The sequence below is a fragment of the Marinobacter flavimaris genome (genome assembly GCF_002933295.1).
Lineage (GTDB): Bacteria > Pseudomonadota > Gammaproteobacteria > Pseudomonadales > Oleiphilaceae > Marinobacter > Marinobacter flavimaris.
Window position 1 is genome coordinate 1 of the sequence record NZ_PSSW01000013.1, and the last position, 56,280, is coordinate 56,280.

The following is a 56,280-nucleotide window of genomic DNA, read 5'->3' on the forward strand; positions in this document are numbered from 1 at the left end:
CCTCTCGGCTTTGCATGAGTCTTTTCCTTTCAGGTTTCGTCACCTTCAAGAAAAGGCCATGCGGGTCGGGAGGACAATCTATCCTGACAATTTACGGACTTTTAGCACTGTTGCTGACACAGGAAACTCTAATCAGCGGTGCAACTGAAACAGGGATGTTTACAAAGCCTCAAACGGGAACTTTGTGACTCGGATCTGATGTTCGCTTTGCGACCGATTGCCCTATCTGGAGGAAGAAACCCACTTCTTGAGTCATACTTAAAGGCCCCCGCCCTGAATAGGGGTTGTACGGCCTCCCGTCACCCTCTATCAACCAACCTCACGAGAGGCAATGGTATGACTCACTTCAACCTATTACTCCCAATCACCCTGACGATGCTCGTTCTTGTGCCCACCGTCGCTGCACAAGATCAAGACGCACAGCCGCTTCTCTACCAGACAGGCGACCCCACCGAATGGCCTCCCGAGCTGGACGCAGTCATCGCCGCGCCGGAAAATCACACAGTGCTCCTGGAAAACGAGCGAGTGCGCGTGTTCGAAGTTACCCTCGCCCCCGGTGAACTGGAGAACCTGCACCATCACCGTTGGCCCAGCGTTCTTCACATCACGGAGGCAGGTCACTTCATTGACCGCAACGCGGACGGCGAAGTCATCTTCGACTCCCGGGAGATGAGCGGGCCGCTAACGTTGCCGCTGACGATGTGGAAGGATCCGGAGGCTCCTCATTCCGTCGAGAACCTGAGTACTACGCAGAGGCTCAGGCTCCTCCGGGTCGAATTGAAGCAGTAGGGGGCGCTAATTCGGCAGGCCGGGGTTCTGGCGGCGCTCTCTCAGAGCTTCGCCACCAAGCCGTCTGACCAGTCGCTTAGGCGCCGTTTCGGCCGTAAGCCGCCACTGAGCGCCCTAATCAGGGAGCTCTTAAGCTTATGCGTTTGAATTAAAACCTGAATGTTTGCTTTGCGACCGCCGGTTACGAATAAATAGCGGTCAATTATTTGCGCACCGCAACGAAAAGCAATTCGTTTTATCCTTCCAGAAAATATGGAAAATAGAAATATCGATCCTGGACCAACAGAGCGAACAGCGTGGAATACCTCGTTTCGATGTGGGAGCTGGCTAGAGCCGGTGATAAGCAAGGTGTCGTATTTTTCATCGCCCTTTACTGCTTTTTGATAATGAGTCTTTCACTCATAGGCCAGTTGAGAATGCGACAGTGGCCTTCAGTCAGAGGCAAATTGCTGGATGGCGGCACCCGTACCTTCGGCGGGAGCGATCGATATGACGCTGACACTCGATATGTTGTTAGCGCGCTCTATGAATATGAGGTCGATGGCAAAAGGTATCGGGGCAAACGTGTCTCACCTTGGATCTTCGTCACCAATCGAAACGCTAGGGGTATTCTCGATCATCAGTTCAAAAGTGTGGATCGGCACGGGGGCTTGGTTAAGATTTTCTATAACCCGAACAACCCGAAGAAAAGCACACTGTTAAAGCCCGGTAAATTCGGACTTTGCGTATCTTTCGCAATTTGGATAGGCCCGCTGCTAGCCTACGGGGCGTCTTATCATTAAACCTCGCCGATGATGCCGGCAGCTGAAACTGAGATCTGAACGTCCGCTTTGCGACCAAATTTTAGACGGCAACAAGGCGTTGCGGTTTAATGCAAATTCAAACAAATACTTAGTTGGCTGTTCCTATCTATGAAAGTCGTTACCTGGAACTGTAATGGAGCACTGAGGCAGAAGCTTGCAGAGGCAGATGGCTTGCAAGCAGATATCTTGGTCGTCCAAGAGTGCGAAGATCCTGCGCGATCGACCCCTGCTTATAGGGATTGGGCAGGTCAGTACCTGTGGGTAGGTGAGTCGAAGAATCGCGGTATCGGCATTTTTCCTCGAAAGGATCATCGAGTTGAAAAGTTAGAGTGGAACGGCAGCTTTTCTTTACCTGGGTTGTTCAGCAGTAGTGAAACACTGAACTGGAACACAGAAGACCTCAGGCTTTTTCTCCCTTTCACCATCAACGGATATTTCACTGTGCTGGCCGTATGGACGAAAGGGCGCAACGAAGAAGCATTTGGTTACATGGGGCAATTCTGGAAGTATCTACAGATCCATCGAGAAGATCTAAGCGGACCAAAGACAGTCATTCTCGGAGATTTTAATAGCAATGTGCGCTGGGATAAGCCTGACCGTTGGTGGAATCACTCGGACGTAGTTGCTGAGCTTAGTGAGATGGGGTTCAAAAGCCAATATCACCGAGTCTTCGAGGAAGAGCAGGGAAAGGAAACTAGCCCAACATTTTTCTTGCAGCGGAACCTACAAAAGGCCTACCACATTGATTACGTTTTTACTTCGTTAGATCTCACGGAAGACTGTGCTTTGCAGATCGGCCAGCACGACGACTGGATTTCAATAAGTGACCACGTGCCATTGACGTTGAGCATCAACAGTTAACGGTCTGCTGCCTGCACAGCCACCGATGTTCCGCCGCTTCGCGTCTACGAACCGGCGCGGGAGCCCTGCGTTAACTACAAATTTGAATGGTCACTTTGCGACCAAGGCTACTCAAGGACCTCAGCTAAACAAAAGCGAACATTAGTAAGCCTTTTTAAAGATTCACGAAATTAGAAAGCGGACCTTTTTGCCGCGCGCCTTTGGCCCCTTTCACACATGCTCTGCTCAATGATTTTCTGACTGGAGGCGTTAGTACCAGTTGAAGAAAAAACAAAGTAGGGGAGGTTATACATAAAGAAAGCCAATTTCCGGCTGACCCGATACTTACGATAAAAACGTCAGAATATTTTACATTTCATTCATTCTCCCAAATTTTCGGTTGGTCTAAGTCTCTATAGTAATGCCGTTATTTTTACATGGCATACAGATGGCTTGTTTTTTTGGTTGGTTAAAAAAGCCACGCAACTCAGGTCCGAGGGAATTATGCAGTCGTCGCGACAACCATAAACAAAAGAGCAAGGGACTGGCATGATGAAACAATTCAGCGCGTTCAAGCTAACGTTCGTACTCATTTCAAGCCTTATGGCGTTCTCGGCTATAGCGGCACCACCACCGGTGGTTACCGACGATCCCGACGACGAATCTCAACACAAACTAAATCTTTTGGACGAGTTCGTCCTACCCGACCCGAGCGCTCCGCTCATCGAACACGATGCCGCGGTAGCCGGTATTGTCAGCGATGCGCCATTCGCCAAGGTCACCAAAAACCTGGCGCCTGCCGGCCGCGGTGAACGAATTTCTGCCAACTCTACAACCGACGTCTGGGCGCTGGGTAACTATGCCTACACCGGTACATTCAACGACCCTTGCGGAGGCGACCCGGAAGCAGGTATCTGGATATGGGACGTCCACAACAAAAACAAGCCGGAATTTGTCGGCATCATCCAGTCACCGGTCGGTAGTCGCACCAACGACGTCCGGGTGGCGACATTAAGTTCGGGCGATATCCTGGTGCATTCGAACGAATCTTGTGCCGGCGGTCCTGGCGGGTATGAGATCTATAACGTTGACGACCCATCAAACCCTGTCTATCTGGCGTCAGTTCGAATTGATGACCCGAACCCCCTAACGCCACTTATCTTTGGGCCCATCACCGACGTTGGTGTACACAATCTTTGGCTCTTCAGCCAGGGCGCACAAGATTACGTGGGTGTAACGACCGAAACTGCATATGGCAACTTCCACATATACGACATTACTGATCCAGCCAACCCCGTGCTGGTGTCTTTCTGGGGTGCAGAAGAGATCTTCGACCCGGGCGTCGTCGCCAGCGCAGATTTTGGTCGAAACCTGGACGCAGCGCTCTGGCTTTTGGACGGATTCGGTGCATCTGCGAATCGATTCCTGCACGACGTCACCATTACAACCGACGGCACCAGAGCTTACCTTGCCAATTGGGATGCGGGCCTGGTTCTGCTGGATATCAGCGATCCCACTAATCCGCAGCTTGTTTCGGTAGCTCTGGATCCAGCCAATGGCTCACTCGATGGCGAAGTCAACAGCCATTCAGTCTGGCCTAGTGCGGACGGCACGATCGTAGTCGAAGGTGAAGAGGACTTCAGCGCCTGGGAGGCCACGGTCGCCCCCGGCAATGTAACGTTCGGCGACGGCAACCCCATTCCGGGGGTGATGGCGGCAACCTCTACGGGCGATGCATTCGAAGCAAACCAGACTGGAAACGCCGGTTTCATAACGGCATCCAGTGTGGAAGTCACCAGCGGGCCATTGACCGGCTTGGTTTTCGGGGCCAATGAATTCAGCAGCAACAACTTCCCGCTTGGTGCAGGCTCCTACACAGGCAACTTCGTATGGATCGGGCGAGCCTGTAACGGCGATCCGGTTCTCAACCCGCTCGGATCAGATGATATCGCTGTCGTTCGCCGAGGTGCCTGCTCCTTTGCGGAGAAATCCGTGAACGCGTCTAACGGAGGTGCTGGTGCTATCGTCGTGACCAATAATAATTCGAACTCTACACCGTGGAGCGGAATTCGTATCTGGAACTATTCGGATCCAGCCAATCCCATACTGGCCTCGATTTTCGACACAGAATGTTCGGCTTCGACCGCGCCTGGCGGGAATTGCGATGCCCGAGGTACCTACTCAAGCCATAATGTCTTAGTTGAGACCAGTGGAAATCGGGTCAAAGCTTATATTTCCTGGTATTCCGATGGTGTCGTGGTTGTGGATGTTACCAATCCGTATGCTCCCGTTGAAATTGCCCGCTATCATCGCGCCGGCGCCGAGTTCGAAGCTGAAAACGGCGGCATCCAGGATATTTGGGGAATTTACAAGGTTCCGAATGAGCCATGGATTTATGCGTCTGACCGTAACGGTGGTCTCTATATACTTAAAGAGTACGGTTCAGGTTCTGCCATAAACGGTAAAAATTAACGGAAAGAATGCATTTTTATGACGGAGGCGGTGCTTGGCACCGCCTTTTATGCATCATTTAACGTACGTGCTTTGATACCGAGGCGCTAACCCTGCACCGTGCAAGATACCCCTTACATTGGAAAGCGGTCCTTTTTGCCCCGACCACATGAGCCAGTGAATGGAGTCTGAACCAGGGTAGGAAGATAAAGGTATTTAGGTCGATGTTCTGGAAGATTAGCAAGGCATAAAACTCTATGCCTACTTTCACGCAGAAAAGCCCGAGCTGGAACTTGAGGATTGGCGGGGCGTGAATGCCGTGCGAAAAGATGCATGATGAATTGGTTGTTTCATGGGTAGTCGAAAAGCCCCGGGAATTGGTCTTCACGGGGCTTTAACGCTCTTCTCAGTGACGCGCCTCCAGAACGATATTGAAGGGTGTTTCCGTCGCCCGGCGCACCGTCTGAAAACCGCCCGCTTTGATTACTTCTGTCAGCTTGCGCTCGCCAGCCTGGGCACCCAAAGCAAGGCCCGTCTTTTGCGCCAGTGATGTTGGAACGCAGATCGTGGTTGATGCGGCATAGAACAAACGTCCGACCGGGTTGAAATTTTCAGTCAGCTCGTCTCCTGCCATAGGCTCAACCACCATCCAGGTGCCATCAGGCTTGAGTTTTTGGGCAATGTGAGCAGCCGTGCCCACTGGATCTCCCATGTCATGAAGGGCATCGAAGCAGGTAATTAAATCAAAATCACCCTCCCCGAAATCGTCGGCCGTCGCCTGTTCAAACCTTACCCGGTCGGGGTCCAGGCCGTGCTCATCACGATGCTCATTCGCCGCATCTATGGAGCTGCCGTGGAAGTCGTACCCGATGAATGTTGAGTTCGGAAACGCCGCTGCCATCAGTAGGGTGGAATGGCCATGGCCGCAGCCTATGTCCGCCACTTTTGCGCCTTTTTCAAGTTTCTCGACTACGCCGCTCAAAGCTGGCAGCCAGTTCTGTATAAGGTTGTGGTTATACCCGGGCCGAAAGAACTTGGCGACCGCACAGAACATGCATTGGGCCTGATCGCCCCACGCAACGCCTTCGCCGGTACGAAACCCTTCGCTGACCTTGGCCTCGTTTTCTAAGGTGGTGAAGGCGTTTTCGAAGCCGCCAATCATATACACCGGACTGTCTTCGTCGGCGAATACCATGGCTTGCTCCGGTGGCAAGCGAAAGCGTTTGGTTGTCCGGTCGTAGTCCAGATAGTTAGAGGCCGCATGGTGGGAAAGCCATTCGCGCAGATAGCGCTCGGAATAGCCGGTTCGTTCGGCCAGCTCGGTCGAGGTGGCAGGCCCGCCACTCTGCAACTCCCGATAGAGCCCCAGCCGATCACCAATTTTGACCAGCGCTGCACTGTAGGCACCGCCAAGGTCGCCAAGTACCTGCCCGACAAAGGCGTTGAGTTTGTTTTCGTCAAAAACCTGGATCGCTTCCATGATCGTTCTCCCAGAATTTCAGAGGTTTAAGGTTGCTTTACTGGTGCGCAACCGACGTACCCAGTTTGCTAGGATCGCCCATGGGGCAGAATGATCGTTTGTCCGACCTTTATGACTGAATTACCGGATTTGTTGAGCGGATCGCTGATGGCGCCAGGCTGCGGGAGATTGACCCAGGGTGCGTTTGAAGGAGCGGCTGAAGGCTTCCTCTGATTCATAACCCACTTCGTGGGCAATGGTGGCCATTTTCGCGTTGCTCTCCATCAAAAGGTTGGATGCCACCTGCATTCGCCAGCATCTGAGATATTGCATCGGGGGCTGACCGACCAGTTCAACAAACCGGTCCTGCAGCGCCGAACGTGAGAGGCCAGCGTGGTCTGATAGTTTTGCAAGGGTCCAGGCTTCCGCCGGCTGACTGTGCATCGCGCTCAGAGTTCGGCCCACATGTCGATCACGAAGTGCTGCGAGCCAACCGGTCTGACCTTGGGGCAGATTGCTGAGGTACAGGCTGATCAGGTCCACAAACATCATCTCGCTCATCCGCTCCAGGACAGCCTCGCTACCCGGCCGGCTACCGCGGGATTCGGGGTCGGCGAGCCTGGCGAGCTGTCCGGCCCAGTTGATATCTGACAACTCGTTGGCACGGGCAACGATGACTCGCGGTAAGGCGCGAAGTAGTGGGTTGAAGGGGCCGCGATCACAACCCAGAAAGCCGCAAAGTAGTCTGGCAACAGGCGGAGATGAGGTGGCTTCAGTTTGAGAAATAGCGGGCTGGAAACGTCTGTTGTCATTCAGACGAACCATGAACGGTAAATCGACCATCTGTTTCAGAGCGGCAATCAGTAAGGGTAGGTCGGGCTCGGAACGCAAGCCGGGCGCACTGGACATAACGTGAGGGTCGCCGTGGGGAAAGAGAATGACGTCCCCGGCGTTCAGCTCAAAAGGTGGTTCCCCTGTGATGCCCGCCCAACAGGTACCAGTCAGAATGACGTGGTATTCCATCAGGTGCTCGGAGGCAGGCAAGACAACGCTGGCAATCAGTGCTGAGGCCGGCGCTTCAGTCACCCAGGCGCCACGACATTCAACATTGAAAAACACCGTCCCGCGAAGGCGAATGCTCCGAAGTAACCCGGAAAGCATATCCTCACTCATAGTGGTTGCCTCCTTTACCACTCCATTCAACCACAACCGGCGTAGGAAAGCGCTTTAATAAAAAACCGTGATAGATTTATTGTCTGCCTATCGCAGAAAATCAGGAGGAAAGAATGCCTAGCGTAGATCCAACCCGAGACTTTCTTCGGACTCCCCTGGTATGCATGACACGCCCCCGCCTCATACGGGAACTTTGTGACTCGGATCTGAATGTTCGCTTTGCGACCATCCGGCATCCCAGGCGGCACCTAAACAAAAGCGGACATTCAGAAACAATCGAATTGACCAAAAAGCGGTATACGTCCGGTGATCCCATCTTGAGCCGCGCGCTGAAAAGGTCTTTCTGGTTTTCAATTACTGCACCGGGGTAAGTCCACGGACGTTTTAAAGCCGTCCTTGGAAACCGGGTAGAACCCAAGAGGTTGATTGGTTCAGAAGCTAACCCTTTTGGCCTCTTGTCCCAATACCTCCCTCATGTAACGAAGCAATGAGCGGGCACGCGATGCTGTCCGGCTGTGCGTGGCATTGACTGACCATATCGCTCAGAGCCATCTCAATTTTGACCAGCCTTTCGATCTTTTCACGCACATCCTTCAGCTTGTGCTCGGCGAGCGCACTGGCTTCCTCACAGTGGGTGCCATCTTCCAGCCGTAGGAGGTCGCTTATCTCATCGAGACTGAAACCCAGGTGCTGCGCCGTTTTCACAAAGGTCAACCGATCAATATCGGCGAAACCGTAGCGTCGAATGCCACCCGGAGGCCGCTTGGGTTCCGATAACAGACCACGCCGCTGGTAATAGCGGATCGTCTCTACATTTACGTTGGCCGCCCTGGCCAAGCCGCCAATAGTCATTGAATTGGCTTTAACCGACATGCTGCTTGACTCCGTAGTTGACTACGGAAGTAACCTTATCTCATCAAGTCCATGGGCAACAGGTGTAAACGTCATGTCGAAATTCAAATCTAAATCCGGAGGTGCTTCTCTCGCTGTCGGGGGGGTTGCTGGAATTCTCGCCTCGGCTTGCTGTCTCGGGCCATTGGTACTTATCACTCTGGGCGTTTCCGGTGCCTGGATCGGCAATCTGACAGCTTTGGAGCCCTATCGACCGCTGTTCATTGGCGCGGCCATCGTCGCCATGTACCTCGCCTGGCGACGAATCTATCGCCCTGTAGAGCAATGCTCACCCGGTGAAACGTGTGCGATCCCTCAAGTCCGAAAGACCTATAAGGTGATCTTTTGGGTAGTTACGGCTCTGGTACTGGTCGCTTTAGTGTTCCCTTACATTTTGCCCCTATTCTACTAAACGGAGATTTTCCTCATGCGTAAACAGCTTGTACTTGCCATGTTCCTCACTTTGCTCAGCATGTCCACCTGGGCTGCGTCTCAAAAAGTGACTCTCTCGGTGCCTGACATGACCTGTTCTGCGTGTCCGATCACCGTCAAGCTGGCCTTAAGTAAGGTGGAAGGGGTGTCGCAAGTTTCCGTGAGCTACCCTGATCGAGAAGCCGTCGTCACCTTTGACGATGCGCTCACTTCCATAGAGGCGCTCACCGAGGCCACGAGCGACGCTGGTTACCCCTCCACTCCCACGGCCTCAGAGGCGACCCCGGAGGGGCAATGAAGAATCCGAAGAACCTGCTCAGAGTTGGCATAGTAGGGACTATTCTGGTTGCACTATGCTGCTTCACACCGATTCTGGTCATTCTTATGTCCACCGTGGGACTGGCCGCCCTGACGGGCTATCTCGACTATGTGCTTCTTCCGGCACTGGCGGTATTCATCGGCCTTACGGTCTATGCGTTCTGGCGGAAAAAACACTATGACGCCAGCTACGAGAGCAATTCCAAAGCCCCAAGGAGTTTCCCGAGTGAAAAATGACCAAAAACTGCATATTGCTGTAATCGGCAGTGGCGGAGCCGCCATGGCGGCTGCCTTGAAGGCAACAGAGCGCGGTGCCCGCGTCACCCTGATTGAACGTGGGACCGTCGGCGGCACCTGCGTAAATGTTGGCTGCGTGCCCTCGAAGATTATGATTCGTGCAGCACATATCGCGCATCTTCGAAAAGAAAGCCCTTTTGACGCGGGCATCAGTGCTGCGGCTCCTGAGGTAGACCGAGCGAAACTGCTTCAGCAACAGCTGGCACGAGTGGAGGAGCTGCGTGACACCAAGTACGAAAAGATACTTCGAGAACACAAGGACATCACAGTCCTGAACGGTGAGGCCCGGTTTCTCGACACCAATAGCCTGTTAGTCACGTTGGCTGAGGGTGGTGAAAAACCGGTTCATTTTGATCGCGCCTTTATTGGAACCGGAGCCAGACCGGCAGAACCGCCAATAACGGGGCTGGCAGACACTCCTTACCTGACATCAACCAGTGCCTTGGCGCTGGATACCGTTCCCAAACGGCTGATCGTGATTGGTGCCGGTTTCGTTGCCCTGGAATTGGCTCAGGCATTCGCCAGACTGGGCAGCAAGGTTACCGTTTTGGCCCGGAGCCGTTTGTTGTCCAGTGAGGACCCCGCAATCGGGGAAGCTATAGATGCAGCGTTCAAGCGCGAAGGTATTGAGGTGCTTAGCCAGACCTTGCCCAGCAACGTGGACTATAGCGACAACGAGTTCATCGTCGAGACGCCTGCCGGCACCTTGCGAGCCGATCAACTGCTGGTGGCGACCGGTCGAACTCCCAATACCGAGGACCTGAACCTGGCGAGCATTGGCGTGGAAACCTCACGCGACGCAATTCAGGTGGATGAGCATCTGCAAACCACGGTCCCCGGAATATACGCTGCCGGAGACTGCACCAATCAACCGCAGTTTGTCTATGTCGCCGCTGCCGGGGGCAGCCGGGCCGCCATCAACATGACGGAAGGCGAGGCCAAACTCGACCTCAGTGCCATGCCCGGGGTCATGTTTACCGATCCTCAAGTCGCCACCGTTGGCCTCTCTGAAGCCGAAGCAGTTGCTCGGGGTTATAGCGTGGACACCAGGCTGCTCGACTTGGAAAACGTGCCGCGTGCGCTAGTAAACTTTGACACCCAAGGATTTATTAAAATGGTGGCAGAGCGGAACTCAGGCCGTTTGCTTGGGGTGCAGATTGTCGCAGCGGAAGGCGGTGAAATTATCCAAACGGCAGTGATGGCGTTACGAGCAGGTTTGACCGTTCAGGAAATCGGCGATGACTTGTTCCCTTATTTGACCATGGTTGAAGCACTCAAGCTCTGTGCGCAAACGTTCACCAAGGATGTAAAACAGTTGTCCTGCTGTGCCGGATAAATGATGTGAGCACGGCTTTAAGCTCTGGTGATGGGTTCCTAATGACCAATCGTTCCGATGCCATATCTTGCACGACCATCATTGAAAGAGCCGCATGGCCGAGCACGTGGATCATTACCTGACTGCCCAGGTTGTCCTTTGCTGTGGCAGCCAGTTGGCTACTTCCACTTGGTGTAAGTTTCAGCCAAATAGCCCCCTCAGAGATAACCGCAGCTTCAATGGCCTCGCTGGTTAAATTAATCGTCAGGCCTTCGCTCTCTTGAGCGTTCACGGGTTGCGATTGGACACTGCAAGCAGCCCCGATAATCATCAGGGTGAAAACACACAGTCTTAGTAACATGGATTGGGTGGCATCCCTTCAGTCCAAGTTGATTCGACACCATATGAAACGATGAATGCATCAGATTTTGTTGATACTTCACCTGCTTGAACTCATTTTCAACTTGTTTAGAACCAGACCGGTCTAATGGTTCAACGATTCTGGGCAGGCCAGCAGTTTGATTAAATGCTTGGGACCGGTTAGAGAATGAGCAATAGTTGGCGAATCTCTAACAATTGATTATGGTTTTGCGCTCCGACTGAACGTTCGCTTTGCGACCGAACCCAACTTTGCTTGCCGGGTACCAAGGTATCTCCAATTGCCAAGACATATAGGTTTGGAAAGTCCGAATTGTCGTTCAGGCGATCACGAGCCGGGGAGGGCAGCTGTGTGTCAGGCGGGATCTGCAAGACTTAAGGCCCGAGGGCTGAACGTTTTTTTGGTTTGTTGGATTAATTAATATATCGGTACCCCGCATCTTGCAACGCTTCCTTAAGCGACTCCTCCGGAGGCTCTTCATAAATAAGGGTCGTTGACGGTGACACATGGCCAGCAATCTTTTGCGCGACTTTAACCGACTTCTTTTGTTCATGAATGATGTTCGTCATGAGTGTTCGCCTGCCGCTGTGTGAGCTGGCTCGCTCAATACCTGCCCAATGCCTCTGCATCAAGGCTAAGTGTTCCTGAAGTGTGTTGGGAGAGTAGGGGCCTCCTTTCTGAGTCAGGAATAGAGGATCAGTCTTTTTTTTACCGAAGGGTTTGCAGCCAAGCGGATCGAGAGGTAATTCTCAATGGCGGTTCTCAGCGCAGCATCATTCATGGGGAGGTCGCGCGATTTACCACGATGTTTTCTGACTTCAGGATAAAAATCTTCCGGTTTGATCTCGGCACCGGCTTTGGCCATGGTTTCAATTCGCTGAACGAGCTGGTGGAAATCGTGAACGCTGAAACTGATTCGACGCCGCTGATACGTCGATTTGGATCGTCTTAGCGCATCGGCACCTTTTGTATAGGCCGCAGGCAGCGCCAAGATTTCTTTGAGCTTGAACAAGCGCTGGCCGGAAGTTACTGGGCCAAGTTCAGCGACGTCTTTAATCTGAAGCAACGTAATTTCCTGGACCCTTAGTCCGAGCTTAAAGCTGATCTGAATCAGCGCAGTGTTCTTTTCCGGGTAGCGATGCTCTTTGATCTCACGCAATAGGTGGGCGAATTGTTCGGGCGTGAGTACGCGTGCCTGACCGGTTTTGCTCATCGAATAAGCCCCTGGTGAGTCATTAGGATGCGAGGAGAGGGTAAAAATAAAATCCGTAATAATGTTATTTTAACGGATTTTTGATGCTTCGATAGTCAAGCGGACGCTTAAGGGCAGTGATGGCTGGCTAAGTCCCAACTACCGAAACTAGCGTTCTCATTGTCCTCTTTGGGATATTCGTTCTTTCTTTAACATTCCCAATAGCAAGTTCAGCTGCGTCCATGGTGCAGATATCAGCGAAGAGTCCGTCCTTTACACGCAGAATGTTCCGAATCAGAGACGGGTCCAGGGCTCGGCGTTGGAACGTGTACCGGCATCGCTCTAACGAAACCGAGGCCAAAGGAACGTGTGCTCTTCATCATCCCAAACCAACGTTTTTTATTCTCACGGGCGCAGTCGAACAGACGCAAGAGTTTGACAGGGCAAGTTCCATCCAAGCAGAAAAGTTCGCGATTTCCAGGCCCTAAAAGGTCGCATTGATGAATTCCAAAGAAATCTCGGAAAAACAAAGTGATAGACGTTTGGACGACGAATTTAGTACTTCTTGTGAAAATTTAGTACTTTCTGTGGCTATTCTTTAGCACTTTCTGTGGTCGTCCACAAACGCACAAAACAGTATTCAATCCCCAGCATCAAAGTGCGTATAATGTATATTATGTTAAATAGAGTATAGAAGTACGGACTGAGAAACTTATAAAAATGCTTGGCCTCCAATACGCAACTCGCCTGTCCGGCTCTCGGGTCTTCAATAAACTGGGCTGGGATGAGCAATCCCAGCCCCCCGCGTTCAGGAATCGCTATCGGTTTCCTCTACCACATTCTCGGCATGCCTCTTTGCCAGCTCTTCGAGCGTTATATATTCACACTCTTTTTCGGCCATAAACGAGTCTGCGGAATCGATAAGAATATTGTCGTCGCGCATGAATCGGCGACCCAGCAGAGCCGGATAGGAAAACTTGCCGCGGTCTGTCAGTGAAAACTGCGTGGTATGTGTGGTTCCGGCAATGCAGAAGTCCATCATGACCACATATCGCTTCTGGGATGGCGCGCCTTTTCGTTTAATCAGAACTGTTCGCTCGACCGGCCGTTCGAACTCCAGAATGACGTCGTCATGGTCCAGTTCGCCCTCGGTCGGCTGGTCCTCGTGGTCACCCAGTGGAATCTGGAAACTGACCCACTCCTCGCCGTCGCGCTCAAAGCCCTCGATGTTTACCGCGTGGAGAGATGACGTTTTGGCGCCTGTATCGAGTCGCGCCTTCAGCCTCAGGTTGGTATCTTTCATGACTACCCATTCAACATAGCCAAGGGTTTCCGGCGGTCGCTGCTGGCTATTGTTGGCATCGGCCTCCGCAGAAACCGCCATCGCAGATGGAAAAACCAATGTCACAGCCAACAACGCCCTAATAACAAACCTCATTCAAAACCTCCTGCAAATTCCTGTAAATCCGGGAAAAATGATAAAAACTTTTGCTCCAGTTCTTCCTGGTTTGCGCGGATTTCCGTGATCATGCCGGCGAAATCATTTCTGAACCGTATGCGCCCTGCAACGCGGTCCAGTGCCTTCCCGATGTTTTCAAGATCCTGATAGGCCCCGAACCAGTCGTTCCACACCATCATTCGGGTAACTCTGGCCATTTTTTCCGGCATTAGATGTTCTTTCTGCTGCAACTCGTTGTATATACCGCGAATAAACGCCTCTTGCTCAATTTCACTGAACCGGTCCCAGTGTTTGAGAAGAAAATGGTCATAGAGAATATCGAGCGCAACGCCGGCAAATCGACGACGTTGACGGGAGAAGACCTGTTTGCTGGCAAGTACGTCGGGGTGCTGGTCGGTGAAGCTGTCGACCGCCCGATGGTGGCGGACGCCCTGCTTCACCGGGTCCGGCAGCGTCGAGAGATCGACGCCCCGGGTAAAGTCACCGAGGATGCTCCCCACCCGAGCTTCAGGTGAGTCCGGCGCGAGAAATACATGAGCCAGATGGTTCAAACAGTCTCCCCGGTGGCCTGGTTTCAGAAGTTGAATTGAATACCGACGCCCAGACCATCGACTTCGGCATTACTGTCTTCATAATAACGCATGTATTCAAGGTTGCCGGACAGGTTCGGCGCAAATTCCATATTCATGCCGATGCCGTAGGACACGTCCGTTTCATCCTCGGTGGCAGTGCCCAGAAACGAAGAAGCTTCGATTTCGACCCGGGTGAAACCGAGGATAGCGTACGGCGTAATGGGTGATTCGTTGGCCAGATTGAACGTGGCGTAGCCGCCGAAGAAGTTATCCAGTGAATAATCGACTCCGCCGATGCGGTCGTCATCCACGCCAAAACCGCCCCGCGCTTCGATGCCCAGATACGGCGTCGCCATCACGCCAACTTTGGCAGACAGCGTGCCTACGTCGGCATCCGCGTTACCGCTCTCAAGGTTCATGAAAGTGTAGTTCAGGCCTGTGTAGAGCCCGCCAACGCCAGACTTGTAAATATCCTGGGCGGATGCGGCTCCTGCAGCAGCCATACCGGTGGCAAAGATAACGGCAATTGAACGTACGTGTTTCATTTTTTATCTCCTTAACCGAATTGTTCGGTGTACATCGCTGAACTTGCACCAGACTGACGCGTTTTGCCATCAGAAAGATCCGCATTTACGCGTTATTTACACCAATTTAATTCGCCGGTAATTTCAGCATCCGCGCGGTGTTACCTTGCGGAAGGCCGACCCCACAGGTATTCTGACGCCGTCTCCCGGTATCAGCTGGCTCGAGCATCCATTGAGAAATCTCTACCCCGTCATTTTCATTGTCAGCGTCATGTTCGTGCTTTTGAGCATTTTCATGACATTGCCTGTCATCCTGCTTGCGGGCTCTGAAGCGCCGAACGCCATGGCGTTTGCAGAATCGGCCGCCATTGTCTGGGGCCTCGGTATACTGGGAATGGCCGCCACCTACCGCAAACCGAGAGATCTGAAGCCCCGGTACATGTTCGTGCTCACGGTATCTTCTTGGTTCATTATTGCTCTGTTTTCATCCCTTCCTTTCTATCTGAGTGATCTGGGCATTTCTGCCGCAGACGCCTTTTTCGAGGGCACTTCGGGGATTACCACCACCGGGGCAACAGTGCTGAGCGGCCTCGATGATATGGACAGGGATCTCTTGATCTGGCGGTCCATCCTGCAATGGATCGGTGGTATCGGGATTATCGGTATGTTCGTTGCGGTACTCCCGTTTCTGCGGGTCGGCGGCATGCGGCTATTCGCCACCGAGTCTTCGGAATGGACCGACAAGGCTCTGCCAAGGATGAAAACACTCAGCCGTGGCTTGCTGGTGGTTTATCTGGCGTTTTCGATCATTGCGGTGGTTACCTACTGGTTTTCTGGCATGACGCTCTTCGATGCCTTCAACCATGGTCTTACCAGCATCGCCACCGGTGGCTTTTCCACCTCGGATCTGTCCATGGGCAAGTTCAATGATCTGATCCTCATGGAAGCCACATTTTTCATGATTATCGGCAGCTTGCCCTTCTTCCTTTTCGTGCGTGAAATGCATGGCCAACACGGCGTTCTTTTCCGGGATCAGCAGGTGCGATTGTTTCTCGCGATCCTGTTTTTCGTACCGCTGCTTCTAACTCTTTACCGCTGGATGGTGTCACCGGTCCCCTTCGATCCCATCCATAACTATGCCTCTACCCTGTTTAACGTCACTTCTGTGGTAACCACCACCGGCTATGCCTCCGAAGATTATTCGGCCTGGGGCCCTCTGGCGTTCGTGCTGTTCTTTTTTCTGATGTTCGTGGGCGGCTGCTCTGGTTCCACGGCCGGCGGCATGAAAATCTTCCGGTTCCAGCTTTCCCTGATCATCCTGCGTGAGCAGTTGATGCGCCTGCTGCACCCTCGTGCGGTTCTTACCCGTAATTACAATGGCCGGGCCGTGAGTGATGAGATTATCTCGTCGATGATTGCCTACACGTTCATCTTCCTGCTCTGTCTTTTGCTGATCACGGTTGCCCTGGCCGCCATGCAGCTGGACTTTGTGACGGCACTGTCTGGCGCCCTCACCTCGCTGACCAATGTCGGCCCCGGCCTTGGGGACATCATTGGCCCTGCGGGTAATTTCGGGCCGCTTCCCGATGCGGCAAAATGGGTACTGTCTGTGGGTATGCTGATGGGGCGTCTGGAGATACTGAGCGTGGTGATCGTTCTATCGCCGGCGTTCTGGCGCAGCTGAGGCCTACCTGAGCCAGAGTATGGCGGGGTTTTCCAGGGGAAGGTTCAGGCGTTCATCCCGCACTCGCAGGCGCGGCGTGTAGTGTCCTTCGGGGCGTGGAGGCACTGTGCATTCATAAAGATAGGTATGAGGGGAACCACCCAGCGGATGCTTCATCTGCATGGCCGTGATGGTTCTTGGGCCATGCTCGGAATCCTCTGCAACAAGCTCTACTGCAATCCGCTGCTCGTCAATTCCATCCAGATAGACTTCCACGGTGAAAGTCTGGCTACCCGAATCTTCGCTTGTATTGAAGCTGTTGAAACGCAACCGGGACCAGTGCCTGGAGATTTCTCCGTATTCACCAATTAGCTCCCGTGCAGTCTCGGAGCTGCGTCGGCTTCCCATTTCTGCCATGGGGAGATAGAACTGCTCGACGTATTCCCGCACCATACGGTTGGCAGAATAGGCCGCCGTCAGTTGATCCATGCTCGCACGCATGCGCCCGACCCATTTCCGGGGAATACCCTCGCTGTCGACGTCATAGAACCCGGGAATTACCTCGTTCTCCAACAGATCAAACAGCTGTTCCATGTCTGAGAGATCGTGGTCGTGATTGTTTGACCCGCTTAGCTCGTCAAAGGTAGCGCCAGGTCGAATAGCCCAGCCCACATCCGGGTTCCAGGCCTCCGCCCACCAGCCATCGTACTGTGACAGGTTCAGTCCCCCGTTCACGAGTACCTTCATGCCACTGGTGCCGCAGGCTTCCCAAGGGTGTCTCGGACAATTGAGCCACACATCCACGCCCTGGATAAGCTGGTTGGCCACGCCCAGATCGTAGTCTTCAATAAACACCACCTTGCCCTCGACATCCGGTCGCCGGGAGAAGGCTTTCCATCGCCGGATGATGTCTTTCCCCGGGAGATCGTAAGGGTGGGCCTTGCCTGCAAGCACAATCTGAATCGGGCGATCGCGGCTGGCAAGCAGTTTGAGCAGGCGCTCCTCATCCTTGAGCAGGAGATCTGGTCGCTTGTATTCCGTAAACCGGCGGGCAAAGCCCAACGTGAGGGTTTCATGGTCCAGCAAAAGGCCACACGCGGCTTCATGGTTGTTTCCGGGATTCTGTTCGCAATGCTGGCTTGCAAGCCTTCGCCGGAGGTAGGTAATCAGCCTTGCGCGCTCCAGGCGCCTCATTTCCCATAATTCTTCGTCGGCGATGTCAGTCATCGGGCAGGTGCTCTGGAGAGGCCTGCGCCAGCGATCCTTGCCACAGGCCCGGGTCCAGATGGCGTCGGATTCCGGAGAATCCCAGCTCGGCGTGTGGATGCCATTGGTCACATAGTCCGCCGGAATGTCTTCGGCCGGCCAGCGCGGGAAGAAAGGCTGGAAAATGGTCTGGGTGACCTTCTGGTGGATGCGGCTGACACCGTTGAACCGACCACTCATATTGAGGGCCAGCAAGGCCATATTGAGTTTAAGGTCAGTCGACTGATTGTCTGGGCTGGAGGGCTGGCTTCCTAATGCCAGCAATTGATCGACATTCAGGTCGCGGCCTTCGAGCCAGGGTGTCAGATACAGTCGCAATAGCGATCGGGAGAAATGATCAAAGCCGGACGCCACCGATGTGTGCGTGGTAAACAGATTGGTCGCCCTGGTTGCGGTTCGAGCTGTCTGGAAATCACTTTCATGGTCGTCCTGCCAGCTGAAGGCCCTCTCTATGAGCGCCAGGGCACAGTGGCCCTCATTCAGATGGCAGAGTGACGGCGATCTCCCCAGTTGTTCCAGCAGACGCCAGCCACCGATGCCCAATACCATTTCCTGTTGCAGGCGCTTTTCCGGGTCACCGGTATAGAGTTCGCTGGTGATACCCCGGTCGCCCGGTTCGTTTCGGGGGTCGTTGCTATCGAGCAGCAACAGCTCGCAGCGGCCAACCTGGGCCTTCCAGGCCCGAAGGCGCACGTGTCGTCCCGGGAAAGGCACAATCACCCTCACCCACTGGTCGTCAGCGTCCCGCAGGGGCGAGACGGGCAGCATGGTGGGGTCGTTGTAAGGATAGAACTCCAGCTGTTCGCCATCGGTGCTGATGGCCTGGCGAAAGTAGCCCTGCTGGTACAGCAGACCCACCGCCATGACTGGTGCACCCAGATCGCTGGACGCCTTTAGAAAATCGCCGGCCAGTACGCCCAGACCACCGCTGTACAGCGGCAGCGATTCGCTCAGACCATATTCCATGCAGAAATAGGCAACGCCCTCGCCCAGATCGCCCCGACAATCGGTCGAATACCAGGTGTCAGCCTCTGTAAAAGCCTGGTGAGCATGAATCTGCTCACGGTAGCGCTGCTGAAAGTCGGGGTCTGCGGCCAGTTCTTCCAGCCGCTCCCCGGACACGCTGTTCAAAACCAGCCACGCGTTCCGGGTGGTGTCCCAGATGTCCGAATCAAGAGCGCGCCAGAGCTCATCGGTACCGTGATGCCAGGTCCACCGAAGGTCCAGCGCCAACTGGAACAATCCGCTCAGGGATTCCGGCAAGGACCGCGGGGTATAGGCTGCCAGGGTCAAATTTGAACTCCGCTCAGGTTGGTCGGGACATCATCGAGCGGTATAACCGCCATCAATCACCAGTTCACTCCCGGTCACAAACTTCGATTCGTCGGAGGCTAGATAGACAGCGCCCCAGGCAATATCATCCGGCTCGCCCATGTGACCGACAGGATGCATTGCCGCCGTGGCCTTTTTAGCTTCCTCCGGGTCCTGTCCGGTCGTTTTGAGGTGGGCCTCAACCAGCGGGGTCCATATAAACCCGGGGTGAATGGAATTGCAGCGAATGTTTTCAGTGGCATACAACAGGGCGTCGGTTTTGGACATCAAACGCACGGCGCCCTTGGAGGCATGATAAGGCGGAATATCCGGCGCACTCACCAGCCCATAAATGGATGACAGGTTGATAATGCTGCCAACGCCCGCTTTTTTCATGTGGGGAATGGCGTGCTTGGTGCAGAAAAACACGCCCTTGACGTTCACATCCTGAACATGGTCCCACTCTTCTTCCGTGAGTTCATGGGTCGGCTTGTTCGCCCCGGCAATGCCGGCGTTGTTCACCAGTACAGTCGGGCTACCGAAGGTATTGGCAACGGCGTCCAGAACCTGTTTGACCTCTTGTTCCTTGCTTACGTCACAGTGCCAGTAACCCGCCTTCAGACCGCGGCCTTCAAGTTGTTTAGCCAGGGCCTCTCCCTCGGAATCCTGGCAGTCGAGAATGGCGACAGCAGCGCCCTCCTCTGCCATTCGGAGCGCTGTTGCGGCTCCGATGCCAACGGAGCCACCGGTGATCACGGCCACTTTACCTTTAAGTCGTTCCATGAACAGATCCTCTCCCTTGGGTGTTCTTCAGGCTTGTTTCCTGCGGGCAGGAAAATAGTTGACTGGCATGTGGTGGTTTTTAAGCCAGTTGATCAGTGAAGAAATTGTAAAACTGTCGTTCTCGACGCCTTCAAAATCGACACCAAGGCCGCGGTCTGACTTCCGCACAACATGGGCCTTCAGCCGACGGAACCGCTTTTCCTGGGTATCCGGAAAACGGAACTCCAGTTCCACCGTCTGGTTTAACTGAACGTCAGTGTAGTCCGTGGCAATGAACAGACCACGTTTGGAGGCATCGCGAATCTGACCGGTCGCAACCGGCATCCCGCGCTTGTATACCAACAGCCCAAGCTTTCCCTGTACGCGTTTACTGAGTCTGTGTTCCATGTTCCCCCCTCGTGACTCATCTTGAACGCCAATTGTTGATACTGCTTGTGTGTTATATCGAAGGTTGGGGCCCGCCTCGTTGATGCTGATCAAAAAATGCTCAGACCGGAGGGAGGCGCCCATGTCGTTTTACCGATTCAGCGATTATTTTCGACAAGTCTTTCTCGGGAAAATTCCAGTCCAGTTGCCATGTCCAGTTATTTGTAATGGTGCCCGGCGTATTGAACCTTGCCTCGGTTCCAAGACCGAGGAAATCCTGCATCGGCACCACGGCCAGTGAGCAGACCGAACGGAACGCCGCTTCAATTACCGGCCATGGCATCCCATCACCACTGGTGGCCAGATAATCATTTACATAGTGCCGGGTACGGTCATCCAGGCTCCGGTACCACCCCAGTGTTGTGTCGTTATCGTGGGTGCCGGTGTAGACAAGATCCCGGGGCTGGTGGTTGTGAAGCAGATGCGGATTGTTTGGGCTGCCGTCGAAGCCAAACTGCATCACAGTCATCCCCGGCAGCCGGAAGCGATGACGAAGTTCTTCCACATCGTCGCTGATGATGCCGAGGTTTTCGGCTACCAGGGGTAAATCCGGGAACCGGTCGAAGCAGGCCTGTAGAAAATGGTCAGAGGGGCCGGGAACCCAATAGCCGTTTCGTGGCTGAGGGGCCTCAGCCGGGATCTCCCAATAGGCCTGAAGCCCCCGAAAATGGTCTATCCGGATCAGATCGAACAGATGGCGCTGGCTTTCGAGCCGTTGAAGCCACCACTGGTAGCCATCTTCCGCCATGACCTGCCAGTTGTAGAGTGGATTACCCCAGTGCTGGCCCTCCTCGGAAAAATAGTCCGGCGGCACACCGGCAACCACAGTGGGTTCGCCCCGGGCGTCCAGTTTGAAGAACTGTCGGTTGGCCCAAACATCGGCGCTGTCTTGAGCGACAAAAATGGGGATATCACCAAACAGCAAAACATTGCGGCTTCGTGCATAGTCCCTGAGTGCCTGCCACTGGTGGTTGAACAGGAACTGCTCAAACCTGATGCGAGCCAGCCTGGCCTGGTTTTGGTCGACAAAGGCCTGCAAGGCAGCCGGCTCCCGATCCCTCAAGTGCTCTGGCCACTGGAGCCAGCCTGGCGACTCCTGAACCTCCCGGATTGCGCAGAACAGACAGAAATCATCCAGCCAGTAATCATTTCTTGCCCGGAAAGCTTCAAATCCGGCCAGATCAAAGCCCTTCCGGCCTGTGGCATGGCCCTCGTAAAACCGTTGGGCGGCGATAGCCAGCAGCTGCTGGCGGGATTCGGCGATGGGCTGGGCCAGTTCAGCATCGGCCAGCAGTCCGGTCTGCAGCAGTTCAGCGAGGTCAATAAAATCCTGGTTGCCCGCGTGGGCACTCAGGGATTGGTACGGTGAAAGATCCTGGTGGGTTGGTCCAATAGGCAGTGTCTGCCAGACGGTAATGCCACTGTCGGCCAGAAAATCGACGAACCGGCGGGCGCCGGCGCCCAGAACACCGAGGCTTCCGGGCAGGCAGGTCGGGTGAAGCAGCACACCTGCCCTTCGGGCACTGAACAGATCCTTGTCGTTCGCTGAAGTCATGCAGGATGATCCGCCTCATGGCCCGGCCGCATGGTACCGCCGCGAGCCGGTTCTCCACTGCCTTGGCTGAGCTTCTGGAACACGGATGGCGGCGCCGGGTAGCCGATCATTTCATAGAGATTGACGAGGTGGCGGCGATACAGATGCTCAAAGTCGCTGACGATCTGGGCCGGGTTATAGTCACCAAACCACCAGAACCAGTCGGACCCTTCGCAGATAGCCAGTTGCTGCATGGCGGCTGCTTTCTGCTCCGAATTGAGACTGCCATTGTCCATCACCCGGTCGAAGTGGGTTTTGGCTTCACAGAGCAGATCCCAGGCCCGGTTCTTGTCCGGGTCACCGATCCAGGTGGAGAACGTACCGTAAATCCAGCTGCCGGCCACAAGACGCGGCAAATGAACCGGCGCGGCTACGGGGTTCGCCACCAGATCGGCATAAGTGGTCAATCTGAGCCGGGGGTGGTTTGCCAGTACCCGATAAAGTTCGTCGAGGAAGTGAAAACCGTTCTCGGGGTAATACTCCCAGGCATTTTCGCCATCCATGATCACGGAAATCACCGGCTTCGTCTTGCCCTTGGCCTGCCCCGCAATGTTTTCCATGTGATGCACCAGGTCGCCAACGGCATCCCTGGCGTGCCAGTCTGCATAAGTAAAACCGATCAGATCCGACAGACCGTCGTCACGGAAGAAGATGGCGGTATCCGATTCGCCGAACGTATAGGGCTGGTGAATCCCGGCATCGGGCAAATCCGGGTTGTCCTGCCGGGCCAGATTGAGGCTGTTGTGCACCACAGAATCTCCGCTGGCAGTCCATCGAAATTGATGTTGATCCAGCAGGCCCAGTGTGGCCTGGCTAAGGCCACCCTCGGAAGCCCAGCAGCCGGAGGGATCAACACCGAAGAAGCGCTGAAAAACGGTCCTAGCCTGTTGGAGCTGCCATGCGGCGCGCGCTTCACCCTCCGGGTAATGGCTGTGTGCTGGCAAAGCAATATCCGGCATGGCCTCGCGGGCAGCACCCAGGTCGATCAACAGAGGGAGCATGGCATGGGTATAGGGGCTGACAGACAACTCCACCTGCCCTTTTTGCGCAAGATGCCGGTACCTTGGGCCGATGCCGGATAGCACATCAAAAATCACGTCGAGAAGAGCCTTCCGGTCATCCATCGAAAAGTTGTGGCCCTTCTCCTGAAGGCTCTGGATGCAATGGCTGCTTCTGCGGATGGTTTCTCCCATCCAGCCAAGGTGGTACCAAACCAGCAAGTCGGAAAGAAACCGGCTTGAAATGTATCTCTGCAGCTCGGGCTTTTTGCGGTAAACCTCTGCAAGCTCCGCCAACTGCGCGTAGGCCGGATACCGATTGATGATCCGTTCCCGGTTGGCCCGCAGAGACTTTTCGATCAATCCCAGAAACGCAGGCGTTCCGGTTTCCGGCAACTGTTCTGCAACCAGAGCTGCGAGCAAAGGATCGCCGATCTCGCCAGCGCCATGGCGCCATTTTTCAATCTGGATAAGGTAGGTCTCGATCTGCTCAAGCAGAACCGGGGCAAAATTGACTACCGCCCTGGCGTCCGGATTTGCTTCCAGATGCGCCGCCATGTCGCTGTAATCCTTGATGGTATGAAGGTACACCCAGGGAAACAGGAACTGATCAGTGCGCATATCCTGATAAGACGGCTGGTGCATATGCCAGCAGAGTACAACCGGTGTTTTGGTGTCAGAGGCCATGGGGATAATCCTGCCCGAGCATCTCGGGCGTGATCAGCACAATACCTTTGGGCGATACATGAAACCGCTTCCGGTCATCGGCCTCGTCGAAACCTATCCTCGTCCCTTCGGGGATGCGGCAGCCACGATCAATCAAGGCATTGCGGATGTGGCAGTGACGGCCAATCTCGACATCCGGGTAGATGACCGAATCCGAGATTTCACTATAAGAATGAATCTTAACTTGCGAAAACAACAAGGAATGCTTCACCAGAGCGCCAGAGACAATACAGCCGCCGGCCACCATGGAGTCCACAGCCATGCCTCGTCGATTGTCATCATCAAAAACAAACTTTGCCGGTGGCAGCTGTTCCTGATAGGTCCATATCGGCCAGTGGGAATCATAGAGATTGAGCTCCGGGCTGATTCCGATCAGCTCCAGGTTTGCCTGCCAGAGTGCGTCAACGGTGCCCACATCGCGCCAATAGGCCGGCTTGTTCTCAACCGGATTACGGAACGGGAATGCGACCACCCGCAGACGCTTGATGACGGAGGGAATAATGTCCTTGCCGAAATCGTGAGACGATTCGCCATCCATCTGCTGGTCGCGCATGAGTTCGTCGAAGAGCACCTGGGTACTGAACACATAGATGCCCATGGATGCCAGCGCCTTTCCGGGCTGGCCCGGCATTGGCTTGGGCTGTTCTGGCTTCTCGATGAACTCGGTGACCCTCAACTCGTCATCTACCGACATCACCCCGAATGCCGAGGCTTCATCGAGAGGTACTTCGATACAGCCCACGGTAATATCGGCATCATTCTCCACGTGATGGGCCAGCATGGTGCCGTAGTCCATCTTGTACACGTGATCACCCGCAAGAATCAGCACATACTCTGGCTGGTGGCTGCGAATGATGTCGAGGTTCTGAAGTACAGCGTCTGCCGTTCCTTCATACCAGGAAGTCTCGATCCGCTGTTGCGCAGGTAAGAGCTCTACGAACTCATCCAGTTCTCCCCGGAGAAACCCCCAACCCCGCTGGATATGGCGGATCAGGGAATGGGATTTGTACTGGGTGATTACACCAACCTGCCCGATGCCGGAGTTTATGCAGTTCGAGAGTGGAAAATCGATAATCCGGAACTTGCCTCCAAAGGGCACCGCCGGTTTGGCCCGCCATTTGGTGAGATCGTGGAGGCGGGATCCCCGCCCTCCGGCAAGAACCAGTGCAAGAGTCTGACGAGTGAGACGACTGACGAAACGCTTGGCCGTTTGCATAGCTGCTTCCCTGAAGAAAACCTTCCCTGTAACCGGTCGTTTAACCGCAAGGGTTTGCCACGTTTTTGACGCCTTAAACTATAGTAGAACACTAGCACGGAATTATGACGTAAACTTGTTTTGGGTCATTTTTTAAACAGGCCCTTTCGCGTCCAATGAAGGGACGCTCAAAGCGCCTCATCTGGTCAGGAACAGCACGGTCTATGGACAGTCCAACGCTCAGCGAATTCGACCTCCACCTTTTTGCCGAGGGTCGCCACTGGCACATTTACAACGTGCTCGGTGCCCATGTCTGCAGGAACCGAGGTGTGGAAGGTGTCCGGTTTGCAGTCTGGGCGCCGCACGCCAGCGCCGTCAGTGTTGCCGGTGACTTTAACGAATGGAACGCGGGCATCCATCCCATGTCGTTGCATGAAGGCACGGGGGTTTGGTCCTGCTTTATCCCGGGCATCGGTAACGGCGCTCTCTATAAATTCGCCATCACAACGGACAAAGGCCGGCAGATCCTGAAAACCGATCCCTATGGACAGGCTTTCGAGCTCAGGCCCTCCACCGCTGCTGTAGTCACCGAGCGCGGCCACTTTGGCTGGGGCGATGGCGACTGGCTGGCCCGGCGGGGTCGCTGGAACTGGCAGGATTCGCCCATCTCCATCTACGAGGTTCATGCCGCCTCCTGGCGCCACCACGGTTCGGGTCGATGGCTGACCTATCGGGAACTGGCCGACCAACTCATTCCCTATGTGCTCGAACTGGGCTTCACCCACATTGAACTGTTGCCGGTCACGGAACACCCCCTGGATGAATCCTGGGGATACCAGACGACCGGATACTACGCGCCCACCAGTCGGTTCGGCACGCCGGACGATCTTCGTTATCTGGTGGACCAATGCCACCGGCACAACATCGGCGTGATTCTGGACTGGGTACCGGGACATTTCCCGACCGATGAACACGCCCTTGCCCGCTTTGATGGCAGCGCGCTTTACGAACATGCAGATCCCCGCAAAGGGCGCCATCAGGACTGGGGCACACTCATCTACAACTATGGCCGGCATGAGGTGCGGAACTTCCTGATCGGCAGTGCCTTGTTCTGGCTGGACGCCTTTCATATCGACGGGCTTAGGGTGGATGCGGTGGCGTCCATGCTGTACCTCAACTACTCCCGCAAGGAAGGCGAGTGGGAGCCCAACGTTCATGGCGGCCATGAAAACCTCGAAGCCATTGAGTTCCTGCGGGAATTGAACCAGGTCTGTCAGAGCCGCTTCCCCGGAACGCTGATCTGTGCGGAAGAATCGACCTCCTGGCCGCGTGTAACCCGGCCACCGGAAATTGGCGGACTCGGGTTCAACCTGAAATGGAACATGGGCTGGATGCACGACACCCTGGACTATCTGGCACAGGATCCGGTGTATCGTCAGTATCATCACGACAAGCTGACCTTTGGGCTGCTCTATGCCTTCTCGGAGAATTTCCTGCTGCCGCTTTCCCACGACGAAGTGGTTCATGGCAAAGGTAGCCTGATCAACAAAATGACCGGCGACGAATGGCAACAGAGAGCTACCTTGAGGGTGCTTTTTACCTACATGTTCAGTTACCCGGGCGCCAAACTTCTTTTCATGGGCGGTGAGTTCGGCCAGCGGCGGGAGTGGAGTGAATCCCGGGAACTGGACTGGTCTCTACTGGCCTACCCGGAGCATCAGGGTATTAAAAAGCTGGTTCAGGACCTGAACGGTATCTACCGGCGGGAGGTGTCGTTACATGGCGCCTGCTTCAAGCCGGATGGTTTCGAGTGGATTGACTGCCATGATTCCCCCCAGTCAGTGATCAGTTTCCTGCGCACCGCCAAGGGCGAAACCTCGGTGATTGTCGTTAATTTCACACCGATGCCCAGACACCACTATCGGATCGGCCTGCCTGAAGGTGGCAACTGGCGGGAAATTTTTAATTCCGATTCAGAGTATTACGGTGGGAGTAATCTGGGAAATCCCTACCCCATGCCTGCGGATGCCCAGCCCTGGATGAACCGTGAGTGGTCCGTGGAACTAACCCTGCCACCACTGGGCGCGATCATTCTGAGGCCGGCTTTATGATCCGGGTGCTGTTTGCAACCAGTGAGGTTTATCCCTTGATGAAAACCGGCGGTCTTGCCGACGTTTCAGCAAGTTTGCCGGAAGCGCTCTGCCGCCTGGAATACGACGTACAGATACTTCTACCGGGCTATCCCGATGCTTTGAAAGCGGCAAGAAAGGCAGGCTCTCGAAGAAAGGCGCGGTTTCAGCTGGGGCAATACAATGTGAGCCTCTGGCAGACCCGACTGCCCGGCACCGCTGTCACGCTATGGCTAGTGGACTGTCCGCCATTGTTTGATCGCCCTGGCAACCCCTATAAGAACGAGGAAGGCAAAGACTGGTGGGACAATGCCCATCGCTTTGAGCTGTTCGGAAAGGTCGGCGCCATGATCGCCATGGGAGAGGCAGGCCTGTCCTGGAGACCGGATCTGGTGCACTGCAACGACTGGCAAACCGGGCTGATACCGGTATTTCTCGAGGCCTACCACGACAGGCCCGGCACTGTGTTTACCATCCATAACCTCGCCTACCAGGGACTCTTCTCCCATGAGACTTTCCGTGCCCTGGGTCTGCCTGATTCGCTCTGGAACCTCGAGCAGCTTGAATTCTACGGGCAGCTTTCGTTCATCAAGGGCGGCCTCGTTTTCAGTGACCGAATCACCACCGTCAGCCCGACCTATGCGCTCGAGATCCAGACCCCGGAATTCGGTAATGGACTTGATGGTTTGCTTCGACACCGCCAGGACGCGCTCACCGGCATTCTCAACGGCATCGATAACCGGGTCTGGAATCCCGAGGAGGACCCTGAACTGTCCTTTCACTATGGCCGGGATCACTTGAAGAATAAGACGCAGTGCCAGGCCGGCCTGCAGCAAGAGCTCGGGCTGGAGGTAAACGGCGGTCCACTACTGGGCTTCATCGGGCGACTGGTTGAACAGAAAGGCGTGGACTGGCTGGTTTCGGTGATGCCGCACTTGCTGGAACAGGGTTGCCAGTTTGTCGTTCTTGGCTCCGGTGAAGCCAGTTACGAGGAGCCCCTGAAACGCCTTGCCCGGCAATGGCCGGGGCAAATGTCTCTCACGTTGGGCTACAACGAGGGGCTTTCCCATCGCATCACAGCCGGATGTGACCTGTTCCTGATGCCATCGAGATTCGAGCCCTGTGGGCTCAACCAGATGTACAGCCTCAGGTACGGCACGATTCCGGTGGTGCACGGTGTTGGCGGGCTGGCAGACACGGTCCAGGACCCTCAGGAGGTTGGCATCGACAAGGCCACCGGATTCGTTTTTACCGGCGCCAATGCCGATTCGTTACTGGCTGCCGTAAACCGCGCGCTACAGGTTTTTGAAAAACGTAAGCAATGGCGGCGGTTGCAGGATAACGGCATGGCGATCGATTATTCCTGGAAGCAGCGGGCTCGCACCTATGGCGATCTGTATCAACGTATTCTCAAAGAACGTGACCAACAACAGCTGGATTAGTGCGAGCGTTTGCCCGCCTGGAGGCAACCAACATGCATAAAGCAACGGAATTCCGACTTGAAGCTCATCCCCTGCTTCCCGAACCCCTGGAGCGATTGGAAGAGCTTGCCAATGACCTGTTCTACAGCTGGGACCATGGGGTTCGAAGCCTGTTTGTCCGTATTGACCTACCGCTATGGCAGAAAGTCGAGCACAACCCAAAGCTTTTCCTGCGGCGGGTTGCCCAGGATCGACTCGATGAAGCGTCTGAAGACCGGGCGTTTCTGGCCGAGTATCGTCGGGTTCTGAGTAGCTACGATGCCTATCTTGAGGCTGGCCCCGGCCCGGAAGTGACGGAGAAGCTCGATCCGGAACAGGCCCTGGTGGCTTACTTCTGTGCCGAATTCGGCTTCCACGAAAGTTTTCCGATCTATTCCGGCGGCTTGGGCATCCTTGCCGGCGACCATTGCAAGGCCGCCAGTGACCTGGCCCTGCCCTTTATCGCTGTGGGTCTGTTGTATCGGCAGGGTTACTTTATCCAGAGTATCGACGCCCACGGTCAGCAGATTGCGCGCTATCAGTCCCATTCCAGCGATGAATTGCCTATTTCACCGGTGGAGATAGACGGCAAGTGGCTCAAGGTCTCCGTCCCCTTCCCCGGGCGTGATGTTGTGGCGCGTGTGTGGGAAGCCCGCGTAGGCCATATCCGCTTATACCTGCTGGACAGCAATACCGAAGAAAACGGCCCGGAAGACCGGGATCTGACGCTCCAGCTTTACGGTGGCGACGAGTCCACGCGGATCAGCCAGGAAATGCTGCTTGGCATTGGTGGAACCCGGGTTGTGGAGGCGCTGAACCTAAAGCCGACCGTCTGGCATATCAACGAGGGCCATGCCGCATTCCAGATTCTGGAACGCTGCAGGCACACCATGGTTTCCGGGTTGAGTTTCGAGGCCGCGCTTGAAGCCGTTGCCGGCGCAACGCTGTTCACAACGCATACGCCGGTACCGGCTGGCCACGACATCTTCCCCCGCTCCCTCGTTCATCATGCCCTGGGGCGATATATCGAGGAATCTGCCCTGGATTTTGATCAGGTGTTTGCCCTGGGCTCGAAGGACGGTGGGGACAGTTTCAACATGACCAGTCTGGGCCTGCGCGGCTCTCGTTTCCACAACGGGGTGAGCCGGATTCACGGTGGTGTCGCCTCGTTGATGGAGGGCGATATCTGGCCCCAGGTGCCGTCGGCAGAAAACCCTATCGGGTACATTACCAACGGTGTGCACGTACCGACGTTTCTGGCGCCGGAATGGTCCAGCCTGTTCGATATACAGGCGCCCACGTGGAAAAGTGAACTCCGGAACCCGGAATTCTGGAAGTTTATCGACCAGATCCCGGACTATCACTACTGGAGCGTTCACAAGGCCCTGAAACAGCAAATGGGCGAATACATTGTCCAGCGGCTCAAGCGCCAGCATAAACGCAACGGCACCGGCCATTCCGTCACTGACAGGATGACCCGGCAGCTTGTTTCCTCGGAAAAAGACACGCTGGTTATCGGGTTTGCAAGGCGGTTCGCCACCTACAAACGCGCGACGCTGATCTTCTCGGACCTGGAACGCCTCGAAAGCATCCTTACCGATCCGGACCGCCCGGTGGTGCTGGTATTTGCCGGCAAGGCCCATCCCAAGGACAAACCCGGTCAGCAACTGATCAAGGTAATCCACGACCTTTCCATGCACCCTTCGTTGATGGGGCACCTGATTCTCCTGGAGGACTATGACCAGGCCATGGCCCGCAGGCTGCTCAGTGGCGTCGATGTGTGGCTGAACACACCGGAATACCCGAAAGAGGCCAGTGGCACCTCCGGCGAGAAAGCAGCCCTCAATGGCGCTCTTAATCTCAGCGTGCTCGACGGCTGGTGGGGCGAAGGCTATGACGGCAAAAATGGCTGGGGCATCCCTCCCAGGGATACCGAACTGGACCCTGAATTCCGGAATGAGGAAGAGGCCCGGGACCTGATCGATCTGCTCGAATTCGAAGTGGTTCCCCTCTACTACGAGCGCGCCTCCCAGGGCTTTTCGAAAGGCTGGGTCCAGCGATCCAAGGCTTCGATGAAGTCGATCACACCAAGGTTTAACGCCCGGCGTATGGTGATGGATTACGTCAATAACTATTACCAGCCGGCATCAACCCAGGGTGCTTTGCTGATGGCCGACAACGGCGAGGTTGCCAAAGAACTGGCAGACTGGAAGGCAAGGGTCAGGCATGCCTGGCCGGGAGTGGAATTAAACGTGGTTGGCTGCGTCGAAGCTGCCTGCCCCCATGATGGCGGCGTAGAACTCAGAGTCGAGGCAAGGCTCAATGGCCTGTCAGCGGAGGATGTGCGGGTGGAGTGCCTGGTCAGCCCAGAATGTACCGGCACCCATAACAGCCCGGGGCCCGACAGTTTCTTGCTGGATAAGGAAAGCGAAGCGGAGGGGCGAACCGTGTTCTCCACACGCGTGCAACCCCCCTATCCCGGCTTGCAGACTCTCAGGCTCAGGATGTACCCCCATCACGAATCACTGACACATCCGCTGGAGATGGGCGCCATGCTCTGGGTCTGACCCAGGGCATGGCGGTGCCTCAAAGCAGGTGCCGGCGAATGAATCGGCCGATGTCCTGTATTTCCTCGAGGCACACACTGTGTTCCATGGGGAATGTCTGATACGAAGGGTCGTAGCCCATCTCCTTCAGGGTTTCGACACTGCGCACACCCAGTGATTCCGGCACCATCGGATCGAAGGTTCCGTGATACACGCTGATCGGCACATCAGCATTGGCCTCTGAGCGTTGAACCGTGTCCGCGGTGGCGAAGTAGGTTGAAAGCGCCAGAACACCGCCAAAACGTTCCGGGTAGCTGAGCCCCAGTTCATAGGCAACGGCGCCTCCCTGGGAAAATCCGGCGATGATAATGCGCTCCGGCGGGGTGCCTTTGTGTTTTTGCTGCTCGACCAGTTTGGCGACCGCATCGGCAGACGCCCGCAACTGTTCCGTATCCACCACACGGTCGATATCCATGGCCTTGATGTCGTACCAGGCGGGCATGGACATGCCACCGTTGATGGTGACAGGCAGATTGGGCGCATGGGGAAAGATGAAGCGTACCGCTGTATCTTCCGGCAGGCCCAGTTCCGGCACTACGGGCTCGAAGTCGTGGCCGCTCGCACCAAGGCCATGAAGCCAGATGACGGCTGCGGTAGGGTTTTCCCCGGTTTCAATCTCAATGTACTGAAGATCCTGCACGGTTTACCTCATGTCTGAAAATTATGTACCGGTTTATTCGGAATGGCCGGATTTCTCGGCATTGGCCTCGAGCGCGGTAACCACTGGATTGGCATACATATCCAGCAGATAAGGCCGGATGGCCGGATCGCAGGCTTCCAGTCTCCGCTCCATCTCGGCTTCAGCAGCTTCCATTTCCGCCGGTGACCAGGTTTCGGCAGTGACCACTGAATCGCTGACGGTATCCGGCGTATCGTGGGCCTGGGGATGAAGACCACGCTGCTGATAAGCCACCAGGTTTGAGGCATGCAGGTGATAGTTTGCATGCATCTCCCGATCTATACGGGCGGCCAGATCTTTCGGGTTATCCGGTGAATCATGGATGGGCGCACCAAAGTGCACATGCACGTGCCCTTTGAAACCGGTCAGTCCCTTCATGATCTGTTCGGTATCTTCACCCTCTCGCTTGATGTACTGGCCGGTCCGGGCCCGGGTTTCCAGCTCCTGGGCTTTGTCGGCATCGCACGGATCGTACTCGTAGGCAATGGAAACTGGCACCACATGCAGCCGATTCATGGCTTCGTCAAAACCGAGCCCGCTTTTCTTACGGCTCATATAGAACATCTTGATGATGGCGGGATCGGTAAAGTCCAGCCCGTCCTTCGCCCGGCCCTCGCGTTGGGCAATCCATATGCTGTGATTGGTATCGATGCTGTGGTTGATAAAGCCGGAGAGTGTGATGTAGGCATCACGCATCTCGCGGGGGCTTGTCATGCTGCGTCGCACTACAAAGCTCTTGTTCAGTCGCATCATTTCAGCGAACACCCGGTTGGCAAGCAGGTTGTCGCCAATGGCAATTCGGGTGGTATGGAAACCATTCTGGAACAGCTGGTAGTTCACCACCATGGGGTCGAAAACAATGTCCCGATGGTTTGAAATAAACAGATAGGCGCCGCGCTTGTCGAGGTTCTCCAGCCCGCTGGTCGTTACTCGCGTGGTTGTGCTCTCAACCAGCTCACCCACGTAGCTGGAAAGCCCGGCCTGGAGATCATCGACTCGTGTGTAGTGACCAAAATGGCTGTTTAACCAGCGACGGGTAAACACACGCAACATGGCCGGCGCCCAGCGGGCCAGAGTCGGTGACTTGAAGCGACCGACCATATCCAGAAATTCCTGATCGTTGACCAGGCGGTTGATAGCAGCGCCGGTTTCTTCGTCCGAATAGGGACGGATGGCATCAAATTCCTGCATGGAAGCCCTGTTGTTATCAGTGTCTGTCACAGTATGGCGTGAAACGGTGGTTCAAAAACGCGGTATTGTAGCGTTTCTTAGATTAGTTTGCCTCCACCCGGCCCGTGGGTTTGCTGGCCAATCCTCAGGGTTAATCTGGTATCATTCGCCACTGCGCCGAACCCGGCACTCCACCCGAATCAATACAGCGGCTCCAAGCCGAGCAACCGGTTATTCTATGTATCTTGATCAGGATTTCGAACAGCTTTCCACCGAGCGCCCAACCACCTCGGGCCGTGATCCGGAACAGGTGCTGCACGAAGTCTTTGGTTATGAATCCTTCCGTCCGCTTCAGGGTGACATCATCCGGGAAGTATCGGAAGGCCGCGATGCACTTGTGCTCATGCCGACGGGCGGCGGTAAATCTCTTTGCTACCAGGTGCCGGCGCTGGTTCGCTCGGGCACTGCGATCGTAATTTCACCTCTGATTGCCCTGATGCAGGACCAGGTTGCGGCATTGAAAGAGCTAGGGGTCCGGGCTGCGTTCCTGAATTCAACCATGGATTTCGAGCAGGCCCGGGCGACTGAATACGCGCTCATGACCGGTGAGCTTGACCTTCTGTACTGCGCCCCTGAAAGACTGATACAGCCGCGCACCATCGAATTGCTGCATGACGCCTCCATCTCGCTGTTCGCTATCGACGAGGCCCATTGTGTGTCCCAATGGGGTCACGATTTCCGATCCGATTACCTTCAGCTCAGCATGCTGGCAGAACAGTTTCCAGGCGTACCCCGCATCGCGTTGACCGCAACCGCGGATGAGCGAACCCGAAAGGAAATTGCGGAACGACTGTCACTGACAGAGGCAAGACACTTCGTCAGTGGCTTCGATCGCCCCAACATTCAGTACCGTATAGCGCCAAAAATAAACGCGAACAAACAGTTACTGGATTTTATTAAAGCCGAACATGAGGGCGATTGCGGCATCGTCTACTGCCTGTCCCGGAACAAAGTCGACGCCACCGCGAAAACCCTGGCCCAGAAAGGCTATACCGCTCTGCCCTATCATGCAGGCCTGTCCTCGGAACAGCGTGCCCATCACCAGGAGCGGTTCCTGCGTGAAGACGGGGTGATTATTGTTGCCACCATCGCCTTCGGCATGGGTATCGATAAACCGGACGTGCGCTTTGTCGCCCATCTGGATCTGCCGAAGAGCCTTGAAGCCTACTATCAGGAAACCGGTCGGGCCGGGCGTGACGGCAAGCCATCTACGGCCTGGATGGTTTATGGCCTGCAGGATGTCATCAAACTGCGTCAGATGCTGGAAAGCTCACAGGGTAACGACCATTTCAAGCGCGTGGAACGGCAGAAGCTGGATGCGATGCTGGGTCTTTGTGAGGTCACCAGTTGCCGGCGTCAGGTGCTGCTGCGTTATTTCGGGGACGAGCTTGAGCAACCCTGCGGTAATTGCGACACCTGCCTGAATCCACCGGACACCTGGGATGGAACTGTCGCCGTCCAGAAAGCCCTTTCCTGCGTTTTCCGAACGGGTCAGCGTTTCGGCGTTACCTATCTGATTGATGTTCTGCGAGGCTCGGAAAATGAGCGGATTCTCCAATCCGGGCACCATCAGGTGTCAACCTATGGCATTGGAACGGAACTGAGTGCCAACGAGTGGAAATCGGTCTACCGGCAACTGGTGGCCAATGGTTACCTCCGCGCAGATCCGGAGGGCTATGGTGCGCTCCAGTTGACCGAGCAGTGTCGGCCACTGCTGAAAGGACGGCAGACCATTGAGCTGCGCAAGGATCCGGAAATCAAGAAGACAACCGGCCGGGCAAACGGCGGCCGGTCGGGTTCGCCGGTCTCAGAACAGATTACCGACAAGGCCGGCTGGGAGGCGCTTCGAGCCTGCCGCAAGGAGCTGGCCGACAAACAGGGCGTGCCGCCCTACGTCATTTTCCATGACACTACCCTGTTTGGAATGCTGGAACGCAAACCGCGCACCCTGGATGAGCTGGCGGAAGTCAGCGGCGTGGGCGCCGCCAAGCTTGAGAAATACGGCGAGATTTTCCTGCAAACCATCGCTGGCCTCGAACAGGCCTGAATTATTCAGGCCTCTGCTTTAAACCCTTTTTTCCGCACGCGGTAATGGGCGATGGAGGTTGCTACATGGTTGCCCTCTTCGTCCACCAGTTTGCCTTCCAGGGAGAATTTCGCCCGCCCGGTCTCGTCAGCGTCAGCAAGAATGGCTGCCACGGTTTCGGGATCCAGGGTGAATTCTACAGTGACATCGCTGTTGGCTGGCTGGAGAAACTGCAACGTCATTTCCTTGAGAATCGGCGTGTACGAAGGCCCCAGATCAAATAGGGTCAGCACGCCACCGGGAATTTCGGCTACCAGGAAGTACGCGCCCGCATAAAGGCTGCCGAAGTGGTTTTTGTTGCCTTTCAAGCGGATTTTCGCTCTTACATATCCTGGCCTGACCTCCTCAACGCTGAAGTTGTTCCGTGGTGCAAAAGGAATCGAGAGACCGATGATCTTGTTCACCGCTGCGTACCCGCCCGTTTTCTTCAGCCAGGCCAGAGGGCTGGCCAGTGTAGCCTTGGGGTCGGTACTGGCCACCCATTGACCGGTCGCTCCGATGAGATTATCGATAATTGCCATTGCCAAGCTCCGAAATTGATTGGGAACTGATGATTACAACGGACTTCAGTGCTCGCAAGAAGGTTTTACAATTTTTTTGGATGTTGTCTGATTTATTTTTGAGTTTCTGTTCTAAAGTGAGGATGCGTGCCTGAATCATGACTGCTTGATAGCCGGTTTTTCCAGTAGTAAGAAAGGATCTCTGATTTGGAATATTCTCTGCCCGCTTCCCTGGTCTTCCACCGGTTTCGAAAACTGGTTCTTTGCCTGATGCCATTGGCTTTCTGCCTTGCGGCAGGACCACTCTCAGCCACAACGTCATCGACCACTGCGTCGCAGATAGCCGCCGTGCGCGGTTACGTACTCTGGTACCGGAATTACGACAGTCCTGCCATCCGGGCCCTGGTGGAGCTTGCTCTGAAGAAGACGCCAGAGTACGGAGAATTTCAGATCATCAGAAGTGAAGAGCTGAGCCAGGGCCGCGTACTGAGGGAACTGACAGACGGCCAATCACGATTAGTTGACATCGCCAATGTTGCTACCTCCGCAGAACGGGAGAAATCCCTGACCGCTATACCGTTTCCGGTCGATGGCGGGTTGCTCGGTTTTCGGGTATGCGTGGTTATGCCGGAATCCCTGCCCCGGTTTGCGGGAATCAAGACTCTAGATGACTTGAGAGACAGTCAGATTCGGATTGGCCAGGGCGCGCACTGGCCAGACACACCGGTGCTTGAAGCCAACGGCATTCCGGTGGTCACTCATTCCCGATACGAAATACTGTTCGGAATGTTGCGTAATGAACGCTTCGAGTGTTTTGCCAGGGGCGTAAGCGAAGTGCTTTACGACCTGGAATTGGAGCAGGATCCTAATCTGGTAATTGAGCCTGATCTGTTGATCGCCTACCCGATGCCGTCCTATCTCTTTGTCGGTCCCGATGACCAGGAAACTGCCCATCGCCTTCAGCTGGGAATCGAGCGCGCCATCCACGATGGCAGCTTCAATGATTTCCTCAGGCACTACTACGCCCGCGCTGTGAAAGAGCTTGATCTCGACGAGCGTACGGTCATTACCCTCGAAAACCCGTACCTGAGCGAAGAATCCCGTTACGTTGGGCGCAAAACCTTCGAGAACCTGCGCCGTCGGCTTGAAGTCCTCAGCCGCTAGCGGGCGCCCTGCGGTTACACCCGGAACCTTGACACGTTCTGGTTCAGTGCGGTGCCGATGCGCTCAATTTGCCCGCTGTAAACATCGTTTTCGGTGGCCGCGGCGGCCGCTTCCTGGCCCTGATCCGCGATCCGGGTAATCGACGAGTTCAACTCCTCGGTAACCGACGTCTGTTCTTCGGATGCTGTGGCAATCTGTGACGTCATCTGGCTGATGGACGTGATTGCCTCGGCAATCCGGTTGAGGGCATCCATGGCGTCCTGCGCTTTTTCCATACTGACATTGGATACGGCAGTTGAGGCATTCATGACATCGACCGCATCATTGGCGCCCTTTTGCAGACGCTCAATCATGTCGTTGATTTCCTCGGTGCTGGACTGGGTGCGCTGGGCAAGGTTACGTACCTCGTCTGCCACAACTGCGAAGCCTCGCCCTGCTTCACCGGCCCGAGCCGCTTCAATCGCGGCATTCAATGCCAGCAGGTTGGTTTGCTCTGCAATACCCTGAATCACTTCAAGCACCGTCGTGATGGACGTAACGTCCTTGCCAAGGGTGTGGATGACCTCTGCAGCCGCATTAATCTCCTTCGAGAGCTTCTGCACGGCGTCCCGGGAGGCAGCGACGGTCTCCAGCGAAGCCCGGCTGTCTGCATCTGCGGTGTTGGCGGCATCTGCGGTTTGCTGTGCGTTCTGGGCGATCTCGCCGGCAGCGGCCGACATCTCGTTGATCGCGGTCGCCACCATATCGATCTCGGCCTGCTGACTCTCCACGCTCGAACGACTGGTACTGGCGGTATCTCTCAGCGAGCTGACATTTTCCCCGAGTTCGGCGCTACCCTTCTGGACATCGCGAACAACCGTCTGGATATTCTCGACAAACTGGTTAAAGCTCCGGGCCAACTCACCGAATTCATCTTTTGCACTGTCGTCCAGACGCTGGGTCAGGTCGGCATCACCACTGCCAATGTCCGCCATGGCCTTGTTCAAGCGGCGAACCGGCGCCATCAGAACCTTGATGCCCAGATGCAGAATCACCAGAGAAACGATCAGGCCGATCACGGCCATGATCAATCCAGTCATTCTGGCGCTCTGGACCGGTTCGTTGATCTTGTCCGCGTTGACAAAGGTCCCCAGATACCATTGCACGCCACGCGCTTCACTGATCGGATGGAAGCTGGCCTCCCAGTTGCCGTCATCATTACTGTATTCGTGAGCGTCCCCGCCAAGATCCGGCTTGCCGCCAATGAGCTCACTGATGTTCTTGCCGACAAGGTTTTGCCGTGGGTGGAACAGTATGGTGCCCCGCTCATTGATCAAAGTGGCGTAACCGGTGTCCGCAAGGGTGACTGTGCTCAGGGTTTTTGCTATCGCGCCCAGGCCGATATCAGCACCGGCCACGCCCTCGTATTCACCGCGCTTCACCGGCGCAAGTGTGGAGATGATCATGTCGTTGGTGCTGGCATCCTGATACGGCTCGGTAAACGAGGCGCTGCCGAGGCTCATGGCCTTCTTGTACCAGGGGCGCTGGCGGGGATCGTAATCCGCTGGCAGCGTGGCATTTGCCTCCGGGGATTTCATCAGCATGTAGCCGTCGGTGCGCCCCACATAGACATCCCGGAACCCGCCGCCGGTGGTAATGGCCTGAAGAATAACCCGCGCCTCTCCATCGTTCTCGGCATTCTCCAGGGCTTTGGCGGTGGCTTCAGTCATCACCAGACGGGTATTGAGCCACTCTGCGATGCTCGACGTGCTCTGCTGCACGGTGTCGTCGATCAGCGCGTTCACATAGGTTTTTGTGGTGCTTTGTAATCGTAAATCGCCAGAGAGCGTAAAAGCCCCCATAACCAACAGCAACAGAATACCGAAAGCAGTCAGGAGCTTTTGCCCGAATGTCAGCTGCACGGTCGAATCCTCAGCAATAAAATTGATATTCGTTAATGTGTGTTTCGGCCCATGGTGCGAAGTCTTTAGCGGCTTCTGTTAAACTTTCCAATTATTGACGCAGACGCTGAGATTGTCCTCATTCCATAACGAACGGGAGCCGAACTGAATGGCCCATGAAGAACTGCACCTCAACCTCCGGAACCTGAGGCTTGATGACTACGATCAGCTTCAGAAGCTTATGGATCGGGTATACGACGACATCGGAGGCTCCTGGCCGAAGGACACCATCAAGGCATTGGTGGAGCAGTTCCCCGACGGCCAGATCTGCATTGAGGAAAGTGGCCAGCTTATTGCGGTTGCGCTGACGGTTTGCGTTAAGTACGAGCGTTTTAGCAACCCGCACACCTACGACGATCTGATCCTCCGTAACGAGAAGATCTGGCACAACGCCAATGGTGACTCCCTCTATGGGCTGGATGTCTTTATCCACCCCGACTACCGCGGCTACCGCTTGGGTCGTCGACTCTACGAAGCGCGAAAAGAACTCTGTCGCTCCATGAACCTGCGTGCCATCCTGGCGGGCGGGCGCATACCGAGCTACTTCAAATACGCCGAACAGTATTCACCCGAAGAGTACATTCAACGGGTCGATCGCAAGGAAATCTACGATCCGATTCTGAGCTTCCAGCTCTCGAACGATTTCCAGGTTACGCGGTTGATGCACAAATACCTGCCCGAGGATGAGAAATCCCAGGGCTACGCGACGTTGCTGGAATGGCGGAACATTCTCTACACCCCTCCTTCCCCGGTTCTGAGCGTCAAGAAAACTCAGATAAGGCTGGGCGCAGTGCAGTGGCAGATGCGGGAATTCACTTCGGTTGAAGAGGTGCTCGAGCAGGTTGAGTATTTTGTGGACGCCTTGTCTGATTACAAAAGTGACTTCGCCATCTTCCCCGAGTTTTTCAACGCGCCGCTGATGGGACTGACCGATCAGATGGACCAGACCCGGGCCATCCGTTTCCTCGCCGGATTTACCCAGCAGTTCCGGGAAGAGATGTCTGAAATGGCGGTGAGCTACAACATCAACATTATCACCGGTTCCATGCCACTGATCGAAAACGATCGGGTGTATAACGTGTCCTATCTCTGCCACCGGGACGGTCGTGTTGATGAGCAACGCAAGATTCACATCACGCCCCACGAACGCCGCGACTGGGTGATCGAGGGCGGCAACCAGTTTGAGGTCTTCGAGACCGATGCTGGCCGGGTCGCCATCATGATCTGCTATGACATCGAATTCCCTGAACTGGGCCGTATTGCTGCCAGCCAGGAGGTTGATATCATCATGGTGCCGTTCTGGACCGACACCAAAAACGGCTACCTCAGGGTTCGCCAGTGCGCCCAGGCCCGCGCAATCGAAAACGAATGCTATGTGGTCGTCACTGGTAGCGTTGGCAACCTGCCGAAAGTCGAGAACCTGGACGTCCAGTACGCTCAGTCTGCCGTATTCTCACCCTCGGATTTTGCCTTCCCGCACGATGCAGTTATGGCGGAAACCACGCCGAATACGGAGATGATCATGTTCTCCGATATGGACCTGGAAAAGCTGAAACTGGTGCGTAACGAGGGGTCTGTCACTAACCTGAAAGATCGTCGCGTTGATATGTATGAATTGAAGACCAAGTAAACTGGCCCGATCAGCCAGGTGAAATTGTTAAATAACTGCGTTAGCGGTCGATCGTATGGCACTGATGGCGTTGCAAAACTAGAATTCAGTGTCTATTGTTTAACCAATATCCAGCCTGTCTCCCAATGAGACAGGTTGCTGTGGATACGGAAATCACCAGAGAACCCGATTCATGAACGAAGCATTGCCGGACCTTGTCGCACGATTCCGAGTCAGACAGGGCCTTTTTCGGAAGGAACTTGTCGAAGCCGCCCTTTATGAGCTGGACGGCTACGGTTGTGTTATGAAAACCGACAAAGTGTTCAACCCCGGTGATACCGTGGTGCTGGATCTCGTGATGGACATGCCGTTCGACAAGATCCGCGCAGAAGGACTCGCCGGGCTGGTGACCGAACGCAGAAAACACTGCAGCAATTTCTTCTATTCAATCGATTTTGTAGAGCTCGACTCCAACGGCAGCTCGTCGCTGGCGGAAAAGCTCCGCAGAATTCGGGAAGTGCTATCCAAGAAACAGTCGCTCAAATCACGTCGTTCCCCAGGCTCCATGTCCGGTTTCCGGCAGATGGCCTGACATTGATTTTCGTTGAAACCTGTCCGTAAGGAGACATTCCATGGCGAAGAAAGCCAAACAGAACGTTGATAAAATCGTGAAAAAGGTCAACAAGGAGTTCGAAAAGACTTCTTCCCAGATCGAAGGCCTGGTGAACGATGCGCTGAAGCAGTTCGACAGCCTGCAGAACCAGGTTCAGGAGCCTGTTCGCAAGCTGCTGAAGGAAATCGACGAGCTTCGCGACCGCGAGATGAAGCGTTTCCACGAAGAGTTTGAGCGCCGCCTGGAAGAGTTCCATGAACTGCAGAGCAGCATTCTCGAGCGTCTTGGCGTGGCTTCCAAGGAAGCGGGTGAAGAGGTCAAGAAGCTCACAGATGAAGTGAGTAAAGAGGCCAGCACGGCAGCCAAGAAATCAGCGCCTAAGAAAACCGCCAAAACAGCTTCCAAAGCCAAAGGCGCGACCAGCAAGCCTGCGGCGAAAAAGCCGGCTGCGAAGAAGCCTGCAGCCAAGAAAGCACCAGCAGCCAAGGCTGCAAAGCCGGTCGACAAGAGTGACCTGACGCTGGTTAAAGGTATCGGTCCGGCCACCGCCAAGAAGATGAAGGACGTTGGCATTACCTCCATCGACCAGATCGCCAATCCGTCTGCCGAAGACCAGGAAAAGCTGAAGGCCTTCTCAAACGTCAAGGGATACAGCCAATTCAGCGCTGAAGCCAAGAAAATCAGCTGATGCGAACGCCTGACCAGCCTGTTTTACGGGACATTGTCCTGATTGGCGGCGGGCACAGCCACGTCGGGGTACTCAAGCGGTTCGCCATGAACCCTGTCCCCGGCGTGCGCCTGACCCTGATCTGCCGCGACACCCACACCCCCTATTCTGGCATGCTGCCTGGCTACGTGGCCGGCCACTATAGCTACGACGATGTCCACATCGATCTGAGCCGCCTGGCGGAGTACGCTGGTGCGCGCTTTTACCGGGCCGAAGCCATGGGCATCGACCGGGACCAGAAGCGGGTTATCTGCCGCGGTCGCCCGGATGTGCCCTACGACATACTGTCAATCAATATTGGCTCGTCTCCGCGGGTCAATGAAGTGGAAGGCGCTTCCGACCACGCGGTTCCGGTGAAGCCGATCACCGGCTTCAACAACCGCTGGCTTGCACTGCTTTCCCGTATCGAGAATCACGACGGGCCGCTGGCGGTTGCGGTAGTTGGCGCTGGTGCCGGTGGCGTTGAGCTGACCCTCGCCATGCAGTTTCGACTGAAGAATGAACTGAAACAGCGTGGTAAAGATCCCGATCAACTGCATTTCCACCTCTTCGACGCCGCCGACCAAATTCTACCGACCCACAACCCCAAGGTGCGTGAGGTTTTCCGAAAAACCCTGTCGAATCGTGGTGTGAAGGTCCATCTGGGATCGCCAGTCAGCAAGGTTCAGGAAGGGTTATTGATTACCGAATCCGGCGAAACCCTGCAAACGGACGAAGTGCTCTGGGTAACCCGGGCTGGTGGCCCTGAATGGCTCAAGGACACAGGCCTGGCGCTGGACGATGGTCTGTTCCTGAGAGTACGCGATACCCTGCAAGTGGAGAATGACGACAGCATTTTTGCTGCTGGCGATATTGCCAACGTCTTGAATCACCCCCGAGAAAAAGCGGGGGTATTTGCGGTAAGACAGGGACCTCCCCTCGCCGACAACCTCAAGCGGCTTGCAACCGGCAAGGATCCGAAGGATTTTCATCCTCAGAAGAAGTGGTTAGCGCTAATCAGCACCGGGGACAAGTACGCTGTGGCCTCCCGGGGAGATTTGCAGTTCGACGGCGCCTGGGTCTGGCGCTGGAAAGACTGGATCGATCGCCGCTTCATGAAGAAGTTCAATGATCTGCCTCCAATGGAGGAAGAATCCAAACTGCCGGATACGGCTGCCGCACAAAATGCTGAGGAAGCCTCCCAGGCCATTTCGGCGGTTGCCATGCGTTGTGGTGGTTGTGGCGCCAAGGTGGGCAGCACCGTTCTTTCGCGAGCCCTGGGAGAGCTGAAACCCATCGAGCGGGACGATATCCTGATCGGCCTTCACGCCCCGGACGACGCCGCCGTTTTGACAGTACCACCCGGCAAAGCCGTAGTTCATACCGTGGATTTCTTCCGTGCGTTCATTGACGACCCCTACATCTTTGGCAAGGTGGCGGCCAATCATAGCCTCGGTGACGTCTTTGCCATGGGCGCCGAAGCCCAGAGTGCCACGGCCGTTGCCACGGTGCCTTACGGCATTGAATCCAAGGTTGAGGATGTCGTCTATCAGATGATGTCTGGTGCTGTTGAAGTGCTGAACGAGGCAGGATGCGCGCTGGTTGGCGGGCACACCGGCGAGGGCAAGGAACTGGCCCTGGGCTTTGCAGTCAACGGCCTGATCGACCCGGAAGAAGTCATGAGCAAAGGTGGCCTGAAAGCGGGCGATGCCCTGATTCTCACCAAGCCCATCGGTACAGGCACCCTGTTTGCCGCTCACGCAAAGCTGGCGGCCAAAGGTCGGTGGATCGATTCCGCCCTCGCCTCCATGATCCAGTCCAATAAGGCGGCAGCAGACTGTCTCAGGAAATTTGGATCAAAAGCCTGTACCGACGTTACTGGCTTCGGCCTCCTCGGGCATCTGGTTGAAATGACCAAGCCCTCGGGTGTGGATGCCGAACTGGATCTTTCTGCCATCCCGATCCTTCCGGGCGCGGAGGAAACAGCGGCAGCAGGGATCCTTAGTTCCCTGCAACCAGCAAACATCCGCTTGCGCCGGGGTATCCGGGATCAGGAAAAATGGGTCAACCATGCACGCTACCCGTTGATCTTTGATCCGCAAACAGCGGGCGGGCTGCTGGCAAGTGTTGCCGCGGACAAGGCAGAGGAGTGTGTACGGGAACTGAAAGCCCTGGGCTATCCGCATACCGCCATTATCGGGCGAATTACCGCCCAGGATGAATCGGGGCCCATCGAGCCTATTTCCCTGCGGGATTAACGTCCCTGTGAGCAGCGCTGCATGGCAAGGTGTAGCGCCTGCTCCAGGGATGCCTGTTCTTTTTCGGGCAGGAAACGCTCGGCCAGATTACTAACCTGCGCTTTGAGGCTTTCGAGAAACGCAGGTTCGGTCTCTGCGTGTTGCAGCAGACCGGCCAGCGCCTGTTCGTCGCCAACGGGGAAATATCCGGCATAGTCCCGGCCCAACAAACCGACATTGCCCGGGATATCGGATGCCAACACCGGCAAGCCAGCCCGGCAGGCCTCGGAGACGACGTTTGCGCCACCCTCCATTACCGAGCTGATCACCATTAACCGGCTGTTCGCCATCAACTGCCGGGTGCGGGTTTTATCCAGCTCGCCGAGCCAGTGGAAGCGTGGATTTTCAGCCATTTCCCGCTCTGCTTTGTTGTGCCATGCCTCGTTGTGGGCCTTGCCGGCACAAAAAACCTGTATCTTCGAGTCCTTCGGAAGCAATCGCGCGGCATAAGCCGCCCGCAGAGAATCCTTTTCGTCCCGAAGATGACCAATCACACAAACGCCAAAACATTCCTTCGTGAGATCCGCTTGCGGCGCCGGAAAGGCCTCCGGCCCCTCAGCCGATTGGTTTAGCGTGACCAGTTTGCTGGCAAAGCCGGCGGGTATGTCGTGCGCTACCAGGTCGTGCAGACCAATAAGCGCATCGGCCGCGCCCATGGAATACCGGGTGTCTTCCGGGTATTCGTGCTGGTGCTGATAGATATCCGTGCCGGTGAGAGCCACGATAAGCGGCTTTTCAGGCCAGGTTTCGCGGAAATGTCGTATGGCATCGACACTACGCCAGGCATGCAGGGCTATAAACGCATCGCAGGGCTCACCGTGGTATTCAGTAACCACGTCGACCGAGTGCCCGGCACTTTCCAGCAAGGTCGCCCACCGTTCCGCCGTTGCCCGGTTTCCTGCTTTCGAACCCGGCTGCGCCGGCGTGATCATTATCAGATGCATTGTCTTTGATTGAACCCAGCTTACTGAAAAATGAAGTGTTCGGCCCTGAGCCAATTAAACCCGCAAACCGTATAGCTGTTCAGAGTTAACCTAAATCAAGGTATCCTTCTGAAGCAGGAGTCGTTCGCTTCATCTCTGCACTGTAAATATCCATTCCAAAAAGGAAAAACCATGACCCACAATCTTATACGGAAATTGCTGATTATTGGTCTCTGTTCTCTTTTTTCAGCCGCCGCGACCGCGCAGACGTTCATTTTTACGGCAATACCGGACGAAGATGAAACCAAGCTCGTCGAGCGTTTTCGCGGCATTGCGGACTACCTTTCCGAGGAACTGGATGCCGATGTGAAGTACATCCCCGTGAAATCCTATGCGGCTGCCGTTTCCGCCTTCCGGAATAACCAGGTGCAGCTGGCGTGGTTCGGCGGCCTGTCGGGTGTTCAGGCGAGATCACTTGTACCCGGTTCTCAGGCAATCGCACAGGGCACTGAAGATCAGGCCTTCTACGTCTATTTTATTGCTCATGAAAGCACCGGCCTGGATCGTCAGGATAGCCTGCCAGAAGATGTGCGTGGAAAGACCTTTACCTTCGGATCAAAGGGCTCAACGTCGGGACGATTGATTCCGGAGTACCACATCCGCGAAACGTTTGGCGAAGCACCTGAAGATGTCTTTTCTCGGGTCGGCTACAGCGGCAACCACACTCGCACCCTCCGTCTGGTCGAGTCCGGCACCTACGAAGTGGGCGCGATGAACTTCGCGGTCTGGGAAAAAGAACTGGAGAACGGAAACATTGATACCGACGCCGTGAAGGTTATCTGGAAAACACCCGGGTTCCCGAATTACCAATGGAGCATCCGTGGCGACGTGGATGAAAACTACGGCGAAGGCTTTACCGGTCGCGTTCGCGAAGCCCTGCTATCGCTTGATGATCCCGAGCTGCTTGAGAGCTTCCCGCGTTCTGATTTTATTCCCGCTTCAAACGACGATTATGAGCCGATTCGCAAAGTAGCGAAAGAAATCGGAATCATTGATTGATGGCAGGCTTTGATCTCTCAGGCCTGACGGCCTCTTTTGGGGGTGAGCGGGTAATCGGGCCTCTCACCCTCAAGGTAAAGGAAGGAGATCAGGTTGCCCTGGTCGGTAAGAGTGGTGCAGGTAAATCCACTCTTATCCGGCTTATTCACCAGCGAGTGGATGGCCAGTCATCTCTTGTGCCTCAGGAGCTTGGTCTGGTAAACGCCCTTCCTGTGTTTCACAACGTTTTCATGGGCCAGCTCGACAAGCATGCCACCTGGTACAACACCGTTACCCTTGTGCGGCCATTCAAACAGGACAGAAAACAGGTCCTGGAGCTTCTGGACGCATTGAGAATGTCTGAAAAGCTCTGGATTCCCACAGCTTCTCTCTCGGGCGGGCAGCGTCAAAGGGTGGCCATTGCCAGAGCCCTTTATCGCAACGCCCCGGTCTTATTGGCAGATGAACCCATCTCCGCACTGGACGGCCCCATGGCGCATCACGTTATGCAATTGCTGCGAGATCGCTTCAAAACCAGTGTTATCGCTCTTCACGATGTGGAAATGGCAATGAAGTACTGTAACCGCATTGTTGGCATACAGAATGGGCAGGTTGCCCTTGATGAGCCTACTGACCAATTGGCGGCCGCAGACATCATGTCGCTGTATTAGGATCTGTCGAGCGATGCTCTCCTACCCAACTGTTCGCACCAGCCTGATCTTTCTTGCTATTGCGCTTGTGGGGCTCTTGTTTGCCGATATTGCGATCACCGCAAACAATCCCTGGCGAGACCTGGGCAACTTTTTCCTGGGTGTGCTCACTCCGAACTTTTTCAGCAGCGAAGGTCTTCTTACCGCTTTATTGCGAACAGTGGCCTTCGCCTTTGTTGGGGTGACCGTTGGCGGGGTTTGCGGGTTTTTTCTGGCTCTGGTGTACCGATTCCTCCCGGTGCGGGTGTTTTGTGCTTTCATCAGGGCGATTCATGAGCTCTTTTGGGCTCTTATTTTTTTGCAGTTTTTCGGTTTCCACCCCCTGACGGGCGTGTTGGCGATCGCGATACCTTATTCCGGCATCTTCGCCAAGGTTTACTCCGAGATTCTCGAGGAAGCTGACCCGGAGCCGGGCAGGCTCTTGCCACCGGGAACAGGAACTATCGCGGCGTTTCTGTACACCAGGATTCCTGATTGCTGGGTCCAGTTGAGAACCTACACCGCCTATCGCCTGGAGTGCGGGCTGCGTTCGAGTGCCATACTCGGATTTGTGGGCCTGCCAACTCTGGGGTTTTATCTGGAAACCTCTTTTTCCCAGGGGATGTACTCCGACGCCGGCGCCATGTTGATCCTCTTTTACGTGCTCATTGCCACAATTCCACTATGGGTAAGACCCAAGTTGTTACCCGTGTATATCGTGGGGGCTCCGTTTTTCCTTGGCGATGGCTTGCCCATCGTCTGGGGTAATGTTGAACGGTTTTTCACCGAGGATATTGTCCCCAGCCCACTCAGGGATGGAGAGGGCCTGGCCGGACTTTTACCGTGGCTGAATGAACTGATGATCGAGCAGGCACTGCCTGGCATCTGGAATACTGTGGTTCTCACTCAGATTGCGCTGGTGGCCACGGGTATCCTCACGCTGCTAGCATTCCCCCTGATCTCAAATCACTTTGGCGGCCCGATACGTCGAACCTCCGGCCATATTTTTCTGGTAATTGCCCGATCAACCCCTGAGTACATCCTGGCCTACATACTCCTGCAACTCTGGGGACCCTCCATGCTTCCTGCGGTGGTTGCATTGGCCCTTCACAATGGCGGCATCATAGGCCACCTGATTGGCCGGCAAACCAACACGATCCGTTTGAGATCGGATGCTCCCAAAGGCTTTAATCGCTATAGCTGGGAACTCGTGCCCCGGATCTACCGATCATTTCTGGCGTTTCTGTTTTATCGCTGGGAAATCATCATGAGAGAAACCGCCATCCTTGGTATTCTCGGCATCTACACCCTTGGCTTTTACGTTGATAGCGCTATACAGAGTATCCGGTTCGACCAGGCAATGGTTCTGATCCTGATAACGGCCATGCTGAATATCGGCGTGGACATTCTTGGTCGCTATATCCGCCGCAAGCTGGCCTTGCAGACCATGCCCACCTGCTAACCCGCACTGCGATCCCCATCACAGTTCCGTCATTTCGGCCAACGCTAAACCGGTAATTGGCGACCGGTTGGCGGTATTGTGCGGATACATTCCGTTACACTTTGATCACCTATTGCAATATTTAGAGTTCTGGTGATGATGGTTAACGGGTTGATTCTCTTCATTCAGGTCGGGCTGCTGGCGCTGCTTGTCCTGTTGGCTGTGCGGGTTATCTCGCTGGTGCGTTCCGAACCCATCGCAGTCGGTCGCCAGAAAGTCTGGCCAGCAACGAAGGACACGGTAGCTACCGACCTGCCCTCAAACAATTCCGAATGGCCGGTTGCCAGCAGAAGGCCGGTTCCTGAAACTGCTCCGGACCGGGCTGAGCTCATCACCCGATTGCACATTCTGGCTGGTCTCCAGGAACGGGATTGCCGTGTAAAGGGTCTGGTGCTAGCGACCGCACCCGATGCGGTCAAAGCCTATGCCACGGCTTGGCTGTACGGTGCCGGGTGCGCCCTGAGCGACAAAGGCAGTCGGCATTCCGAGGCACTGGCCGGGATTGTTGCCCAGACCATCAATCGAAAAACGGGGATTCGTCAACCGGAGGCGATGCAGGCGATCAGCACATTAACAGACAGTGCGGTTTATCTGGCTTGTTTCCGGGCGGGTCTGGAAGGTGCGGAGTTCTGGCGATACAACCATTTCGTACCGCCAACGTCGAGTCTTTACGACGCCATTACTGCCAACGCGTTTATTTAGCAGCCTGTCTGTTTGCGGTTTCAAGTACCCAGTCGGTACCCAGGGCAACGGGTTCCGCATGATCCTGCTCGTCCACTCGGGTTCCGGTTATTTCAGGCCGGCTGAAGCCGCCATCATCCGTATTTGCCATGCTGTCCACATCCACGGAACGAACCACATAGGTTACGCCGCCGGCCAGCACTTTCGCGCGATGAGTCAGGCCGAAAACAAACCGGCAGTAATCCAGCTTTAGCTGAATCAAATCCTGTTCCGCTTTGCGGATTTTTCTGAGCAGAACCTTCTGAACGCTATCTCCGTAATCCATCACGTTGTCCCTGCAAATGGCGATGAGATGATTTTACACAATCCCGTACCGTTGTCAGCCGACCAGTAGCCGGTTCAGCTGTCCCGGTGCTATTCGGCCTGGAAAACCAGCTTAACCGGGATGTTTTCGATGGGTTCCTGGCCCTGTTGCAGGTCAATGCGCCAGGTCATTTTGCCATCCACGGTGCAAAACGGGGCTGTGAATCGGGCGGAGTACTGGTTTTCCGACTGTTTGCCGAGGGGCACCGGGTACTCGCCCATGTACATGGACTCGCCCCGGAGAACAGCCAGAAAGCGTTCCGGACGTTCCGGTGTAGCAACGGTTAGCTGGTATTCAGTGCCCTGAGCGCCCACGCCCATGGTGTTGAGGGCAACCTGCCAATCTCCGGAACCATTTGACCATTGGCACGGACCGCTTTCCAGCAGATCACACTGAACGGTCTGGCTTTCTCCGCCGGACGTTTCGCCAGTGTCTCCCAGCAGGCGCCAACCGAACACACCGGCAACAACCACGGCCAAAATCAGTCCTGTAACAGCAATCGCGCGTAACATAACCGCTTCCCGAACAAACCTGGCCGGCATTATGGGGTTTTCTCCGGCCGAGGCAAAGGTTTCTAAACTGGCGCTACTCATGAGAAAATACTGCGCCTTCAATTCGACCCATTCTGACCACAGGACACGCCCGTGCAGCCGGATATTTCCGTTAAGCACCTGAGCAAGGTATATGGCGACGGTTTTCAGGCCCTGAAAGACATTAACCTGGACATCCGCCGTGGCGAGATCTTCGCCCTCCTCGGCCCCAATGGCGCTGGCAAGACCACGCTCATCAGTATCATCTGCGGTATCGTCAATGCCTCCTCCGGACAGGTAACGGCAGCCGGTTACGATATTGTCAAAGACTACCGCAAGGCCCGCGAGACCATCGGCCTGGTGCCACAGGAACTCAACACCGATTCATTCGAAACTGTCTGGAATGCCGTTTCCTTCAGTCGTGGGCTATTCGGCAAGGCGCCGAAACCTGCGCACATCGAGAAAGTCCTGAAAGATCTTTCTCTCTGGGACAAGCGCAACAACCGGATCATGTCTCTCTCCGGTGGCATGAAGCGCCGCCTGATGATTGCCAAGGCGCTCTCCCATGAGCCGCAGATACTGTTCCTGGATGAGCCCACGGCGGGCGTCGACGTTGAACTGCGCCGGGACATGTGGGAAATGGTGCGCAAACTTCGGGAACATGGCGTGACCATCATCCTCACCACCCACTACATCGAAGAAGCCGAGGAAATGGCGGATCGCATCGGTGTCATTCGCGGTGGCGAGATCATTCTGGTCGAGGACAAGGCCCAGTTGATGACCAAGCTGGGCAAGAAAGAGTTGCGACTGCAGCTGCAGCACAAACTGGACAAGGTGCCCGGTGAACTCACTCTGGAGCCGATAGAGCTGTCAGAGGATGGTTACGAGCTGATATACACCTTCGACTCCCAGCGAGAGCAGGCAGGGGTAACCCGATTGCTCCGCACGCTTGGCGATCTCGGTATCGAATACCGAGACCTTCAAACCCGGGAAAGCTCCCTTGAAGAGATTTTTGTCGGCCTGGTGCACGAGTAAAACGGCCGGCTATTCTGGAGAAATGCATGAACCTGTACGGTATCCGCGCAATCTACAATTTTGAAATGGCCCGCATGAAGCGCACTGTGATGCAAAGTGTGCTCTCGCCGGTTATCTCCACCTGCCTGTATTTCGTGGTGTTTGGCTCAGCGATTGGCTCGCGGATGGGCGACATCGACAACATCGCCTACGGCGCTTACATCATCCCCGGCCTGGTGATGCTGTCGCTGCTGATGCAAAGTATTTCGAACGCCTCCTTCGGCATCTACATGCCCAAGTTCTCGGGCACGATTTATGAAGTGCTTTCTGCCCCGGTTTCCTATGTGGAGGTGGTGCTGGGCTATGTCGGTGCTGCTGCCACCAAGTCCATCATTCTGGGGCTGATCATCCTGGCGACCGCCAAGTTCTTCGTGGACTACGACGTACTGCACCCCTTCTGGATGCTCTCCTTCCTGGTGCTTACCTCGGTGACCTTCAGCCTGTTCGGTTTCATTATCGGCATCTGGGCCGATGGATTCGAAAAACTGCAGATCGTGCCGATGATGATTGTCACACCGCTGGTTTTCCTTGGCGGTACTTTTTATTCAATCGACATGCTGCCAGAGGTATGGCAAACGGTGAGCCTGTTCAATCCGGTGGTTTACCTGATCAGCGGTTTCCGTTGGGCGTTTTACGGCGTGTCTGACGTTCATATTGCCATCAGTGTGGGAATGACCCTCGTATTCCTCACGGCCTGCATGGTCGGCATCTGGTGGATTTTCAAGACCGGCTACCGGTTGCGCTCGTGACCTGCGCATCAAGCCCGGTTCGGGGGGCGGAAGTCTGGGTCCTCCTTGCAGCCAGCTTATTGCTCTACGGCTGCTCCTCGGGCATTGCAGCACCTCAGGACGGCCTGCCGGTTGTCGAGGCCTGCTTTGTGTCTGCGTCGGGCGTGGTGCCAGTGCAACTCGAGATTGCCAGCACTTCCGAGCAACGCCAGAAAGGACTGATGGGCCGTACGTCCATGGCTCCCGATGCCGGGATGCTGTTTAAATACCGCGAGCCGAGATCAGCCAGCCACGGATTCTGGATGTACAAGACCCTGATTCCCCTCGACATCGCCTACCTGAACGAGGATGGCAAGATTGGCAGCATTCGCAAGATGGTGCCCTGCCCCTCGGCCAGCGGCTCCGGTTGCCCCACCTACCCGGCCGGTGTGCCATTCATCGAGGCCGTGGAGATGAACGCCGGCTTTTTCCTGGAACATGGAATCGGAACGGGCGACCGGCTTGCCATCGGAAAGGACAATTGCCCGGCAAATTAGGCCGGGCAATGTCTCAGCAACCGATTCAGCTGTCCTGCCACTCTGGCTTGCGCTTCTCCAGAAATGCGCAGATACCTTCCTGGGCATCGTTCGCCATCATGTTGTCTGCCATCACCTTTGAGGTGTACTCATAAGCGTCCTCCAGCGGCATTTCCAGTTGCCGGTAGAAGGCTTCCTTACCAATCTTCAGGGTATGGCCGGACTTGTCTGCGATGGTACGCGCCAGCTTGTAAACCATTTCGTCCAGGTGCTGCTCATCAACAATCTGATTGACCAGTCCGATGCGTTCAGCTTTCACGGCACCAATCATCTCACCGGTCAGCAGCATTTCCATGGCGTGCTTGCGTGACACATTCCGGGACAGCGCCACCATCGGCGTGGAACAGAACAGCCCGATATTGACGCCAGGCGTCGCAAACCGGGCGGTATCGGCCGCCACGGCCAGGTCGCAGCTGGCCACCAGCTGGCAGCCGGCGGCGGTCGCAACACCCGCCACCCGCGCAATGACTGGCCTGGGCAGGTTCACGATCTGCTGCATCACCTTGCTGCACTGATTAAACAGGGCCAGCTGGAATTCATGGCTATCAAACTGCTCACGCACTTCCCGGAGGTCATGACCGGCACAAAACACGTTGCCATGAGCCGCAAGGACGACAACCCGCGTTTCCGAATCGGAGGCGATGATCTCCAGCTCTTCAGACAAGGCCTCGAGCATTGCCATGGAAAGGCTGTTTTTCTTCTCCGGCTGGTTCAGTGTAAGCGTGGTAATGCCATTTTCGCTGTACTTGTGCACCAGCTCTTGTGTTTGTTCAGTCATGTGGACACTCCATTTGAATCGTTGCTGCACCGGGCATTCTGGAATCTTACCCAGAGTATTGCTGACTGCGTCTATACTGTCGAAGCGACTTTTGTAGGATGCTCAGTTTTCAATGCGTTGCGGTTGTTATAGACCTCTGCTGCCCATAGGGTGTTGGTAGAAGCCAAAACTGCAGAGAGGAATAACGCATGTCAAAATCGATGATCCTCAAAGCCATCTTCGCCATCGCGGTTATCGGCGGAGCAGTCTTCATAATCGTAAAAGACGAGCCAGCAACACCAACCGGCGACATCAACAGCATCCAGCCACTGCCGGAACAGGACAACCCATAAATTAACCGAACCACCACACCAGAACAGGCGAAGCCACGTTGCAGACTACCAGAATCAAAGGACTGACCATCGCAGCTCTGGGCGTGCTGTTTATCGTGCCCGATGCGTTGCTGGTGAAAATCACCTCCGTGGATCCTGTGGTCTTTCTGTTCTGGCGCGGCCTGTTACTGGCGATCAGTTTTTTTGTGATCAGCTGGGCGCGATACCGTTCCCGGCTGGTGCCTGAAATTCGAAAATGCGGCCGTAAAGGCCTGTTCTGTGCCGGTGCCTTTGCCATCAGTACCCTCGGGTTTGTGGTCGGCATGAAGAACACAGCCGCCGGCAATGTGCTGGTCATCCTGAACACCGCGCCGGTCATTGCGGCCGTAATTGCCTGGGCGGTATGGAAAGAAACGCTGCCTCTTCGCACCTGGGTAGTTATTCTGGTGTGCGTCACCGGCGCCACCTTCATGGCCGTGGGAGAATTCGGCAAGGGCGACCCTCTGGGTCTGTTGATGGCCGTGGTTGCCGCCACTGCCCTGGCCTCCAACCTCAACGTAGCGCGCTCCAAACCCGACAGCGATATGAGCGTGATGCTTATGTTCGGCGCGCTGGTGTTGGCAGGTGTTGCGGCATTGCTTGGTGGTGCGCAGATGCCCTCGGCCCGTGATTTCTTCTTTATCGCCCTGCTCTGTCTGGTGTTCCTGCCCACTGCGTGCATTCTGATCCAGATTGGCCCCCGCTATATTCCGGCGGCGGAAGTCAGCCTGATGCTGCTTCTGGAAACCGTGTTCGGGTCTTTCCTTGTTTGGCTATTCCTCGGCGAAGTACCGCCAAAGCTCAGCCTGGTAGGTGGTGTTATTGTATTCTCCGCCCTGGCGGTGCATGGCTGGACGGAAGTAAGCCGGTACCGAAAAGCGCGGGTGGCAGTTGATTAACCCGGTTCCCGCGCGCGAAGATACGCGCTGATCAAAAACAAGGAACCGCAACAATGACCACCGTACCCAAGCTTACCGATGCCCTGTTGACCCTCGAGAACCGTGTCGCCACGCTTACTCTGAACCGTCACGACCTGCGCAATGCGCTGACCGGCTCAAACCTGATCGACGACATCGTGACCACCGCGGAATGGGTTAACCAGTGCGAAGACGTGTCGGTACTGGTGATCACCGGAGCGGGCTCTGCGTTCAGCGCCGGCGGCAACATCCGGGACATGGCCAACCGCAGCGGCGATTTTGCCGGTGACGTGGCCGAATGCGCCGATCGTTACCGCAAAGGCATTCAGCGTATTCCGCTGGCCCTGCATAATGTGGAAGTGCCCATCATCGCCGCGGTCAACGGTCCCGCCATCGGCGCCGGCTTCGATTTGGCCAACATGGCCGATATCCGCATTGCCTCGGAAAACGCAAAGTTCGGCGAAACCTTTCTTAACCTGGGAATCATTCCGGGTGACGGCGGCGCCTGGTTCATGCAGCGCCTGATCGGCTACCAGCGCGCCTTCGAGCTAACGCTTACCGGGCGGGTGATCGATGCTACCGAGGCAAAGGAGCTGGGCATTGTTCTGGAGGTGGTGCCAGCGGACGAACTGATGAACGCCGCCAATGCCATGGCAAACCGCATGGCCAGCCAACCACCGAAAGCCACTCGCCTCACCAAACGCCTGATGAAAATGGCACCGAGGATGGAGCTGAAGGATTTTCTGGATGTGTGCGCCAACTTCCAGGGCATGTGCCACAACGAGCCTGAGCACCTGGAAGCGGTTAACAAAATGCTTGAAGCAATGTCGAAAAAATAGTGGCGGCGGCCAGATGGCCGCCTATCTAACAGACGGGGCTATTGCCCCGTAAAGACCTTGAGGTCGAGCTCTTTCTCCACCTGCCTTGCAATCGTCTCGTCAGAAAGACTGAAAGCCACATGGAACCCCTTTTCGGTCTCGATACCACCATCATTGATGATGGAAACCACCTGCGCAGGATCTGTCAGTTCGCTGACATCTTCGACCAGCGCTATCTGATCATCTTCCGAAAGCAGACTGTTTGCCGCTTCAATCGCCGACGAGGCACCCTGGCCGGGTGATGGCGTACAGACAATCATTCTCGCCTGCCCCACTGGCGTTACGATCAGCCGCTTGGCTTTCTCGATGGGGTCGTTCACATAATCTGCGATTTGCTTACCAATAGCTTCAACTTCGGCCATGGCGGTTTGTCTCCTTGGGCGGAAAACATTGAGTTAATGCTTACGCCTGGCGCAGGAACGTCGATCACTGCTCATTTGCCGTCGAGAACTGCGGGTTGACGAAGATCACGAGAAACTACTTGGGGACATTGATAAAAAAGATGGTGCTCCGGGCCGGAATCGAACCGGCACGACCTAACGGTCGAGAGATTTTAAGTTTCCTGCGTGTATTGCTTTTATTTGGTTAAAAAATAGCCTAAAACGCCGTAACCCATTGAATATAATATTTTAAATGGCTATTTTTCATAATATTTTTTGGTTATAAGCACTCTTTAATTAGCACTTTTAAATAATTAAAAACGATTATTTAAAGATTTGGTGTGTCAAATGAGTGTCATAACCATTGTAACATTTTGTCTCAGCGCTTCCCATTTTCTGTGTCATAGGGCTATTCTCCTGTGTCTATAAACTTTGGGAGATAAGCGTGGAAACCCTCGCATTTAGTCAAATCAAGATCAACAAAATCAGGAAGCAGATCAGGGAGTATCGCGAAGCGAGAGAGCGCGGCGAGGTTAAATATTGTCTGCCAGATGGGGAGGAAGTCAAATACATCAAAGACGCACGTGAAAACGGCGCAAGATTAATGCTCAAAATCACAAAAACAGGCGACGCTGATTTTCTTATTCGTGAGCGACTGCGAACTGGTCCAAAAAAGACGAAAAGCGCGAAGCGTTTTACTGTGGCAAGCATCGAACAGCCTCTTGCAGCAGTGACTGAGCGCGCCAAGGAAATGCAGCAGAATATCCTTGCGGGGCGGGAAGTCTATTATTCACCGGATGCCCCCAAACCAGAAGAGGTGGACCTCTCCCCCACTTTCCTAAGGTTGCACAAAGACCATCAAAAATATCACTCCGTCAAAGCTTCAACGCGCACAGAATACAGTGAGATATTTGAGCGCTACCTGGTTCCATGGCATGACTTGCAGATATCAAAACTGACGCGGGACGAAATCCTACGACTGCACAGAGAGATAACTGA

55 protein-coding genes and 1 tRNA gene (1 of these 56 only partly in view) are annotated in these 56,280 nt (G+C 55.2%); 30 read left to right on the forward strand and 26 right to left on the reverse strand.

Features of this window, described 5'->3' with window-relative positions; translation table 11 throughout:
• The 5 genes from MDHKLMBL_RS21065 to MDHKLMBL_RS18515 form a co-directional block, all read left to right on the forward strand.
• Positions 1-188, forward strand: a 188-nt coding sequence (locus MDHKLMBL_RS21065) for a hypothetical protein (RefSeq protein WP_206748290.1), incomplete at its 5' end; no start/stop codon positions are given.
• A 148-nt stretch (positions 189-336) separates the two neighbouring features.
• Entirely contained in the window at positions 337-789 is a 453-nt protein-coding gene (locus MDHKLMBL_RS18500; protein ID WP_104271894.1) for a cupin domain-containing protein, read from the forward strand.
• A 416-nt stretch (positions 790-1,205) separates the two neighbouring features.
• Positions 1,206-1,571: a DUF3592 domain-containing protein gene (locus MDHKLMBL_RS21360; protein WP_439116281.1), complete on the forward strand. Its 366-nt coding sequence runs from the start codon at positions 1,206-1,208 to the stop codon at positions 1,569-1,571.
• 129 nt (positions 1,572-1,700) lie between these two features.
• Positions 1,701-2,453 (forward strand): endonuclease/exonuclease/phosphatase family protein, encoded by a 753-nt coding sequence (locus MDHKLMBL_RS18510; protein WP_104271902.1) that lies wholly within the window; start codon positions 1,701-1,703, stop codon positions 2,451-2,453.
• A gap of 528 nt (positions 2,454-2,981) precedes the next feature.
• Entirely contained in the window at positions 2,982-4,904 is a 1,923-nt protein-coding gene (locus MDHKLMBL_RS18515) for a PA domain-containing protein (RefSeq protein WP_104271906.1), read from the forward strand.
• 385 nt (positions 4,905-5,289) lie between these two features.
• Here the strand turns inward: MDHKLMBL_RS18515 and MDHKLMBL_RS18520 are convergent, their stop codons facing one another.
• The 3 genes from MDHKLMBL_RS18520 to merR form a co-directional block, all read right to left on the reverse strand.
• On the reverse strand, positions 5,290-6,363 hold the full coding sequence (locus tag MDHKLMBL_RS18520) for a class I SAM-dependent methyltransferase (protein ID WP_199185537.1): 1,074 nt from the start codon (positions 6,361-6,363) through the stop codon (positions 5,290-5,292).
• A 120-nt stretch (positions 6,364-6,483) separates the two neighbouring features.
• A complete protein-coding gene (locus MDHKLMBL_RS18525) occupies positions 6,484-7,515 on the reverse strand; it encodes an AraC family transcriptional regulator (protein ID WP_104271910.1) in 1,032 nt (343 codons plus the stop codon).
• A gap of 438 nt (positions 7,516-7,953) precedes the next feature.
• On the reverse strand, positions 7,954-8,388 hold the full coding sequence (merR, locus tag MDHKLMBL_RS18530) for a mercury resistance transcriptional regulator MerR (RefSeq protein WP_062785079.1): 435 nt from the start codon (positions 8,386-8,388) through the stop codon (positions 7,954-7,956).
• Between the two features lie 73 nt (positions 8,389-8,461).
• Here merR and merT point away from each other — a divergent pair, with 73 nt between their 5' ends.
• Genes merT through merA form a run of 4 tightly spaced genes read left to right on the forward strand, consistent with a single transcriptional unit; the run spans position 8,462 to position 10,789 of the window.
• Positions 8,462-8,818 (forward strand): mercuric ion transporter MerT, encoded by a 357-nt coding sequence (gene merT, locus MDHKLMBL_RS18535; protein ID WP_104271913.1) that lies wholly within the window; start codon positions 8,462-8,464, stop codon positions 8,816-8,818.
• A gap of 15 nt (positions 8,819-8,833) precedes the next feature.
• Positions 8,834-9,136, forward strand: a complete 303-nt coding sequence (gene merP, locus MDHKLMBL_RS18540) for a mercury resistance system periplasmic binding protein MerP (RefSeq protein WP_062785075.1) — start codon at positions 8,834-8,836, stop codon at positions 9,134-9,136.
• The gene (merF, locus tag MDHKLMBL_RS18545; protein ID WP_014575810.1) at positions 9,133-9,393 is read left to right on the forward strand and encodes a mercury resistance system transport protein MerF; all 261 of its coding nucleotides are present in this window, start codon (positions 9,133-9,135) and stop codon (positions 9,391-9,393) included. Before merP ends, merF begins: the two co-directional genes overlap by 4 nt.
• Positions 9,335-10,789: a mercury(II) reductase gene (gene merA, locus MDHKLMBL_RS18550; RefSeq protein ID WP_439116280.1), complete on the forward strand. Its 1,455-nt coding sequence runs from the start codon at positions 9,335-9,337 to the stop codon at positions 10,787-10,789. Before merF ends, merA begins: the two co-directional genes overlap by 59 nt.
• On the opposite strand, the gene MDHKLMBL_RS20845 is transcribed toward merA, so the two are convergent.
• From MDHKLMBL_RS20845 to MDHKLMBL_RS18570, 6 genes are all read right to left on the reverse strand, one after another.
• On the reverse strand, positions 10,749-11,129 hold the full coding sequence (locus MDHKLMBL_RS20845; protein WP_146083425.1) for a hypothetical protein: 381 nt from the start codon (positions 11,127-11,129) through the stop codon (positions 10,749-10,751). The two genes, merA and MDHKLMBL_RS20845, sit on opposite strands and share 41 nt — an antisense overlap.
• A 431-nt stretch (positions 11,130-11,560) precedes the next feature.
• Entirely contained in the window at positions 11,561-11,833 is a 273-nt protein-coding gene (locus MDHKLMBL_RS21220; RefSeq protein ID WP_241956272.1) for a tyrosine-type recombinase/integrase, read from the reverse strand.
• Positions 11,830-12,360 carry a hypothetical protein gene (locus MDHKLMBL_RS18555; RefSeq protein WP_241956268.1) on the reverse strand — a complete coding sequence of 177 codons (531 nt, stop codon included), beginning with the start codon at positions 12,358-12,360 and terminating at the stop codon, positions 11,830-11,832. Before MDHKLMBL_RS18555 ends, MDHKLMBL_RS21220 begins: the two co-directional genes overlap by 4 nt.
• Positions 12,361-13,147: 787 nt before the next feature.
• The gene (locus MDHKLMBL_RS18560; protein ID WP_053115308.1) at positions 13,148-13,777 is read right to left on the reverse strand and encodes an ATP-dependent zinc protease family protein; all 630 of its coding nucleotides are present in this window, start codon (positions 13,775-13,777) and stop codon (positions 13,148-13,150) included.
• Positions 13,774-14,349, reverse strand: a complete 576-nt coding sequence (locus tag MDHKLMBL_RS18565; protein ID WP_092034405.1) for an acyl carrier protein phosphodiesterase — start codon at positions 14,347-14,349, stop codon at positions 13,774-13,776. Before MDHKLMBL_RS18565 ends, MDHKLMBL_RS18560 begins: the two co-directional genes overlap by 4 nt.
• A 23-nt stretch (positions 14,350-14,372) precedes the next feature.
• Positions 14,373-14,915, reverse strand: coding sequence for an outer membrane beta-barrel protein (locus MDHKLMBL_RS18570; protein WP_104271918.1), 543 nt, complete (start codon positions 14,913-14,915; stop codon positions 14,373-14,375).
• Between the two features lie 250 nt (positions 14,916-15,165).
• On the opposite strand from MDHKLMBL_RS18570, the gene MDHKLMBL_RS18575 reads away from it, so the two are divergent.
• On the forward strand, positions 15,166-16,578 hold the full coding sequence (locus tag MDHKLMBL_RS18575; protein ID WP_169702211.1) for a TrkH family potassium uptake protein: 1,413 nt from the start codon (positions 15,166-15,168) through the stop codon (positions 16,576-16,578).
• A 3-nt stretch (positions 16,579-16,581) separates the two neighbouring features.
• On the opposite strand, the gene glgP (MDHKLMBL_RS18580) is transcribed toward MDHKLMBL_RS18575, so the two are convergent.
• The 6 genes from glgP (MDHKLMBL_RS18580) to glgC form a co-directional block, all read right to left on the reverse strand.
• Entirely contained in the window at positions 16,582-19,116 is a 2,535-nt protein-coding gene (glgP, locus tag MDHKLMBL_RS18580) for an alpha-glucan family phosphorylase (protein WP_104271921.1), read from the reverse strand.
• Positions 19,117-19,146: 30 nt separating this feature from the next.
• Complete coding sequence (locus tag MDHKLMBL_RS18585; protein ID WP_053115312.1) at positions 19,147-19,917, reverse strand: SDR family NAD(P)-dependent oxidoreductase; 771 nt, start codon at positions 19,915-19,917, stop codon at positions 19,147-19,149.
• A 27-nt stretch (positions 19,918-19,944) separates the two neighbouring features.
• Entirely contained in the window at positions 19,945-20,304 is a 360-nt protein-coding gene (locus tag MDHKLMBL_RS18590) for a PilZ domain-containing protein (protein WP_049784470.1), read from the reverse strand.
• Positions 20,305-20,404: 100 nt separating this feature from the next.
• Positions 20,405-21,898, reverse strand: a complete 1,494-nt coding sequence (gene malQ, locus MDHKLMBL_RS18595; RefSeq protein ID WP_053115313.1) for a 4-alpha-glucanotransferase — start codon at positions 21,896-21,898, stop codon at positions 20,405-20,407.
• Positions 21,895-23,622 (reverse strand): glycoside hydrolase family 57 protein, encoded by a 1,728-nt coding sequence (locus tag MDHKLMBL_RS18600; protein WP_104271924.1) that lies wholly within the window; start codon positions 23,620-23,622, stop codon positions 21,895-21,897. The genes malQ and MDHKLMBL_RS18600 overlap by 4 nt, the downstream gene beginning before the upstream one ends.
• A complete protein-coding gene (gene glgC, locus MDHKLMBL_RS18605) occupies positions 23,612-24,877 on the reverse strand; it encodes a glucose-1-phosphate adenylyltransferase (protein WP_064230400.1) in 1,266 nt (421 codons plus the stop codon). Before glgC ends, MDHKLMBL_RS18600 begins: the two co-directional genes overlap by 11 nt.
• Positions 24,878-25,080: 203 nt before the next feature.
• On the opposite strand from glgC, the gene glgB reads away from it, so the two are divergent.
• Genes glgB through glgP (MDHKLMBL_RS18620) form a run of 3 tightly spaced genes read left to right on the forward strand, consistent with a single transcriptional unit; the run spans position 25,081 to position 31,012 of the window.
• Positions 25,081-26,967 carry a 1,4-alpha-glucan branching protein GlgB gene (gene glgB, locus MDHKLMBL_RS18610; RefSeq protein ID WP_104271929.1) on the forward strand — a complete coding sequence of 629 codons (1,887 nt, stop codon included), beginning with the start codon at positions 25,081-25,083 and terminating at the stop codon, positions 26,965-26,967.
• Positions 26,964-28,427 (forward strand): glycogen synthase GlgA, encoded by a 1,464-nt coding sequence (gene glgA / locus MDHKLMBL_RS18615; protein WP_104271933.1) that lies wholly within the window; start codon positions 26,964-26,966, stop codon positions 28,425-28,427. The genes glgB and glgA overlap by 4 nt, the downstream gene beginning before the upstream one ends.
• 32 nt (positions 28,428-28,459) lie before the next feature.
• Positions 28,460-31,012 carry an alpha-glucan family phosphorylase gene (gene glgP / locus MDHKLMBL_RS18620; RefSeq protein WP_199185538.1) on the forward strand — a complete coding sequence of 851 codons (2,553 nt, stop codon included), beginning with the start codon at positions 28,460-28,462 and terminating at the stop codon, positions 31,010-31,012.
• Positions 31,013-31,031: 19 nt separating this feature from the next.
• Here glgP (MDHKLMBL_RS18620) and MDHKLMBL_RS18625 read toward each other — a convergent pair whose 3' ends face one another.
• The gene (locus MDHKLMBL_RS18625) at positions 31,032-31,691 is read right to left on the reverse strand and encodes an alpha/beta hydrolase (RefSeq protein ID WP_104271937.1); all 660 of its coding nucleotides are present in this window, start codon (positions 31,689-31,691) and stop codon (positions 31,032-31,034) included.
• A gap of 33 nt (positions 31,692-31,724) precedes the next feature.
• Positions 31,725-32,921, reverse strand: coding sequence for a lysophospholipid acyltransferase family protein (locus tag MDHKLMBL_RS18630; protein WP_008169692.1), 1,197 nt, complete (start codon positions 32,919-32,921; stop codon positions 31,725-31,727).
• A gap of 217 nt (positions 32,922-33,138) precedes the next feature.
• On the opposite strand from MDHKLMBL_RS18630, the gene recQ reads away from it, so the two are divergent.
• Positions 33,139-35,007: a DNA helicase RecQ gene (recQ, locus tag MDHKLMBL_RS18635; protein WP_014577099.1), complete on the forward strand. Its 1,869-nt coding sequence runs from the start codon at positions 33,139-33,141 to the stop codon at positions 35,005-35,007.
• Positions 35,008-35,012: 5 nt separating this feature from the next.
• Here recQ and MDHKLMBL_RS18640 read toward each other — a convergent pair whose 3' ends face one another.
• On the reverse strand, positions 35,013-35,567 hold the full coding sequence (locus MDHKLMBL_RS18640; protein WP_041645218.1) for a YiiD C-terminal domain-containing protein: 555 nt from the start codon (positions 35,565-35,567) through the stop codon (positions 35,013-35,015).
• Positions 35,551-35,868, reverse strand: a complete 318-nt coding sequence (locus MDHKLMBL_RS21025; RefSeq protein ID WP_167450410.1) for a hypothetical protein — start codon at positions 35,866-35,868, stop codon at positions 35,551-35,553. Before MDHKLMBL_RS21025 ends, MDHKLMBL_RS18640 begins: the two co-directional genes overlap by 17 nt.
• Here MDHKLMBL_RS21025 and MDHKLMBL_RS18645 point away from each other — a divergent pair.
• Entirely contained in the window at positions 35,754-36,710 is a 957-nt protein-coding gene (locus tag MDHKLMBL_RS18645; protein WP_104271940.1) for a transporter substrate-binding domain-containing protein, read from the forward strand. The genes MDHKLMBL_RS21025 and MDHKLMBL_RS18645 overlap by 115 nt on opposite strands.
• Positions 36,711-36,724: 14 nt before the next feature.
• Here the strand turns inward: MDHKLMBL_RS18645 and MDHKLMBL_RS18650 are convergent, their stop codons facing one another.
• A complete protein-coding gene (locus MDHKLMBL_RS18650; RefSeq protein WP_104271945.1) occupies positions 36,725-38,611 on the reverse strand; it encodes a methyl-accepting chemotaxis protein in 1,887 nt (628 codons plus the stop codon).
• A gap of 148 nt (positions 38,612-38,759) precedes the next feature.
• Between MDHKLMBL_RS18650 and MDHKLMBL_RS18655 the strand changes: the two genes are divergently transcribed.
• The 4 genes from MDHKLMBL_RS18655 (at position 38,760) to selD (ending at position 43,836) form a co-directional block, all read left to right on the forward strand.
• Entirely contained in the window at positions 38,760-40,280 is a 1,521-nt protein-coding gene (locus tag MDHKLMBL_RS18655; RefSeq protein WP_008171577.1) for a carbon-nitrogen hydrolase family protein, read from the forward strand.
• Positions 40,281-40,452: 172 nt separating this feature from the next.
• The gene (locus MDHKLMBL_RS18660; protein ID WP_008171578.1) at positions 40,453-40,851 is read left to right on the forward strand and encodes a hypothetical protein; all 399 of its coding nucleotides are present in this window, start codon (positions 40,453-40,455) and stop codon (positions 40,849-40,851) included.
• 40 nt (positions 40,852-40,891) lie between these two features.
• On the forward strand, positions 40,892-41,560 hold the full coding sequence (locus tag MDHKLMBL_RS18665) for a helix-hairpin-helix domain-containing protein (protein ID WP_104271948.1): 669 nt from the start codon (positions 40,892-40,894) through the stop codon (positions 41,558-41,560).
• On the forward strand, positions 41,560-43,836 hold the full coding sequence (selD, locus tag MDHKLMBL_RS18670; RefSeq protein WP_104271950.1) for a selenide, water dikinase SelD: 2,277 nt from the start codon (positions 41,560-41,562) through the stop codon (positions 43,834-43,836). The genes MDHKLMBL_RS18665 and selD overlap by 1 nt, the downstream gene beginning before the upstream one ends.
• Here selD and senB read toward each other — a convergent pair.
• Entirely contained in the window at positions 43,833-44,819 is a 987-nt protein-coding gene (gene senB / locus MDHKLMBL_RS18675) for a selenoneine biosynthesis selenosugar synthase SenB (RefSeq protein WP_104271952.1), read from the reverse strand. The genes selD and senB overlap by 4 nt on opposite strands.
• Positions 44,820-44,990: 171 nt before the next feature.
• Here senB and MDHKLMBL_RS18680 point away from each other — a divergent pair, with 171 nt between their 5' ends.
• From MDHKLMBL_RS18680 to MDHKLMBL_RS18695, 4 genes are all read left to right on the forward strand, one after another.
• Positions 44,991-45,857 carry a putative selenate ABC transporter substrate-binding protein gene (locus MDHKLMBL_RS18680; RefSeq protein ID WP_104271954.1) on the forward strand — a complete coding sequence of 289 codons (867 nt, stop codon included), beginning with the start codon at positions 44,991-44,993 and terminating at the stop codon, positions 45,855-45,857.
• Entirely contained in the window at positions 45,857-46,507 is a 651-nt protein-coding gene (locus tag MDHKLMBL_RS18685) for an ATP-binding cassette domain-containing protein (protein WP_104271958.1), read from the forward strand. The genes MDHKLMBL_RS18680 and MDHKLMBL_RS18685 overlap by 1 nt, the downstream gene beginning before the upstream one ends.
• Positions 46,508-46,520: 13 nt before the next feature.
• Positions 46,521-47,987, forward strand: a complete 1,467-nt coding sequence (locus tag MDHKLMBL_RS18690; RefSeq protein ID WP_008171584.1) for a PhnE/PtxC family ABC transporter permease — start codon at positions 46,521-46,523, stop codon at positions 47,985-47,987.
• A gap of 135 nt (positions 47,988-48,122) precedes the next feature.
• The gene (locus MDHKLMBL_RS18695; protein ID WP_104271961.1) at positions 48,123-48,728 is read left to right on the forward strand and encodes a hypothetical protein; all 606 of its coding nucleotides are present in this window, start codon (positions 48,123-48,125) and stop codon (positions 48,726-48,728) included.
• Here the strand turns inward: MDHKLMBL_RS18695 and MDHKLMBL_RS18700 are convergent.
• A complete protein-coding gene (locus tag MDHKLMBL_RS18700; RefSeq protein WP_014577111.1) occupies positions 48,721-49,032 on the reverse strand; it encodes a hypothetical protein in 312 nt (103 codons plus the stop codon). The two genes, MDHKLMBL_RS18695 and MDHKLMBL_RS18700, sit on opposite strands and share 8 nt — an antisense overlap.
• Positions 49,033-49,121: 89 nt before the next feature.
• On the reverse strand, positions 49,122-49,613 hold the full coding sequence (locus MDHKLMBL_RS18705) for a hypothetical protein (RefSeq protein WP_104271964.1): 492 nt from the start codon (positions 49,611-49,613) through the stop codon (positions 49,122-49,124).
• 102 nt (positions 49,614-49,715) lie between these two features.
• Between MDHKLMBL_RS18705 and MDHKLMBL_RS18710 the strand changes: the two genes are divergently transcribed.
• From MDHKLMBL_RS18710 to MDHKLMBL_RS18720, 3 genes are read left to right on the forward strand one after another with little or no spacing between them, the layout of a single operon-like run.
• Positions 49,716-50,636, forward strand: a complete 921-nt coding sequence (locus MDHKLMBL_RS18710) for an ABC transporter ATP-binding protein (RefSeq protein ID WP_008171591.1) — start codon at positions 49,716-49,718, stop codon at positions 50,634-50,636.
• 26 nt (positions 50,637-50,662) lie between these two features.
• The gene (locus MDHKLMBL_RS18715; protein WP_008171593.1) at positions 50,663-51,424 is read left to right on the forward strand and encodes an ABC transporter permease; all 762 of its coding nucleotides are present in this window, start codon (positions 50,663-50,665) and stop codon (positions 51,422-51,424) included.
• Complete coding sequence (locus tag MDHKLMBL_RS18720) at positions 51,388-51,939, forward strand: DUF192 domain-containing protein (RefSeq protein WP_241956269.1); 552 nt, start codon at positions 51,388-51,390, stop codon at positions 51,937-51,939. Before MDHKLMBL_RS18715 ends, MDHKLMBL_RS18720 begins: the two co-directional genes overlap by 37 nt.
• 25 nt (positions 51,940-51,964) lie before the next feature.
• On the opposite strand, the gene MDHKLMBL_RS18725 is transcribed toward MDHKLMBL_RS18720, so the two are convergent.
• Positions 51,965-52,756, reverse strand: a complete 792-nt coding sequence (locus MDHKLMBL_RS18725) for an enoyl-CoA hydratase (RefSeq protein WP_088557269.1) — start codon at positions 52,754-52,756, stop codon at positions 51,965-51,967.
• A 188-nt stretch (positions 52,757-52,944) separates the two neighbouring features.
• Between MDHKLMBL_RS18725 and MDHKLMBL_RS21030 the strand changes: the two genes are divergently transcribed.
• Genes MDHKLMBL_RS21030 through MDHKLMBL_RS18735 form a run of 3 tightly spaced genes read left to right on the forward strand, consistent with a single transcriptional unit; the run spans position 52,945 to position 54,862 of the window.
• A complete protein-coding gene (locus MDHKLMBL_RS21030; RefSeq protein WP_167450411.1) occupies positions 52,945-53,088 on the forward strand; it encodes a hypothetical protein in 144 nt (47 codons plus the stop codon).
• Between the two features lie 38 nt (positions 53,089-53,126).
• Positions 53,127-54,005 (forward strand): DMT family transporter, encoded by an 879-nt coding sequence (locus MDHKLMBL_RS18730; RefSeq protein WP_053115334.1) that lies wholly within the window; start codon positions 53,127-53,129, stop codon positions 54,003-54,005.
• Between the two features lie 53 nt (positions 54,006-54,058).
• Positions 54,059-54,862, forward strand: coding sequence for an enoyl-CoA hydratase-related protein (locus MDHKLMBL_RS18735; RefSeq protein WP_104271971.1), 804 nt, complete (start codon positions 54,059-54,061; stop codon positions 54,860-54,862).
• Positions 54,863-54,900: 38 nt separating this feature from the next.
• Here MDHKLMBL_RS18735 and MDHKLMBL_RS18740 read toward each other — a convergent pair whose 3' ends face one another.
• Both MDHKLMBL_RS18740 and MDHKLMBL_RS20920 read right to left on the reverse strand, forming a co-directional pair.
• Positions 54,901-55,263: a hypothetical protein gene (locus tag MDHKLMBL_RS18740; protein WP_104271974.1), complete on the reverse strand. Its 363-nt coding sequence runs from the start codon at positions 55,261-55,263 to the stop codon at positions 54,901-54,903.
• Between the two features lie 141 nt (positions 55,264-55,404).
• Positions 55,405-55,508, reverse strand: a tRNA-Leu gene (locus tag MDHKLMBL_RS20920).
• Between the two features lie 218 nt (positions 55,509-55,726).
• Between MDHKLMBL_RS20920 and MDHKLMBL_RS18745 the strand changes: the two genes are divergently transcribed.
• A protein-coding gene (locus tag MDHKLMBL_RS18745; protein ID WP_104271976.1) for a tyrosine-type recombinase/integrase crosses the window boundary here: on the forward strand, positions 55,727-56,280 show its 5' end (the start). Its footprint extends 1,015 nt past the window's final position; only the first 554 of its 1,569 coding nucleotides appear in the window; its start codon is at positions 55,727-55,729; its stop codon lies off the right edge, out of view.

Excerpts from the sequence above, each read along its gene's own strand:
- MDHKLMBL_RS21025 (WP_167450410.1), bottom strand. The coding sequence starts at position 35,868 with ATGACGTTGTGGCTGAGAGTGGTCCTGCCGCAAGGCAGAAAGCCAATG.
- MDHKLMBL_RS18665 (WP_104271948.1), top strand. The coding sequence starts at position 40,892 with ATGGCGAAGAAAGCCAAACAGAACGTTGATAAAATCGTGAAAAAGGTC.
- MDHKLMBL_RS18510 (WP_104271902.1), top strand. The coding sequence starts at position 1,701 with ATGAAAGTCGTTACCTGGAACTGTAATGGAGCACTGAGGCAGAAGCTT.
- MDHKLMBL_RS18740 (WP_104271974.1), bottom strand. The coding sequence starts at position 55,263 with ATGGCCGAAGTTGAAGCTATTGGTAAGCAAATCGCAGATTATGTGAAC.
- MDHKLMBL_RS18585 (WP_053115312.1), bottom strand. The coding sequence starts at position 19,917 with ATGGAACGACTTAAAGGTAAAGTGGCCGTGATCACCGGTGGCTCCGTT.
- MDHKLMBL_RS21360 (WP_439116281.1), top strand. The coding sequence starts at position 1,206 with ATGCGACAGTGGCCTTCAGTCAGAGGCAAATTGCTGGATGGCGGCACC.
- MDHKLMBL_RS18630 (WP_008169692.1), bottom strand. The coding sequence starts at position 32,921 with ATGCAGGAATTTGATGCCATCCGTCCCTATTCGGACGAAGAAACCGGC.
- MDHKLMBL_RS18640 (WP_041645218.1), bottom strand. The coding sequence starts at position 35,567 with ATGGCAATTATCGATAATCTCATCGGAGCGACCGGTCAATGGGTGGCC.
- MDHKLMBL_RS18520 (WP_199185537.1), bottom strand. The coding sequence starts at position 6,363 with ATGGAAGCGATCCAGGTTTTTGACGAAAACAAACTCAACGCCTTTGTC.
- merA (WP_439116280.1), top strand. The coding sequence starts at position 9,335 with ATGACGCCAGCTACGAGAGCAATTCCAAAGCCCCAAGGAGTTTCCCGA.
- MDHKLMBL_RS20845 (WP_146083425.1), bottom strand. The coding sequence starts at position 11,129 with ATGTTACTAAGACTGTGTGTTTTCACCCTGATGATTATCGGGGCTGCT.
- selD (WP_104271950.1), top strand. The coding sequence starts at position 41,560 with ATGCGAACGCCTGACCAGCCTGTTTTACGGGACATTGTCCTGATTGGC.
- MDHKLMBL_RS18600 (WP_104271924.1), bottom strand. The coding sequence starts at position 23,622 with ATGGCCTCTGACACCAAAACACCGGTTGTACTCTGCTGGCATATGCAC.
- MDHKLMBL_RS18570 (WP_104271918.1), bottom strand. The coding sequence starts at position 14,915 with ATGAAACACGTACGTTCAATTGCCGTTATCTTTGCCACCGGTATGGCT.
- merP (WP_062785075.1), top strand. The coding sequence starts at position 8,834 with ATGCGTAAACAGCTTGTACTTGCCATGTTCCTCACTTTGCTCAGCATG.
- MDHKLMBL_RS18735 (WP_104271971.1), top strand. The coding sequence starts at position 54,059 with ATGACCACCGTACCCAAGCTTACCGATGCCCTGTTGACCCTCGAGAAC.
- senB (WP_104271952.1), bottom strand. The coding sequence starts at position 44,819 with ATGCATCTGATAATGATCACGCCGGCGCAGCCGGGTTCGAAAGCAGGA.
- MDHKLMBL_RS18725 (WP_088557269.1), bottom strand. The coding sequence starts at position 52,756 with ATGACTGAACAAACACAAGAGCTGGTGCACAAGTACAGCGAAAATGGC.
- glgB (WP_104271929.1), top strand. The coding sequence starts at position 25,081 with ATGGACAGTCCAACGCTCAGCGAATTCGACCTCCACCTTTTTGCCGAG.
- MDHKLMBL_RS18575 (WP_169702211.1), top strand. The coding sequence starts at position 15,166 with ATGTTCGTGCTTTTGAGCATTTTCATGACATTGCCTGTCATCCTGCTT.
- MDHKLMBL_RS18690 (WP_008171584.1), top strand. The coding sequence starts at position 46,521 with ATGCTCTCCTACCCAACTGTTCGCACCAGCCTGATCTTTCTTGCTATT.
- recQ (WP_014577099.1), top strand. The coding sequence starts at position 33,139 with ATGTATCTTGATCAGGATTTCGAACAGCTTTCCACCGAGCGCCCAACC.
- merF (WP_014575810.1), top strand. The coding sequence starts at position 9,133 with ATGAAGAATCCGAAGAACCTGCTCAGAGTTGGCATAGTAGGGACTATT.
- MDHKLMBL_RS18685 (WP_104271958.1), top strand. The coding sequence starts at position 45,857 with ATGGCAGGCTTTGATCTCTCAGGCCTGACGGCCTCTTTTGGGGGTGAG.
- merR (WP_062785079.1), bottom strand. The coding sequence starts at position 8,388 with ATGTCGGTTAAAGCCAATTCAATGACTATTGGCGGCTTGGCCAGGGCG.
- MDHKLMBL_RS18555 (WP_241956268.1), bottom strand. The coding sequence starts at position 12,360 with ATGAGCAAAACCGGTCAGGCACGCGTACTCACGCCCGAACAATTCGCC.
- malQ (WP_053115313.1), bottom strand. The coding sequence starts at position 21,898 with ATGACTTCAGCGAACGACAAGGATCTGTTCAGTGCCCGAAGGGCAGGT.
- MDHKLMBL_RS18655 (WP_008171577.1), top strand. The coding sequence starts at position 38,760 with ATGGCCCATGAAGAACTGCACCTCAACCTCCGGAACCTGAGGCTTGAT.
- MDHKLMBL_RS18715 (WP_008171593.1), top strand. The coding sequence starts at position 50,663 with ATGAACCTGTACGGTATCCGCGCAATCTACAATTTTGAAATGGCCCGC.
- MDHKLMBL_RS18705 (WP_104271964.1), bottom strand. The coding sequence starts at position 49,613 with ATGCCGGCCAGGTTTGTTCGGGAAGCGGTTATGTTACGCGCGATTGCT.
- glgA (WP_104271933.1), top strand. The coding sequence starts at position 26,964 with ATGATCCGGGTGCTGTTTGCAACCAGTGAGGTTTATCCCTTGATGAAA.
- MDHKLMBL_RS18700 (WP_014577111.1), bottom strand. The coding sequence starts at position 49,032 with ATGGATTACGGAGATAGCGTTCAGAAGGTTCTGCTCAGAAAAATCCGC.
- MDHKLMBL_RS18680 (WP_104271954.1), top strand. The coding sequence starts at position 44,991 with ATGACCCACAATCTTATACGGAAATTGCTGATTATTGGTCTCTGTTCT.
- MDHKLMBL_RS18695 (WP_104271961.1), top strand. The coding sequence starts at position 48,123 with ATGATGGTTAACGGGTTGATTCTCTTCATTCAGGTCGGGCTGCTGGCG.
- MDHKLMBL_RS18560 (WP_053115308.1), bottom strand. The coding sequence starts at position 13,777 with ATGAGGTTTGTTATTAGGGCGTTGTTGGCTGTGACATTGGTTTTTCCA.
- MDHKLMBL_RS21030 (WP_167450411.1), top strand. The coding sequence starts at position 52,945 with ATGTCAAAATCGATGATCCTCAAAGCCATCTTCGCCATCGCGGTTATC.
- merT (WP_104271913.1), top strand. The coding sequence starts at position 8,462 with ATGTCGAAATTCAAATCTAAATCCGGAGGTGCTTCTCTCGCTGTCGGG.
- MDHKLMBL_RS18590 (WP_049784470.1), bottom strand. The coding sequence starts at position 20,304 with ATGGAACACAGACTCAGTAAACGCGTACAGGGAAAGCTTGGGCTGTTG.
- MDHKLMBL_RS18500 (WP_104271894.1), top strand. The coding sequence starts at position 337 with ATGACTCACTTCAACCTATTACTCCCAATCACCCTGACGATGCTCGTT.
- MDHKLMBL_RS18660 (WP_008171578.1), top strand. The coding sequence starts at position 40,453 with ATGAACGAAGCATTGCCGGACCTTGTCGCACGATTCCGAGTCAGACAG.
- MDHKLMBL_RS18525 (WP_104271910.1), bottom strand. The coding sequence starts at position 7,515 with ATGAGTGAGGATATGCTTTCCGGGTTACTTCGGAGCATTCGCCTTCGC.
- glgC (WP_064230400.1), bottom strand. The coding sequence starts at position 24,877 with ATGCAAACGGCCAAGCGTTTCGTCAGTCGTCTCACTCGTCAGACTCTT.
- glgP (WP_199185538.1), top strand. The coding sequence starts at position 28,460 with ATGCATAAAGCAACGGAATTCCGACTTGAAGCTCATCCCCTGCTTCCC.
- MDHKLMBL_RS18515 (WP_104271906.1), top strand. The coding sequence starts at position 2,982 with ATGATGAAACAATTCAGCGCGTTCAAGCTAACGTTCGTACTCATTTCA.